We start from the raw sequence: 57,671 nt of genomic DNA on the forward strand, positions 1-57,671 counted from the left end.
AAGCATCCTATTATAGTATTTTTCAAAAGTTCTTCATAATTTATAGTACTAGGAACACTTACAATTTTATCTGTAGGTTTCCCATCTTCATCAACCATTTTATAAGAGGTAAAAGTAAATCCAACTTTATTTTCTATCATAAACTTTATTTGTAAGTCTAGCTTTTCGGGTTCCCAGGCATCATCACTGTCTAAAAAAGCTAAAAATCTTCCCGTAGCTGCTTTTATAGCTGTATTTCTTGCAACTGCGGCTCCTGAGTTTTGACTAAGTTTAATGTATTTGAACCTACTATCTTTCTCTACATATTCATTTATTATTTGTTTAGAATTATCTGTAGAGCAATCATCCACTAATACCATCTCCCAATTTGTATATGTTTGATTCAGAACTGATGATATCGTGTCTTTTATAAATTTTTCAGAGTTATATACAGGTGTTATTATAGATACTTTCATTTTTTTCTCCTATTAGATTCCAAGTATTTAAACATATTAATGTCCTAAAAATTTTATCTTCCTATAGAATAATATTCTATCCCCATTTTAATCATTTTTTTTATGTCATAACAATTTCTTCCATCAAAAATAATAGGTGTTTTCATCTTTAATTTATATTTATTTATATCAAAATCTTGAACTTCTTTCCATTCAGTCATTATAAAACAGATTTCCGCTTCATCTATTGCATCATCTATGGATGTTGTATATTCAATTGAATCTCCAAATATATTTTTTGCATTTTTAATTCCAACTGGATCATATGCAATTATATTAGCACCTCTTTCTTGAAGATACCTTATATTTGGGATTGACGGAGCCTCTCTTAAATCATCTGTTCCAGGTTTAAAAGTTAAACCAAGTACTGCAACTCTTTTATTTTCAAAATCAGCGACTATATCTCTCGCTTTTTTTATAAGCTTTATTTTTTGAGACTCATTGACTTCTATAGCTGCTTTAATAGTCTTTAACTCATAGTCATGGTAACTAGCCAACCAGTGTAAGGCTTTTGTATCCTTAGGGAAACAAGACCCTCCATATCCTATCCCAGCTTTTAAAAACTTATCTCCTATCCTAGGGTCATAACTCATTCCTTGTGCAACATCTTCTATATTTGCTCCTACAATTTCACATAAGTTTGCAATGTCATTCATAAAAGATATCTTCAACGCTAAAAAATCATTCGATGCATATTTTATCATTTCCGCACTTTTTCTATTTGTGAAAACTATAGGTTGATTAAACTTACTATAGATTTCATTCATTATAGATCTTGCCCATTCACTTTCAGCTCCTACAACTATTCTTGAGGCATTTAAAGTATCTTTTACCGCCGTTCCTTGGGCTAAAAATTCTGGATTTGAAACCACCTCAACTTTTACATCATTAACTAAGTTCTTTTTTATATAATTTTCAATCTCATCGTTTGTCCCAATAGGTACTGTAGATTTTATGACTACTACACAATCTTTTTCTAGGTTTTCAGATATTTGCTTCGCAACTTTTTTTACGTAATCTAAATTTGCTGATCCATCACTTCTCTCTGGAGTTCCAACCGCAATCATTACTACATCGCACTTCTTGTAAGCATTCTCATAGTCAGTAGTATAGTCAATTCTTCCTTGCTCATAGTTTTTTTCCATTAATTCTTCTAAGTCAGCTTCATATATCGGAGATTTACCTGATTTCATCTTTTTTACTTTTTCTTCATCTATATCTATGCAAGTAATGTTCCATCCTACTTCTGCTAGACATACACCCGTTACTAAGCCTACATACCCGGTTCCTGCAATCGCTATCTGCATACTTTTCCTCCTACTTAAAACAGTTAATTCTATTCTTCATGTTATATATACTATTATTTTAATAAAATACTACATTAAATAAATATTTTACCTATAATCTTTATATATGTCAATATTCCCTAGGTTTCATAGTTTTGTACTAGATTGTTATTTTATCATATACAACATATTTTTTAACATTTTATTTAATTATGCTTTTTCAAATAAAAAATAGTGATAATACTATATAGTATTATCACTATTTTTTATTTGAATCTTATAAATTCTTTTATAGCTTTTATATAAACACTCCAAAAGTTTTCTATTTTTACACTTTTCTTTATCCCAAAAGCCATAAAAATAGGAAATCCTAATAAGCATCCAAATAATCTTTTAAATAAAGGCCCTTTAGCTATAAATGATTTTCTATCTAAATAATTTCCTTCTTTATTAGGATGATATGCCACTACTACTGGAAAAAAGCACATTTTTTTATATCCTAAATTATATAAATCCATTAAATAAATGTTCTCTTCTCCTGAATTGTATTTTCCTCCAACTCCAAATCTTTCGTCAAATCCAATCTTATAGTCTCGAACTCTATCTATATTTACATATACATCTAATGATGATTGTCTTAAAACACTTTTTTTAGAGAAGTTTAATATTTCTTTTTCTGGATAAACTTTAGAAAACTCCTTTTTTATTGGATCATAATGTTCAAAACAAGCTATATCTGGATTATGTTTTTCAATATATGCTTTTACAGTCTCAAATGCATTATTTTTATACCAACCATCATCATCAGCTAAAGTCATTACATTACCTGATATATAAGGTATGCCTTTATTTCTAGCTTTAGAAATTCCCTTTTCATCCATAGTAATATGCTTATACTCAAAATCATATTGCTTAAGGGTTTCTTCTATAAATTTATGATTACCTTGAGATACTACTATTAATTCAAATTTTTTATATGTCTGATTTTCTAAACTTTCAAATAAATTTTTTATTTCTGATTCTCTAGTACCTAATGTTGGCAATAAAAGACTAAATTTCATGTTTTAAATTCCCTTCATATTATTTCATTATGTGCTTTTTAATATTTATAAATGTATATATATTAAAATAAAAAATAGATTTTAATAAAGGTGTCTTTTCTACATTTCTTATTATATTCCATGTCCACTTAGCCGCTTTAAGTTTATTGCCAGATAATGAATCATCTCTTTTTCTGTACAATGCTAAAGATTCCTCTATACCATATGCATTATATCCTTGTTTTAAAATTTTAAGCCAAGTTGCGTAATCTTCATGGTTTATATATTCCATCTGTAAATTTTTTATTACTGAAATATCTATCATTACGGTTAAACACCCAATCTTATTATACCTTAAAAGATCTTTATATGTTATAACATCTTTACATTTTATTATTTTATCTAACTTTTTTCCATCCTCATTTATCATTTCATAAGAAGAGTAAGAAAAGACTATTTTGTTTTTCTCCATAAAATTAACTTGTTTTTCTAATTTCTCACGTTTCCATAAATCATCACTATCTAAAAATGCTAAGTATTTTCCATTTGCAGCCTGTATACCTATATTTCTAGCTCTGGCTGCTCCTCCATTTTCTTTTAAATTTATTATTTTAATTCTTGTGTCTTTTTTTATAAATTTTTCTATTATATTAATCGAACTATCTTTTGAGCAGTCATTTACTAATATAAGTTCGAAATTTTCATAAGTTTGATTTAGCACACTTAAAATTGTTTCTTCTAAAAATCTTTCTGCGTTGTATACAGGGGTTACTATAGATACCATACTTCTCTTTTGGCTGTTCATATTCTCCTCCTAAATATCTATTATAAAAGACTAAAAGTGCAGTACAAAGCCTACACTTTTAGTCTTTTATAAATTATCTAACATATACTCTATTTTACTTATTATTTCATTTTTATCAAATTCACTTTTTTTACACTTAAGTGTTTCAGCATATTCATTTCTTAATTTTTCATCTAGTATCATTTTTTTTATTCCATTGTATAAATCTTCATCATCATTTTTAACAAGTAAACCATATTTCCCAAAATGTAACATTTCATTAGGTCCCGTAACACTTGTAGACACAATAGGTTTGTTGAGTGTCATAGCTTCTGCAATTACTAGAGGTAATCCTTCATATTCTGAACTCATAACATATATATCAGCCATATTTATCCATTTATACGGATTGTCTGTAAATCCAACAAGTTTAAAAGTATCTGATACGTTTAGTTCTCTTATTAAACTTTCTAATTGCTTCTTTTCCTGACCTTCTCCTAGTATTACAAATTCATTTTTTATACCATTATCTAGCAATAGCTTGTGTATTCTAACTAATCTATCTATTCTTTTTGATTTTATTAGTCTTCCTACAGCTATCAGTGTAATATCTTCTTTTTCATAATCCAAATGTTCTTTAGATTTTCGCTTTATTTCATCCTCATCAATCGGGTTATATATTACTTCTAATAATTCATCCCTGTTCTTAAATTTCTCGAAAGTTTTTAAAAATCCTTTTTTAGACTCTTCAGATACAAATATTATTTTATCCATTTTATCATATGATTTCTCTAACTCTGCTTTAGATATTATACTATCATATTTACTTAAATCAGTATGAATCCATCCAATTTTTTTATTGCAGTTTCCACCTGCTACAATTACAGCTCCTAAGCCTTCTAAAAAAGATACTTCTATGTCATATTCTTTGTCTTTAATAAATTTTCTAGCTATGCTAGGTTTTTTTTGAATTAGCTTCATATATATTCTTCTATATATTTTATATATATTCCTATGAATTCCATTTTTAATATTGTCAGTCCCCTTAAATATAGCAATTTTTTCTACATTAGGATTAATCTTGTTTTTGTATACCCCTTCATCACTAACAACCAATACATCAACTTTGTACTTATTGTAATTTATATTATCTAATAAATTTATTAAAACTTTTTCAGCTCCGCCTCCACCAAGAGTTTGGATAACAAATAAAATTTTTTTCATGAGACACCTCGATTAGCTTTTTAGAATATTAAAAATTGTTTTAAATTGCTTTATCATTCCAAACTTATAAAAAGTTATTTGCATTTTAGTAACAATTTTACCAGTTCTATTTTTATCTATCCATAAATAGTCTAAATATTTATTATTTGACCATTTTTTGAAATTTTCATTTAAATATTTTTTAACTATTCTGGAAACTTCATCATATTCTACATTATCAAGAGACTTAATTTGAATTAAATATGAACATATATGTTTTATAAAATAATATTCAATTACTTCTTGGTATAAAGTGTATAATTCCTTCTCTTTAAGATATAATATTATAGAGTCAAATATAGAGAAGATATCATATAATTTATCTTTTTTTATTATATTACTTGAAGATGTACTTCTTCTATATAAATAACAATATAGTTTCTCCTCAACAAAAGTTATACTATCACTCGATAAAATAACTTTTGTTATTGCTTCTAAATCCTCAAACCATAATTTAGTAAAATAAATATCATTTTTTGTAAATAAATCTTTTTTATAAATCTTATTCCATGGAGCTGGATTAATTTTGATTAACTGATTTAAATCTGTTTTAGTACTTATATTTGAATCCAAATGAATAGTTTCAGTTTCTAAAAAATTATAATCTTCATCTACATTTTTGAATTGACATATAGCTATATCAGAGTTATTCTCATTTGCTTTATTGTAAAGTTTTTCAAACATATTTAATTCTACATAATCGTCAGAATCAACAAACCCTAAATATTCACCTCTAGCAACTTTAATTCCACAATTTCTTGCTTCTCCAACACCTTCATTTTTTTTATCAATAACAATTATTTTATCTTGATATTTTTGTTCATATTTTTTTATTATATCTATAGAATTATCTGTGCTTCCATCATTTATAACTATAATCTCTATATTGCTTAATGTTTGATTTACTAAGCTATCTAGACATTTAACTATATACCTTTGTACGTTATACACCGGTACTATTATACTTACTTTAATTTCATTCATCTTTTACCCCTTAATCCCTCATATTTTATTTTTTATGTTTTCTATATAAATTGGCAAATATGATTTATACGGTAAATATTCAGAGTTTTTATCAAATAAACTTATACTAGTGATAAAAAATATTGAAACCATACTTGTAATAATTAAATATATTATAGATTTAACTAATTTATTTTTACCTAAATAAATAAAGTAACTTATTAGTATAACACCTGAAATGTTAAATATAATAACCATTCTTTGCTGTAAAACATATGACTCCATTAAAGAATAATAAGACATAAAGCTAATTACATATAAATTTAGAAATATATTAAAATATTCAAACTTCTCGCTAAGCTTTTTTCTAAAAACTAAAGCTACTGATATTACTAATATTTTCTCTATCATTGCCGGAGATACCCCTGCTGACATTCCAGTTGATAAATAACTACTTATAGATTTATCTATTCCTTCAGGAGTAATTAATGTTATAAAATTTATCCACCTTGTAAATCCTAATACTATAGATAGCACCATAAGAATAACTAATATATTAGTTTTATATTCTCTATTTACAATAAAATAAATAGGATATAATACTAATGTTGACTTATGGAAAAGAACACAAATAGTTATACAAATAAAATACTTTAAAAAGTTTTTTTCGTATATAAATTTTATAGAATATAAGAACACAGCTATGCTTAATCCTTGTCTCACAAACATGAAATTAGTTTGAGGATAAGCATATCTCAAATATATTAGAATTGCAATAAAACAATATGGAGTGTATTTCTTACAACTTTTAAATATAATAGATAAAGTTATAGCTGCCATAATAAGAAATACTTCATTTATTGAACCTCCTAAACTTTTAACTATAGAGTTAACTATTATATATCCGGATTCCATTCTTGAATCAGATAGTGAAATTTCTCCATTTAATAGTTGTTTCAAGGTTCCTACCTCATGATTAAACGTATGTGTATATCCTGACCAATCACTCCCTGTTTCAAATCGAGTTCCTGCAAATATAACTAATAAAAAACATAAAAATACGTATACTAAATTCCTTATCTTTTTATCTTCAATATATATGTCCATAAATCCACACACAGTTACGATAAAAAGTATCAGTAAATATTCCATAGAAATTTCCTTTCTAGTAACTTTTAAATTTATTCTTTAAATATTATCTAGCTCCTTCTCCAGTAAAAACTACTCCTACTGTTTTTAATATAATATTTATATCTAAGAATATACTTCTATTTTTTATATAGATTAAATCCCACTTCAACTTATCTTTTGGGCTTATATCGTATCCTCCATTGACTTGAGCTAATCCAGTTAATCCAGGTTTAATACATAATCTATCTATAAATCCAGGAATTTCTTTATTAAATTCATAAGTTAATTCTGGTCTTTCTGGCCTAGGTCCAATTAAACTCATATCTCCTTTTAATATATTAAAAAGTTGTGGTATTTCATCTATTCTAGTCTTCCTTATAAATTTTCCTATTTTAGTTATTCTAGGATCATCTTTTTGAGCCCATTGAGCTCCCCCATGCTTTTCTGCATCTATACGCATAGATCTCATTTTATATACTAAGAATTTTTTTTCATCTTTTCCTAATCGTTCTTGAGTATAAAATATAGGACCTCTGTCTTCTATCTTTATAAAAATAGCAACAATCATCATAATCGGTAATCCAATTATTAAACCTAATAAAGAAGATATTATATCTAATATTCTTTTATATATTTCATAAAGCCATTTTTCATTTCCAAATTTATCTTTATTAATTTTAAGTTCATTATTGCTTTTTATTTCCGTATCTAAAGATGTTTGCATACTTTTACCTCCTTTAATAAAATTCTATCTTTATTATTATAATTAAGATTGCTTATATTATCAAGAGTTTAGACAAATTTCAACAAGTGACAAAATTGTATAATATATATATTATAATATGCGATATAAGGTTAAATACTATATATAAATTTTAGCATTTAACCTTGTATATGAAAAAAGCTTTAGATTTAAACATCTAAAGCTTTTTTCATATATTAATTATTTATATTAAATTTTTTATTTTTTTGTTAAGAGTATCTTTTATAAGTCTACACTTACTTTCAACTAACTCTTTTGAATTTCCACATATTCCCATATAGAACTTTAATTTGGGTTCAGTTCCTGAAGGTCTAGCTGCAATCCAAGATCCATCTTCTAGTATAAATTTTAGGACATTTGATTTTAGCAGTCCATCTATCCCCTCATTATAATCCTTACTTTCTATTACTTTTACTTTCGCTAATTCATTTAGTCCATTTTCTCTAAAGTATTCCATAATTTCTTTTATTTTTTCAAGTCCAGATATTCCACTTAACGTAAGCGATATCATATCTTCTTTGAAGAACCCTACTTTATTGTAAAGTTCCATAAGTCCATCGTATAAACTCATTCCTTTATCATAATAATACGCCGCCATATCCGAAATTAACATAGATGCTACAACACCATCTTTGTCTCTTGCATGTGTTCCAACTAAATATCCATAACTTTCTTCATATCCCATAATAAATGTTTTTTCATTTGTCTGCTCAAATGTTTTTATTTTATCTCCAATAAATTTAAATCCAGTTAATACATTTAGACAATCTACTCCATAGCTTCCTGCCACTTTAGCTCCAAATTCAGAAGTAACTATAGTTTTTATTATAGTTGAGTTTTTTGGTAAACAATTCGTTTCTTTTAAATGTCCTAAAACATAATTAACAAGTAAAGCTCCTATTTGATTTCCTGTAAGTAATTCATATTCCCCATTGTTAGTTTTTACAGCTAATCCAACTCTATCGCAATCTGGATCTGTAGCTATAACTAAATCAGCACCTTCTTTTTTAGCTAATTCTATACCTCTTTCTAAAGCTTTTTTATCCTCTGGATTTGGATAGTTAATACCAGCAAAGTTAGGATCTGGTGACTCTTCTTCTTTTACAACAAATACTTTTTCAAACCCAACTTCATTTAATATTCTTTTTATCGGAACATTTCCAGTTCCACAAAGTGGTGTATACACTATTTTGAAGTTTTTGCCAACTCTTCCTACTGTGTTTTTGCCTATAAATTGTTTCTTAACAGCTTCTATAAATTCTGTATCTTGTTCCTCACCTAGCATAACTACTAAGTTTTTTTGATCTTTTTTTATAGTGGGTATTTTGCTGTAATCATTTATACTATTAACTTCTTTTGTAATTGCATCAGCTATATTAGGCATAACTTGAGCTCCATCTTCCCAATATACTTTATATCCATTGTATTCAGGTGGATTATGGCTAGCTGTTATAACAACGCCTGCTATACAATTTAAATTTCTTACTGCGAAAGAAAGTTCCGGAGTTGTTCTTAAATCATCAAATATATATGCTTTTATTCCACATGCAGCTAAAGTATTAGCTGTTTGTATGCAAAATTCTCTAGATTTAAATCTACTATCATGAGCTATAACTACTCCTCTATTTTTTCCTTCTTGCCCAACATTTTTTAATATATAATTAGCAAGTCCAAATGTAGCCCTAGCTACAGTGTAGTCATTCATTCTATTTGTTCCGGCCCCTATAATACCTCTTAATCCAGCTGTTCCAAACTCTAAATTTTTGTAAAACCTTTCTTTTATTTCATTTTCATCATTTTTTATAGCTTCTAATTCATTCCTAGTATCATTATCAAAGTATTCATCTGTTAACCATTGATTATATATTTCCTTGTAATTCATATCCTCTTCTCCTTTATAATAATTTATCCCATTATTTGTCTACATCTTTTTATTTTACTATATATTGTTAATTTTATCTATATATTCAAATCTACTTATTTCAACATTTAGGTACAAAAAAAACACTAGCGTTACTAGTGTTTTATACATGAATAAATAGAGCAAATCTATAAGCGGAGTTCTGTATTAGATAATCATCTTTCTAGACTTATTGTCACCAATAAGTTCAAGCGGCCTACCAACCGGAGAGTACGAGCAATACTCTTTTAATCCTAACTTGGCCTTGCTCCGAGTGGGGTTTACACAGCCGATTAGTCACCTAACCGCTGGTGAGCTCTTACCTCACCTTTTCATCCTTACCATTTCTGGCGGTTATTTTCTGTTGCACTTTCCTTAAGATCACTCTCACTAGGCGTTACCTAGCACCCTGCTCTATGGAGCTCCGACTTTCCTCGTGTAGCTAATGCTACCCGCGATTATCTGATCTACTCAATATTCATTTTAACAGTGTAAATATATTATCATAATATATTTTAAATGTCAATTAATTATTATATCCATTTGGATTTGAACTTTGCCATCTCCAAGAATCTTCACACATTTCATCTAACTTGTATTTAGCTTCCCATCCTAGTTCATTTTTAGCTTTAGTCGCATCTGCATAACAAGTCGCTATATCTCCTGGTCTTCTAGGAGCTATTCTATAAGGAATATCTCTTCCACTTGCTTTGCTAACAGCTTCTACCATTTCTAATACGCTGTATCCATTTCCAGTTCCTAAATTATATGTTACTAACCCTGGATTACTATCTAATTTTTCTAATGCTTTGACATGCCCTGATGCTAAATCTAGAACATGTATATAATCTCTCACACCTGTTCCATCAATAGTATCATAGTCATTACCAAATACACTTAGTTCTTTTAATTGACCGATTGCAACTTTAGTTATATATGGCATTAAATTATTAGGTATACCATTAGGTTCTTCTCCTATTCTACCACTCTTGTGCGCTCCAACAGGATTAAAGTATCTTAATATAGCTACATTTAAAGTTGCATCCGCCTTACATATATCTCTTAACATATTTTCTATCATAAGCTTAGTTTGTCCATATGGATTTGTAGCAGATAATGGGAAATCTTCTAGTATCGGACAAGTTTCAGGGTCTCCATATACAGTGGCTGAAGAACTAAACACAAAATTCTTTACATTATATTTTCTCATAGTTTCTAATAATACTAATGTATTAACTAAGTTATTTGAATAATACTCTAATGGCTTTTCAACTGATTCTCCAACTGCCTTTGATGCTGCAAAATGTATTACTGAGTCAATATTGTTTTCTTCAAAAACTTTCTCTAGTTTTTCTCTATCTTGAACATCTAACTCATAAAAAGTCGGTCTAACATCTGTTAGTTCTTCTATCCTATCTAATACAACTATATTACTATTAGATAAATTATCAACTATAACTACTTCTTTACCTTCTTGTATAAGCTCTATTGTAGTGTGGCTACCTATGTATCCAGCTCCACCAGTAACTAAAACTGACATAAAATTTCCTCTTTTCTTTTTTGTATTTTTACTATTTATTTTCTTTTACTATATTTTGCATATAATTCATTAACCCATCTTTTAGGTTATCTCTTTTTAATGCAAAATCTATTGTTGCTTCTAAAAATCCTAGCTTATCCCCTACATCATATCTTCTTCCCTCAAAATTATATGCATATATAGCTTCATGGCTAGCTAAAGTTTTTAACGCATCTGTAAGTTGTATTTCTCCACCTTTACCTGGAGCTTGATTCTCTAAAATTTCAAATATAGCAGGAGTTATTATATATCTTCCTAATATAGCTATATTTGAAGGTGCCTCTTCTACGTTTGGTTTTTCAATCATATCTTTTACTTTATATACTCTATCTTCTATATATTTGCAATCCAATATTCCATATTTATTCGTATCTTCTCTAGCAACTTCTTGAACCCCTAATATACTTGTCTTATATTCATCATAAGCATCTATTAATTGCTTAAGGCATGGAGTATCTGAGTCTACTATATCATCTCCTAAAAGTACCGCAAATGGTTCATCACCTATAAAGCTTTTAGCACAATGTATAGCATGTCCTAATCCTTTAGGCTCTTTTTGTCTTATATAGTGTATATTTACCATGTTAGATATCTCTTGAACCATTTCTAACATTTCAGTCTTTCCTTTTTGTTGAAGTTCTAATTCTAATTCTACAGACTTATCAAAATGGTCTTCTATTGATTTCTTATTTCTTCCTGTTATTATAAGTATTTCTTCTATACCTGAGTTTATAGCTTCTTCTATTATATATTGTAGTGTTGGCTTATCTACTATTGGAAGCATTTCCTTTGGCTGAGACTTTGTAGCTGGTAAAAATCTTGTTCCTAATCCAGCAGCTGGTATTATTGCTTTTTTTACAGTTTTTTTCATTTAGCTACCTCTTTCTGATTCATTTATATATAATAATTATTTTTATCCAAATATTTTACGTAACTATAATATTTTACACTATTTTCATTTTTTTGTCTGTCGTATTTTGTCGTATACGTTTATCTATAATTAATATAGAATTTCATATGTTTACTTAACTTTAATCTAAAATATATTGGAATTTACTTTTTTAAGTTGTATTTAAAACAAGATATCTTATCCATTATAAATTTTACGTAATTTGAAGTATAATCTACCTTTAATTTTATATAAAAAAGTTATTATTGTTAAGTTACAATATTGAAGCTAATTTTAAATATACCCTTAATTCTCATTATCCAACAAATTATTAATGTTTAAATTACATAACAATAATCATTTAAAGCATCTTTTCTCATCTCTTTATATCATACCGTATAAGCGTAATTCTTCTTTATTTTACACATCAAAAAAGTGGTTAGTATTAAGTTATAATGCAGATGTCATTCAAAGCATTTCCTCAGCTTTATGACTTCAAATGTAACTTAATACTAACCACCACTTAAATCCACGTAAAATAAAAAAGATTACGCGGCTACGTCCTACTCTCCCAGGCAGCTTCCCACCAAGTACCATCGGCGCTAAAGAGCTTAACTTCTGTGTTCGGAATGGGAACAGGTGTATCCTCTTTGCTGTAATAACCGCATAATCTTTATTTAGAGTTAGTACTCTAAAAACTGAATAACATTTGTAGATTAAAATTCACCGTGATCATTTCGCCAACGTCTAAATATTCATATACATTCATATTTATCCCGTTGCTCAAATAATCTTGGTCAAGTCCTCGATCTATTAGTATCGGTAAGCTACATACATTGCTGCACTTACACCTCCGACCTATCAACCAGGTAGTCTTCCTGGGATCTTACCCTTACGGTGGGAAATCTTATCTTGAAGTTGGCTTCGCGCTTAGATGCTTTCAGCGCTTATCCATTCCGTACATAGCTACCCAGCCATGCCCTTGGCAGAACAACTGGTACACCAGAGGTACGTCCATCCCGGTCCTCTCGTACTAAGGACAGGTCTCCTCAAATTTCCTACGCCTGCGACGGATAGGGACCGAACTGTCTCACGACGTTCTGAACCCAGCTCGCGTACCACTTTAATGGGCGAACAGCCCAACCCTTGGGACCTACTACAGCCCCAGGATGTGATGAGCCGACATCGAGGTGCCAAACCTCCCCGTCGATGTGGACTCTTGGGGGAGATAAGCCTGTTATCCCCAGGGTAGCTTTTATCCGTTGAGCGATGGCCCTTCCATGCGGAACCACCGGATCACTAAGTCCGACTTTCGTCCTTGCTCGACCTGTATGTCTTGCAATCAAGCTCTCTTCTGCCTTTACACTCTACGCACGATTTCCGACCGTGCTGAGAGAACCTTTGAGCGCCTCCGTTACTCTTTGGGAGGCGACCGCCCCAGTCAAACTGCCCACCTGACAGTGTCCCAATACCTGATTCAAGGTATCTGGTTAGAATCTCAGTACTACAAGGGTGGTATCCCAAGGATGGCTCCACCAAGACTGGCGTCCTGATTTCATAGCCTCCCACCTATCCTGTACATGTAGCACCAAAATTCAATGTCAAGCTACAGTAAAGCTCCATGGGGTCTTTCCGTCCTGTCGCAGGTACCCGGCATCTTCACCGGGATTACAATTTCACCGAGTCTGTTGTTGAGACAGTGCCCAAATCGTTACGCCTTTCGTGCGGGTCGGAACTTACCCGACAAGGAATTTCGCTACCTTAGGACCGTTATAGTTACGGCCGCCGTTTACTGGGGCTTAAGTTCACTGCTTCGGATAAATCCTAACAGATCCCCTTAACCTTCCAGCACCGGGCAGGCGTCAGCTCCTATACATCGTCTTGCGACTTAGCAGAAACCTGTGTTTTTGGTAAACAGTCGCTTGGGCCTATTCTCTGCGGCCACCTCGGGCGTTAACCCTAACGTGGCACCCCTTCTCCCTAAGTTACGGGGTCATTTTGCCGAGTTCCTTAACAACAGTTCTCTCGCTGGCCTTAGGATACTCTCCTCACCCACCTGTGTCGGTTTGCGGTACGGGCACCTTTAATCTCGATAGAAACTTTTCTCGACAGTGTGAAATCAGCTACTTCGCTACTTAATTTCGCTCCCCATCGTACCCCAGCATTATCATGGCGGATTTGCCTGCCTTGACTGCCTCAGTACTTAGCCACACATAACCAACAGTGTGGTTAGCTTATCCTACTGTGTCATTCCATCTCTCAAACGATTATCGGTGGTACAGGAATCTCAACCTGTTGTCCATCACCTACGCCTTTCGGCCTCGGCTTAGGTCCCGACTAACCCAGGGCGGACGAACCTTCCCCTGGAAACCTTGGGTTTACGGCCCGTGGGATTCTCACCCACGTCTCGCTACTCATGCCAACATTCTCACTCCTATACTGTCCACACGTCCTTACGGTCATGCTTCAGCCTGCATAGGAAGCTCCCCTACCTATCATAAATGATATCGTAGCTTCGGTAGTAAGTTTTAGCCCCGGTAATCTTCGGCGCAGGATCACTCGACCAGTGAGCTATTACGCACTCTTTAAATGAGTGGCTGCTTCTAAGCCAACATCCTGGTTGTCTATGCAATCCCACATCCTTTACCACTTAACTTACATTTAGGGACCTTAGCTGACGATCTGGGCTGTTGCCCTCTCGACTATGAATCTTATTACCCACAGTCTGACTCCCAAGTATAAAATAACGGCATTCGGAGTTTGATAATCTTCGGTAAGCGCAATGCCCCCTAGGATATTCAGTGCTCTACCTCCGTATTTCTCAACCTTGAGGCTAGCCCTAAAGCTATTTCGGGGAGAACCAGCTATCTCCGAGCTCGATTGGAATTTCACCGCTATCCACAAGTCATCCCCGAGCTTTTCAACGCTCGTGGGTTCGGACCTCCACGAAATTTTACTTTCGCTTCATCCTGCTCATGGATAGGTCGCTCGGTTTCGGGTCTACGACAGCAAACTTAACGCCCATTTAAGACTCGCTTTCACTACGGCTCCATACCTTAAGTACTTAACCTAGCTTACTATCGTAACTCGTTGGCCCGTTCTACAAAAAGTACGCGGTCACACATATAAAGTGCTTCCACAGCTTGTAAGCGCAGGGTTTCAGGTTCTATTTCACTCCCCTCCCGGGGTTCTTTTCACCTTTCCCTCACGGTACTATGCGCTATCGGTCACTAAGTAGTATTTAGCCTTGGAGGATGGTCCCTCCTGCTTCCCACAGGGTTTCACGTGTCCCGTGGTACTCTGGATCATATCTAAAGAATTATCGTTTCAACTACGTGGCTATTACACTTTATAGCGGAGCTTTCCAACTCTCTTCGTTTACGATGACCTCTTGTTTGTGATATGTCCGCAACCCCAGCGAAGAAAACTTCACTGGTTTGGGCTGTTCCGCGTTCGCTCGCCGCTACTTACGGAATCGAATTTCTTTCTTTTCCTCCGGGTACTTAGATGTTTCAGTTCCCCGGGTTCCCCTCACTAAGCTATGTATTCACTTAATGATACTTAGACATTACTCTAAGTGAGTTTCCTCATTCGGAAATCTTCGGATCAAAGTTTACGTGCAACTCCCCGAAGCTTATCGCAGCTTATCGCGTCCTTCATCGGCTCTTAGTGCCAAGGCATCCGCCCTGCGCCCTTAATAACTTGACCAGTTATTAAAAGTGTTATTTTTTAAAGAGTTTTCTTCTCTTATATTGGTTTATTTAATCATCACTAAATGTTATGCAGTTTTCAAAGTACTAATTTTGAGAACAATAAGCTCTCAAAATTAAACAGTAGGCAATTACTCCTTAGAAAGGAGGTGATCCAGCCGCACCTTCCGATACGGCTACCTTGTTACGACTTCACCCCAGTCATTGGTTTCACCTTCGACGGCCGCTTCCTAAAAGGTTAGCTAACCGGCTTCGGGCGCCCCCAACTTCCATGGTGTGACGGGCGGTGTGTACAAGACCCGGGAACGCATTCACCGCAGCATTCTGATCTGCGATTACTAGTAACTCCAGCTTCATGTAGGCGAGTTTCAGCCTACAATCCGAACTGAGAATGGCTTTAAGGGATTAGCTCCACCTCGCGGCTTAGCAACCCTCTGTACCACCCATTGTAGCACGTGTGTAGCCCTAAGCATAAGGGGCATGATGATTTGACGTCATCCCCACCTTCCTCCGAGTTATCCTCGGCAGTCCCTCTAGAGTGCCCAACTTAATGCTGGCAACTAAAGGCAAGGGTTGCGCTCGTTGCGGGACTTAACCCAACATCTCACGACACGAGCTGACGACAACCATGCACCACCTGTCACCACCGTCCCCGAAGGGAAATCTCCGATTAGGGAGAGGTCAGTGGGATGTCAAGCTTAGGTAAGGTTCTTCGCGTTGCTTCGAATTAAACCACATGCTCCGCTACTTGTGCGGGTCCCCGTCAATTCCTTTGAGTTTCACTCTTGCGAGCGTACTTCCCAGGCGGAGTACTTAATGCGTTAGCTGCGGCACCGAGGGGGGTAACCCCCGACACCTAGTACTCATCGTTTACGGCGTGGACTACCAGGGTATCTAATCCTGTTTGCTCCCCACGCTTTCGTGCCTCAGTGTCAGTTACAGTCCAGAGAGCCGCCTTCGCTACTGGTATTCCTCCTAATATCTACGCATTTCACCGCTACACTAGGAATTCTACTCTCCTCTCCTGCACTCAAGTTCTCTAGTTTCAAAAGCTTACTACGGTTGAGCCGTAGCCTTTCACTTCTGACTTAAAAAACCACCTACGCACCCTTTACGCCCAGTAATTCCGGATAACGCTAGCCCCCTACGTATTACCGCGGCTGCTGGCACGTAGTTAGCCGGGGCTTCCTCCTCAAGTACCGTCATTATCTTCCTTGAGGACAGAGCTTTACGACCCGAAGGCCTTCATCGCTCACGCGGCGTTGCTGCATCAGGCTTTCGCCCATTGTGCAATATTCCCCACTGCTGCCTCCCGTAGGAGTCTGGACCGTGTCTCAGTTCCAGTGTGGCCGATCACCCTCTCAGGTCGGCTACTGATCGTTGCCTTGGTAAGCCATTACCTTACCAACTAGCTAATCAGACGCGGGTCCATCCTGTACCGCCGGAGCTTTGATACAAAAGCCATGCGACTTTCGTATGTTATCCCGTATTAGTATACCTTTCGGTATGTTATCCGTGTGTACAGGGCAGGTTACCCACGCGTTACTCACCCGTCCGCCGCTCTCTCCGAAGAGATCGCTCGACTTGCATGTGTTAGGCACGCCGCCAGCGTTCATCCTGAGCCAGGATCAAACTCTCAAATATAATTTAAAAAGTTGTCCATCGCTCAGCTAATCATTATCTGAATATCTGGCTTGGTTGTTTGTGTTTAATTCTTTAAAAAAGAATTTTTATAATTAACCTACTGTTTAATTTTCAAAGTTCATTTTCGTTTTGCCCTTTTCTTAAGGACAAGTAATACTATACCACCTTAATTTAACATCGTCAACACTTTTTTTAAATTTAATTTTATTTTTCTAATTTTATATAAAAAAAGCTCGAATTTCAGTTCTTTACCTACTCCACTTAATATAAAAAATATAGTATGTAAAAGTTAACGAAGTGCAGATGTAAAATCTGTAGCGACATTTCAAAGCATCTTCTCAGCTTTGTGTCGCAAAGATTTTACATCTACACTTCGTGGTCTATTACTTTACATACTATGTTTTTTTCATCCTATTCTATTCAAATATTTTATATTCATTGTATAAAGGATATTTATTTGTTAAAGCTACCACCTTTTCTCTAGCTTCTTCTTCTTTATTATAAGTTAAACATAAATCTATAGCTTCTGCTATATCTTTCATATCTTCTTCTTTCATTCCTCTTGTTGTTACAGCTGGAGTTCCTAATCTTATTCCACTAGTAACGAAAGCTCCATTTGGATCAAACGGTATTGTATTTTTATTAGCTGTTATATACGCTTCATCTAATCTTTTTTCAGCTTCTTTTCCAGTTATATTTTTATTAGTTAAGTCTAATAAAATTAGATGATTATCAGTTCCACCTGTTACTAACTCAAATCCTCTATTCATTAATTCTTCGGCTAGTTTCTTAGCATTTTTTACAACTTGAGATTGATATTCTTTAAACTCTGGCTCTAAAGCTTCTTTAAACGCCACAGCTTTAGAAGCTATTATATGTTCTAATGGACCACCTTGAGTTCCTGGGAAAATAGCTTTATCTATAGCTTTTGCATATTTTTCTTTACAAAGAATAACTCCTCCTCTAGGTCCTCTTAAAGTTTTATGTGTAGTAGTAGTTACAAAATCTGCAACCTCACATGGATTTTGATGAAGTCCAGCTGCTACAAGCCCAGCTATATGAGCCATATCTACCATAAGCATAGCCCCTACTTCATCTGCTATTTCTTTAAACTTTTTAAAATCTATTTCTCTAGGATATGCACTAGCTCCTGCTACTATTAATGTAGGCTTTATTTCGTGTGCCTTTGTTCTTATATCATCATAATCTATTCTTCCATCTTTAAGGTTTACACCGTACTCTGTAAATTCAAAGTATTGTCCTGATATATTTGCAGGAGACCCATGAGTTAAATGACCACCTTGAGATAAATTCATTCCCATAACTTTATCTCCAGGTTTTAAAATTGAGAAATAAACACCCATATTTGCATTAGCCCCAGAATGAGGTTGAACATTAGCATGTTCTGCTCCAAATATTTTTTTCAATCTTTCAATAGCTAACTTTTCCACTTCATCTATATGCTCGCATCCTCCATAATATCTTTTTTCTGGATACCCTTCTGCATATTTATTAGTTAAATGACTTCCCATAGTTTCCATAACCGCCATAGATACTATATTTTCTGATGCTATCAATTCTATATTTCTTTGTTGTCTTTCTAATTCTCGTTGCATACTTTCATAAATTTCTTTATCAACCTTCTTTAAATTCTCAAACATTTAATCCACCCTTTCCTTATATATAAATATGTATTATTAAAAGCTACTTTAATTGTAAAAATCCTAATAATTATATATTCGCTTGTACACTTTTATATACCCAATTTTCATAACTTTTTAATTATTAATATTATTTAATTTTAATACAATTTTCAAATTAAATTAAATCTGCTTTTATAGTGAATAAATGTGTGTAATATAGTGCAATAATTTGATATAATCTTTATGTTATATTTATTTAGGAGGTGTAATTTTGGATATAGAGAATAACATTGACCAACATGGGAAAAAAAATATCTTCAGACTAGCACTTTTCACAGGAGAGCTTATGCTTAGAAATGGTGCTGAAACTTATCGAGTAGAGGACACCATACTTAGAATTTGCAACTCTAGAGGTTTTAAGCATGTAAACGTATTTACATCCCCTACTGTAATAATTATCTCCGATGAAAGATTCGATGGTATAACGTTTATGAAAACTATAAAAAATAGAGGTATAAACATAAACAAAATCGATCTTTTGAATGCATTTTCAAGGGAATTTGTCTCTAATAAAGATTTATCAATTGAAGATGCCCTACTACAGCTTAAAGGAATTGAAAAAGTTAAGTCTTATAACCAATGGGTTGTATATATAGGAACTGGGCTTGGATCTGCATGTTTCTCAGTTTTATTGGGTTGTACAGTAGTAGATTTTTTATTTACATACATAACATCAATTTTCGCTGTTATAATATTCGATAAAATATTTAGTATTAGTTCTATACCTTCTTTTTCTACACTAGCAGCTTCAATTTTTATAGCAGTTGTAGGTGTTAGTTTATCGAGTTTAGGACTTTTGAGTCAACCGAACACACTAATTGTAGGATCTATAATGCCACTTCTTCCTGGAGTTTCATTAATTAAAGGCTTAAGAGACCTTATTTCTGGCGATTTAATTTCAGGGGTAGCTAGAGCTTTTGATGCTGCTTTAACCGCAACTGCTATAGCTGTTGGAGTAGGATTCGTTCTTGAAGTATGGCTTAGATTAGGAGGTATATTATAATGAGTAGCATGCCTTTATATTTGCACTTTATATTTAGTTTTTTATCTACAATAGGATTTGCTATATTTTTAAGTGCTCCTAAAAGATCCCTTTATGTATCTGGATTAATAGGAGCTATAGGGTGGGTTTTATATGTATACCTATTTAAAGCTACAAACAACCCAATTTTATCAAACTTTGTTCCAGCAACTATAATAGGTATTGCTAGTGAAGTTTGTGCTAGAAAATTAAAACAACCAGCTATAGTCTTTGTAATACCTGGTATAATTCCTTTAGTCCCTGGACTTGGAATGTATAACACAATGCTTTATTTAGTTCAAGAAAACTATGAACTTGCTGCATCTACAGGTGCAACTGCACTTTTAGTTGGAGGTGCTATATCTCTTGGTGTATTACTGGTTACTTCATTTGTTAAAACTATAAATACAGTAAAATTAAATAAAGCTACATTTGGATTTAACCACGTTATAACGAAAAAAGATTCTAATTATGAAAATAATATAATGACAGAAGATAGTGATTTGGATATAGATTTAGCAATAGATAAAGATAAAAATGTACAAGAAGATGAGAAAAAAGATTTAGAATAGATAATAAAAGAGGAAGTTATGTAACTTCCTCTTTTTTATATATTTATTTTATCTATAACCTTAGTTATTACTGGTATATATTGTCTACTTTCTCTAAGCTTTGAATCTTTCTTTTTTATAAATAAATAAGCTAATCCAGTTAAAAGTAGGCCTATTACAGCACTTAATATTTCTTTATTAACAGAAGTATTAATAAGATTTAGTATACTATATGAAATTACAGTTCCCCCTAAAAGTGCTACCAAAGGAATTATATATACTATAGATGCAGCCTTTATTACATTTATAGAATCCATATTTAATTCTACATAGTCACCTACTTTAGCTCCTATAGTGTTGTCAACTTCAACAACTATATCTTTTTTATCAGTAGATGATGCACACTTCCCACAAGATGCACAAGCTGAATGCTGTTGCATTTTTATTTTAGCGGTTATACTATCTACTATTTCTACTACATACCCATGTTGATTCATAGCGCTCCCCCTATTTTGTAAATTTGTTTATAGTTTCCATCAGTTCAGAAATTAATTCCTCTGATTCTTGCGTTTCACCCTCTTTTATCGAATTTGATACACATCCTTTTATATGATTTTCAAGTATTATATTCCCAACTCTATTTATAGCTGATCTTATTGCTGATATTTGAACTAAAATATCAACGCAATATCTTTCATCCTCTACCATTTTTTGAATACCCTTTACTTGACCTTCAATTCTATTTAATCTCTTTATAATGGCTTCCTTATCATTATTTTTAGCTAATTTTTTCTCCATATTATTACCTCTTTTTCATTCATATAATATATTATATATTATTTTCTTCAAAAAAAAATAAATACTGCTGAATTTTCTTCAACAGTATTTATTTTAAACGTGCTATTCTTTATCTTTTATATCAACTTTTATATTTAATTCATCTAATTGAGCTTCTTCTGCAATTGCAGGAGCATTAGTCATAGGACAAACAGCACTTTGATTTTTAGGGAATGCTATTACATCTTTTATATTAGTAGTTCCAGCTAATATCATTATAAGTCTATCAAGACCAAATGCCATACCAGCATGAGGTGGAGTACCATATTTAAATGCATCTAATAGGAATCCGAATTTTTCTTGAGCTTCTTCTTCAGTGAAACCTAATGCTTTGAACATTTTTTGTTGAACATCAGCATTAAATATTCTAACACTTCCTCCTCCTACTTCATAACCATTTATAACCATATCATAAGCTTTAGCTCTTAAAGAAGCTTTATCATCACTCTCTAATCTTTCTAAATCTTCATCTAATGGAGAAGTGAACGGGTGATGTTTAGCTACCATTCTTCCAGTTTCTTCATCTTCTTCAAATACTGGGAATTCAGTAACCCATAACATTTCATAAGTATTACTGTCTAATAATTCTAATCTTCTAGCTACTTCTAATCTTACTTGACCTAAAGCATCAAATACTACACTGTCCTTATCTGCAACAAATAATAATAAGTCTCCAGCTTGAGCATCCATTTTATTTAATATAGCATTTATTTCTTCTTCTGTGAAGAACTTAGCTATAGGAGATGTTACTTCATTATTTTCTCCAACTTTCATCCAAGCAAGTCCTTTTGCTTTATAAGTTTTAGCATGATCTTCTAATTTTCCAATTTGTTTCTTAGAAAAATCTTCTGCTTTACCTTTTACATTTATACCTCTAACACTCATACCATCTTTAGTAGCATTAGCAAAAACACCAAATCCGCAATTTGCAACTACATCAGATATATTAGTTAATTCATATCCAAATCTAGTATCAGGCTTATCTGATCCATATCTTTCCATAGCTTCAGCATAAGTCATCGCCTTAAGAGGTAAGTTAACCTCTACATTCAATACTTCTTTGAATATTCTTTGTACCATTTTTTCCATTATAGCCATAACATCTTCTTGTTCAACAAAAGACATTTCGCAGTCTATTTGAGTAAACTCTGGTTGTCTATCAGCTCTTAAGTCCTCATCTCTGAAACACTTAACTATTTGGAAGTATCTATCCATTCCACTTACCATTAGTAATTGTTTAAATAATTGAGGTGATTGTGGTAGTGCATAGAATTTACCTTCATTTACTCTACTTGGTACTAAATAGTCTCTAGCTCCTTCTGGAGTTGGTTTTATTAAAAATGGTGTTTCTATTTCAAAGAAATTATTTTCTGTTAAGTAATTTCTAACTATACTAGCAACTCTACTTCTTAATATTAAGTTCTTTTGCATAGATGGTTTTCTTAAATCTAAATATCTATATTTAAGTCTTAATTCTTCAGATACATTATCGTCATCTTTTATATATATAGGTGGTGTCTCTGATTTATTTAGTAATTTTAATTCTGTAGCAAATACTTCTATATCACCTGTTGGTAAATTAGGATTTTTAGAAGATCTTTCTGCAACCTTACCCTTTATTGCTATTACATACTCAGATCCTAACTTTTCAGCTTTTGCAAAAGCTTCTGCATTTACATCTGTGTCAAATATTATTTGGCAAATTCCACTTCTATCTCTTAAGTCTACAAATACTAATCCACCTAAGTTTCTTTTCTTTTGTACCCATCCCATAAGTACAACTTCTTCATCTATATTAGATTCTCTTAAGTCTCCACAATAGTGAGTTCTCTTTAATCCGTTTAGAGTCTCCATGTCTTTCCTCCAATATGTTATTAATTATTAAGAATTATCTATAATCTATTTTTTAATTCTTTAACTATTTCACTTAATTTTATAGTAGTTTGTTCTGATGTTGACATATCTTTTAATTTAACTTCATCATTTGATAATTCATCATCACCTATTACTATAGTATATTTTGCATTTAATTTATCTGAATATTTAAATTGAGCTTTTAAACTTCTATCTAAATGATCTTTATCTGCACTTATATGATTTTCTCTTAAATCTTTTAATATTTTAAAACTCTTAGTTTGAGCATTTTCACCTATTGTAGCTATGAATATATCTGTAGCTTTAGGGTTAGGTATTTCTATATTATTATTTTCAAGAGTTAATAATAATCTTTCAACACCAAGAGCAAATCCAATTCCGCTAACGCCTTTAGGACCTCCTAGTTGTTCTACTAGTCCATCATATCTACCACCACCACAAACTGTACTTTGTGCTCCTATATCATTTGATATTATTTCAAAAGCAGTCTTTTTGTAGTAGTCAAGTCCTCTAACTATAGTTTTATCAACCTTGAAATTTATACCCATTTCAGTTAAATACTCTTGAACCTTCGCAAAATGATCTTTGCAGTCATCACATAAGTGATCTATCATATATGGAATATCTGCTAAATTTTCTTTACAAACTGGATTTTTGCAGTCTATAACTCTCATTGGATTTTTTTCTTTTCTCTCGTTACAAGTCTCACATAAAACATCACTTTTGGCATCCAGATACTCTTTTAAAATATTATTATATTTTTCTCTACAAGTAGGACACCCTACTGAGTTTATACAAGTTTCTAAATTATTTAATCCCACTTCATTGAAAAATTGAACAGCTAAAGCTATAACTTCAGCATCTATAGATGGTTTATCACTACCTAATGTTTCTATTCCAAATTGATGGAATTGTCTTTGTCTTCCAGCTTGAGGTCTTTCGTATCTAAAGCATGGAGTTTGGTAGAATAATTTAGTTGGTTGAGTGTCTGCATACATTTTATTTTCAATGAATGCTCTAACTGCACCAGCTGTACCTTCTGGTTTTAGTGTTATACTTCTTTTTCCTTTATCTTCAAAAGTATACATTTCCTTTTGAACTACATCTGTTGTTTCTCCGACACCTCTTTGGAATAACTCTGTATGTTCAAATATAGGAGTTCTTATTTCCTCATATCCAAATAATGCGCATACTTCTCTAAATTTATTTTCAACATAATTCCATTTATATGCATCTTTTGGAGTTATATCTTTAGTTCCTCTTGGAGCTTTAGTTAACATTTTTATATACCTCCTTTTCCTTTCTTTCTATCATTTCATCAACTCTATCTATGTAAATTTCTACATTTTTAACATTGTCAGTTCTTTCAATTCTATCTTCATCTACATATACATATTTGCTGATAGCACCTGCCCCTACAGCAAGATTACTTTGCTTTTCTTCCATAATTTGAATATTATATATACATTCAAATCCTTCTTTAGCATATCCTATGTTTTCAAGGTTTCCAAGCATATGTTTTTGTCTGTACATATAGTAAGGATTAAGCCCCATAGATTTTGCATACTCCATAGATAAATTTATCATACTTACCATTTCTTCATATCTTGTAAGTTCATACTTATCTAGATTTTCTTTTAGTGTAGATGCTCTTTTTATTGCTAATGTATGTACAGTTAAACTCTCTGGAGAAAGTTCTTTTATTCTCTCTAAAGTATTTCTAACCATTTCCACATTTTCATCTACTAAACCTAGTATAATATCCATGTTTATATTATTAAATCCAAGATCTCTAGCCATATTAAAACATCTTACTATATCATCTACGTTATGATCTCTACCTATTTTGACTAAAGTTTCATTATTCATAGTTTGAGGATTTATACTTATTCTAGTAACATTATGCTTTTTCATAACTTCTAACTTTTCTCTATTTATAGTGTCTGGTCTTCCAGCTTCAACTGTAAACTCTTTTATTTTTGTTAAGTCAAGTTCCATAAATAGAGCTTTAATTAAATTATCTAGTTGTTCAGCCTCTAATGTTGTTGGTGTACCTCCACCTATATATAAAGTTTCGATTTCTTTATTAGTCTCTTTTAATAGTTTCGCTAATCCTTTTATTTCCTTTATAATAGCTTTTACGTAATTCTCTCTTAAATGTCCAAATTGTTTCATAGGATTAGAAGGGAATGAGCAATACACACATCTTGTAGGGCAAAAAGGAATACTTACATATAAAGATATTTTGTTTTTATCAATAGGATATATAAATACACGCTCTCTTTTTGCTATATCTAAAGCTAAATCTATTTTTTCATCTTTTATTAAATAATTATCTTTAAGATTTTGTCTTATTTCAACTTCACTCAGTCCTTCATCTAACAAACTATGGACTATTTTAACAGGTCTTATCCCTGTCAAAATCCCCCATGGAACGTAAGTATCGTACAATTCACTTAAAACCTTAAATATACTTCTCTTTATAATAGTTTTAGATTTCTTTTTTATCTCTTCTTCATTTAAAGAATTTATATTAAAAACTTCTTCTTTGCAAAGCTTTAAATCATTATTTTCATAGTATTTAGTTGTACTCTTTATATAATCTTCATCTTTAATAAACTCATTTATCAAAACTTTTTCAAATTTTTCATCTTCTTTTATAAATTTAAATTGAGTAGTAAATAACTTGAATAATTCTGCAATTTCATATTTGTAGTCATGTCCTTTTAACTCAATACCTAACATTTAAACTACTCCTTTATTGTTATTCTAAGCAAATACCTTATACTAAATATGGATTAGTTGCTTTTTCTATTCCCATTGTAGTATTTGGACCATGCCCTGGATATACTATTATATCGTCTTCATATTTTTTTAATCTATTTAATGATTTTTTCATTTGGTTGTCATCTCCACTGTATAAATCAGTTCTTCCCATACTTCCAGCAAACAATGTATCTCCTGTAAACATGTGATTTCCAACTTTTATACACATACAACCTTTTGTATGTCCTGGAGTATGTATAAATTTAAGTTTTAATTCTCCTAATTTTATACTATCTCCCTCATTTACATATTTATCTGCATCAAACTCTATTGCTCCACAATGCATTCTATAACTTAAGTTTTTCTTTTTATCTAAAAGCAGCTCTTTTTCTTCACTATCAGCTATTATACATGCATTAGTAGCTTCTTTTAACTTAGGTACACAACCAATATGGTCTCCATGCCCATGAGTAAGTATTATATATTTAACATCTATAAAATTATCTTTTATAAATCTCATTAAGTCATCTACTTCTCCACCTGGATCTATAACTGCACCCTCTCTAGTGTTTTTATCTGCTATTAAGTATGTGTTTTCTCCAAATAAATGATCTGTAAATTTCTCTATTATCATAACTAAATCCCCCTTAAAAATTTTTTTCAGAATCTATAAGTATTGTAACTGGTCCATCATTTATCAGCTCAACCATCATATGTGCTCCAAATTTTCCAGTACCAACATTTATATTTTGTTTTTTAGCTTTTTCTATGAATTCTTCATATAAATTATTAGCTAAATCTGGCTTAGCCGCTCCTGTAAAGTTAGGCCTTCTACCTTTTTTGCAGTCTCCGTATAATGTAAATTGTGAGACAACAATCAATTCTCCATTTATATCTTTAAGAGATAAATTCATTTTTTCATCTTCATCTTCAAATATCCTTAAGTTAACTATTTTTTCTATTAAATAATCAACATCCTTACTAGTGTCTTCATGTGTCACTCCTAAAAGTACTAATAATCCTTTTTCAATATTTGAAATTTTTTGTTCATCCACAGTGACACTAGATGATGCTACCCTCTGAACTACAGCTCTCATAATGCCTCCTTAATTTATAACTCTATAAATATCTTCTACTCCCGGTATTGCTCTTACTTTTTTCATCAAAAGAGTTAATGTTTCTATACTATCAACTTCTACAAGTAAGTTTACACTTACAATATTTAACTTTCCTTTTCTTGCATTAATTCCATTTAATGATACTTTTTCTATAGCCACAATATGTGTTATGTCATTTATAATTCCACGTCTGTCTTCTGCTTGTATTTGAATTTCAGCTTCAAATTTGGCGTTATTCGAGTTTTCCCAAGAAACTTCTACTAATCTGTTTTTAAAGTAGTCATTGTCTAAGTTAGAGTTAGGACAATCTTTTCTATGTACAGCAACTCCTCTTCCCTTTGTTATATATCCTATAATTTCATCTCCAGGTATTGGATTGCAGCACTTAGCAAATCTAACAAGTATATTGTCTACTCCCTTTACTATAATGCCTTGAGGTGATGATTTTTTTCTTTTCTTAGTATACTCTTGTTCACCTATACTATGTTTATTTATATCATCTACGACCTTTATCTCAGAAGATTTCTTTACGTAATCTTTTTCATAAAGTTCTTTTACTTTAGGCACTATCTGCGATGGCATTATACCTCCATATCCTATAGTTGCTACTAAATCACCTACAGTCGGTTGGTTAAACTTTCTTGCCATTTGAAGCATATACTTTTCAATTATTGGATCTTTTGTTGGTATGCTATATTTTTTGAATTCTTTCTCCAAAATCAAGCTACCTCTTTCTATATTTTCTTCTCGTCTTTCTTTTTTAAACCATTGTCTTATTTTAGACTTAGCATTAGGAGTTTGTACTATATTTATCCAATCTCTACTTGGGCCACTTGAATTTGCTGAAGTTAAAATTTCAACAATATTACCATTTTGTAGTTTATAGTCCAATGTAACTATTCTTCCATTTATCTTAGCTCCTACGCATTTGTTTCCTACATTGGTATGAACCCTGTATGCAAAATCAATCGGTGTTGATCCAGCCGGCAACTCTATTACATCACCTTTTGGAGTAAATACATACACCTGACTATTAAATACATCATCTTTTAATGCATCCATAAATTCTTGTGGGTCTTTTAAATCTTTTTCCCACTCCATCATCTGTCTTAACCATTGTAGTTTTTCTTCTAATTTACTTTCTTTAACAGTGGTTTTTCCTTCTTTATACTTCCAATGTGCAGCAATTCCGTACTCTGCTATGTTATGCATTTCATTAGTTCTTATTTGAATTTCTAACGGCTCTCCATCTGGTCCTACAACTATAGTGTGTAAAGATTGGTACATATTAGGCTTTGGCATAGCTATATAGTCTTTAAATCTTCCTGGTATTGGCTTCCATAGGGTATGTACCATACCTAAAACTGCATAACAATCTTTTACTGAATTTACGATTATTCTAACTGCCATTAAATCATATATCTCTTCAAAATCTTTATGCTTGTTTTTCATTTTTCTATATATACTGTAGAAATGCTTAGGTCTTCCATATATATCACAATTTATATTAACTTCATCAAATTTTTCTTTAAGAATATGTACTATTCTTTCTATATAAGCTTCTCTTTGGCTTCTTTTCTTAGCTACTTTTTCCACCAAATCATAATATCCATCACTGTCTATATATCTAAGTGCGATATCTTCTAGTTCCCATTTTACTTTGTATATTCCTAATCTACTTGCAATTCCACCGTATATTTCTAGCGTTTCTGTCGCTTTAGCTTTAGCTTTTTCAGGCGGCATGAACTTTAGAGTCCTCATATTATGTAACCTATCGGCTAATTTTATAAGTATTACTCTTATATCTTTTGACATAGCTAAAAACATTTTTCTTAAATTTTCAGCTTGCGTCTCTTCCTTAGACTTATACTTTATCTGTCCAAGTTTAGTTACTCCATCAACAAGGTCTGCGATTTCTTCCCCAAAATCATTTTTAATATCTTCATATGTAAATTCGGTATCTTCAACTACATCATGTAATAATCCCGCTGCTATAGTTTGCATATCTAATTCCATATCACAAAGTATATTAGCAACAGCTATTGGATGTATAAAATATGGTTCCCCAGATTTTCTTAATTGTCCTTCATGAGCTTTTTTACCATAGTAATAGGCTTTCTCAATTAAGTCTAAATCGCCATTAGGGGCATATCTTTTTATTTTTTCTATTAGTTCTTGTAATTGCTTATCTTGCATAGTACCACCTATTTTATAGTATAAATTTTGATATATATGAAAATAGTTGGCTTTTTACCAACTATTGAACACTATTAATATTTTACAAGTGAGTTTACATGATATTGAGATACTTTATCTCTACCATTTAACTCTTCTAATTCTATTAAAAATTGCATAGAAACAACTTCTCCACCTAATTTTTCTATAAGTTTAGCTGCAGCTTCCATAGTTCCACCTGTAGCTAATAAGTCATCTACTATTGCAACTCTTTGCCCTGGTTTTATTGAATCTTTATGGATTTCTAAAGTGTCTGTTCCGTATTCTAATCCATATTCAAACTTTTCAGTTTCTCCTGGTAACTTACCTGGCTTTCTTACTGGTACAAATCCTATACCCATTCCATAAGCAACTGGTGTTCCCATTAAGAAACCTCTAGCTTCTGGTCCAACTATTATATCAACACTCTTATCTTTTAGATCTGCTATTATTTCATCTACCGCAAACTTAAATGCTTCTCCGTTGCTTAATAAAGTTGTTATGTCTTTGAATCCTATACCTGGTTTTGGGAAATCTTTAATCTCTCTTATTGAATCTTTTAAGTTCATTTAAATCCTCCTAATAGCTTTGCTTGTATTTATCCTTAAGTTGATTAAGTCCTTGTAGTACTTTACTTGAAGCTAAATCAATCTTAGTACTTGGTTTTGGCATAATTTCCATTGTTAAAGTACTATTTTCATCTTCCACATGAAAATTAATTAAATCTAATTCTTTAAACACATTTAACATAGCAAATAATTTTATTGGTGCTATGTTTAACTTAGATTTAATGTCTAGTATATTAATTTTTATTTCTTTATATTTAGACATTATTTTATATAAAGTTATAAATTCTTCTCTCTCTGGAATTATACTTCTAATAATATTATTTATATATATTAAATCATTCTTATCATAATATTTTATAATTTCACATTCATTGTCACTTTCTTCAAATAGACATGAATATTCCTCAATATCATATAAATAATCATAAAGAATAATATTATTATATCTTTTTAAATCTATTTTATCAATATAGGGAAAGAATATAAGTTGAACTTTGTTGTTTATATTCTCTATAATATTGTAATTTATGTCAAATTCATATTCAGTAAGTGATATATCTGATAATGCTTTGAAAAATCCATTTACTGAATTTGCAATTACTAAACTTTTTTCATTTATATAGTCAAATACATTTATATCTTTGCATCCATCCATATTAACTTTTCCATAATTTGAAATTTTATTATTTGAATCTAAACAAGGTTTAATATTTCTAAATAAATTTATACTATCTAAATTTTTACCAATATCCTTTGGATATGCCATTCTTATATCTTTTAGTAAAAATTGTATTTTTCTATTTCCCATGTAGTTATTTTCATCTAATTGGAATAGTACATCAACTTTATCCCCTACCTCAAATTGCTCAGACATATATGCCATGTTAAATCCTATACATTCATATACGTTATTTTTTTCTAAGTTTAATTTTAAGTGATTTTTATCTTTTCCTAGTCTAAAAATACCTCTTATTTCTAATTCCCTCATTATAAATCTAGGACTTGGATTACTCATTCCAAAAGGCTCTAAACTATGAAGTTCTTCTATTAAATTAAAATCTATAGAACCTTCATTTAATTCAAACTCTACAGATATATTTTCTACCATATCATCTTCTGTAAGTTGATAGTTTGCGATTTCATTAACTTTTCTTCTTAAAGTTTCTATGTTTTTAGAATCCATTGATAGTCCTGCTGCTTGTTCATGTCCACCAAATTTATTTAGTAACTCTGAACAATTAACTAAAGTATCAAATATACTGAACCCTTTTATAGATCTAGCAGACCCAGTAGCTTCTCCATCTTCAATAGTTAAAAGTATTGTTGGCTTATAATACTTTTCTGTTAATTTAGATGCAACTATACCTATAACTCCATGTTGCCATCCTTCTTTTGCTATTACTAGTACTTTATCTGAATTATAGTTTTTGTCATTTAAAATTATATCTTCTGCTTCTTGATACATTTTAGCTTCTATCATTTGTCTTTCATTATTCTTTTCTTCTAATAAACTAGCTATTTCCATAGCTTCTTCTTTTGATTTAGTTGTAAATAATTCAACACCTAAATATGAATATCCTAATCTACCAGAAGCGTTAATTCTAGGTCCTATAGAAAATCCTATATGTGATGAACCTATTTTATCTGTTTCAATTCCACAAACATTTATAAGTTCTCTTAGACCTATATTTTCTCCATCTTTCATAAGCTTTAAGCCATTTTTTACAATTATTCTGTTCTCATCCACCAAAGGTACTATATCACATATAGTTGCTAAAGTTACTATCTCTAGGTACTTGTACATAGAGGTTTTAAACTCGTCTTCAGGAGTTAATGCTTGTATAATTTTGAATGCTACTCCACAACCACATAACATATCAAATGGATAGTTACAATCTTTTTGTTTAGGATTTATGACTGCATACGCATCTGGTATTTTATCTTGTACCTCATGGTGATCTGTTATTATAATATCTATACCCAATTCATTAGCTAATTCAACTTCTTTTACAGACGTTATTCCACAATCTACACTTATTATTAAATCACACTCTTGTTCCTTCAGTATCCTTATTGCATCTTCATTTATACCGTATCCTTCTTCTAATCTATTTGGTATATAGTATTTAACTGGGTATCCTATAGAGTCGAAATATATACATAATATAGATGTAGATGATACTCCATCAACGTCGTAATCTCCATATACCCATATATTTTGATTATTTTCCATAGCATATTTTATTCTATCTACAGCTTTTTTCATATCTTTCATTAAAAATGGGTCTCTTAAGTAATCTAATGACGGGTTTATAAAAATTTCAGCATCTTCTTTATCTTTAATACCTCTATTTTTTAAAATTTGCCCTATTTCCGGGGAAATCTTCATTTTTTTACCTAAATCATATTCTTTTATGCTACCTTTGTACTTAAGTGTCCATTTTTTGTTAAACATGTATATCTCCCCCTATTTTTTTATATATTGTGATCTTATTATCTTCACAACTAAAAGTATTCCTACTAAAAAAGAAACTACAAATCCTGAAAATGCAAGTACTTTAACCCACCAATTGCTATTTACATTTGGCGAAGCTATTATTAAAGAGGATCCAACTAATAATGCAGCTAGCACTAAACTTAAGGATAGTTGAGTTGCTAAATCTGTTATTATTTTTTCTAATTTAGAGAATTTAACATCTTCAATGTGAATTTTAATATTGTTTTTTTCTATATTTCTTAAAATAGATTTTACTTGTCTAGGAATTATCCTTATATCTGCAATAGCTTCTTGAGCGCTTTGTTTTGATTCTTTTATTAGATTTTCAGGATTTAACCTGTTTAGGTAGTAATACTTCATAAATGATTTTCCTGCAACAGTTATTGAAAAATTAGGATTTAATTCTCTAGCCGTACCCTCTAAGGTAATAAGAGCTTTTCCTAATAATACTAATTGTGGCGGAAGCGCGGCCTTATATGTTCTACAAAATCTAAATACTTCATTTAATATATCTCCCAAGCTTAATTTATCTATTGGTACATCATAATAATAATGCATTAAATAAAGTAAATCTTGTCTTAGGCCAGTTAAGTTAGTATCATAAGATATTACATCTAACTCCATCAGTAAGTATATTATTCTATCTATATTTCTATCCACAGCTGCAAGTGTTATTGAATTTAATGTATTTAACATTTTCTTATCAATAATTCCAATCATTCCAAAATCTATATACGCTATACAATTTTCATTTATAACAAATATATTTCCTGGATGCGGATCTGCGTGGAAAAATCCATATTCAAAAATTTGTTTAAATAAAGATCTAATTCCTATTTCACTTATTTTCTCCGTATCCCATCCTAGCTTTTTCATTTTATTTACGTCACTAAGCTTAACTCCAACTATTTTTTCTAATACTACAACTTTTTGAGTTGTATAATTCATAAATACTTTAGGTATATAAACTTCATTTGTATTAGAAAACATATTTTGAAATTTAACAGCATTTATAGCTTCGAAGTTATAGTCTAGCTCTCTTAAAATCTGAGTTTCAAAATCTTCAACTATACCTTGTACATCTATATTTAAATCTTTTTTTATATCCGTTAGAGCAGATGCAATAGACTTTAAAATTTCTATATCCGATTTTATCAACTGCTCAACATTAGGTCTTTGAATTTTTACTATTACATTTTCTCCACTAATTAATTTTGCTTCATAAACTTGCCCTAGAGATGCGGCTGCTATAGGTGTCTCATTAAACTCTTCGAAAATTTTATCTATAGGCATACTAAGCTCTTCTTTTAATATGCTCATAGCAATTTCAGTATCAAACACTTCAACATTATCTCTTAGCTTTACCAATTCGTTTATAATGCTTTGATCTAGTAAATCTTTTCTCGTGCTTAATATCTGTCCTAATTTTACATATGTAGGCCCTAATTCTTCAAATGCTTTTCTAAGCCTTTCACCTGTAGTCATATTCTTTATCTCTGCCGGTGGATTTGTTATAGGAATTTTATAAGCTACTCCTTCTATATTAAGTTTTTCAACAATAATACTGAATCCATATTTTAAAAGTATATGGACTATTTCTTTATATCTTTTTAAATGTCTATAACTTACCTTCATTTTTCACACCCTAGTCTCAGTTTAAGTAGTTTTATTTTATAAGAGAAGAAAGGACAATATTATTATATTGCCCCTTTTTTCATCTCTACTTATAATTATTTGCAGTTTCTACATATTTTAATGCAGAATTAACAAGATTTTGTTTTTCTTCTTCTGTAAGTTCTCTTACAACTTGTGCTGGAGCTCCTTTTACAAGCACTCCAGATGGTATTTTCTTATTAGGTGGAATCAGACTTCCAGCAGCTACTAAAGTGTATTCTCCGATTTCAACACCGCCTAGTATTATAGATCCCATTCCTATTAAAGTATTATCTCCTATTGTACATCCGTGTATAAGAGCTTTATGACCAACAGTTACATTATTTCCTATTACAGTCTCTTTATTATACTCTATATGTATAACAGTTCCATCCTGTATATTAGTATTTTCACCTATAACTATATTATTCTCGTCACCTCTTATAACCACGTTATACCATACATTAGAATTTTTTCCTATAGTAACATTTCCTATTATATCTGCAGATTCAGCTATAAAAACACTACTATCGATTACAGGATTATTTCCTTTATACCCCTTAATCATTTAAACTATTTCCCTTCTATCATTAATCTTGCTTGTATCATTATTGAACATTCTGTACGTTTCTTTTGCATTTCACAACCTAATTCATAAGGTTTCATTACATCGCCATTAAAGTTCATAGCATTTGCATGACATCCTCCTGAACAGTAGAATTTATTCCAACACTTCTTACAATCTTCCTTACTATACACATGAGCATTTTTGAATTTATCTGTTAATTCTCTAGGTATTACTATTTCTTCATCATTTATATTAGCTAATTTAAACTCTTCTTTTCCAACAAACTGATGACATGGATACATATCTCCCTCAGGAGTTACAGCTAAATATTCATTACCTGCTCCACATCCAGTTATTCTCTTTATTACACAAGGTCCTTGATTTAAATCTATCATAAAGTGGAAGAACTTGAACTTGTCTCCATTTAATAATCTATCAGAGTATTTAACTGCTAATTTTTCATATTCATTAAATACTGTCTCTAAATCTTCTTCTCTAAGTGCAAATGGGTTGCTTTCATCATCTACAACAGGCTCTACAGATGTTAATTCAAATCCCTCATCAGCAAAATGAAGCACATCTTCCGAGAAATCTAAATTGTCTCTAGTGAAAGTTCCTCTTATGTAGTAATATTTGTCTTTAGGTCTACTTTCAACTAATTTTTTAAACTTAGGCATTATTATATCATAACTACCTTTGTCATTTAATGTAGGTCTCATTCTATCATTAACATCTTTTCTTCCATCTAAACTTAAAACTACATTATGCATATGTTTATTTATGTACTCTATTTTTTCATCATCTAACAATATTCCATTTGTAGTTATTGTAAATCTTATATTTTTATTATTTTCTTTTTCTATACTTCTTCCGTATTCAACAAGTTGTTTTACAACTTCAAAATTCATTAGAGGCTCTCCACCAAAGAAGTCTATCTCTAAGTTTCTTCTATTTCCAGAATTAGCTATTAAGTAATCTATTGCTTTTTTACCTACTTCATAACTCATTAATTCTTTAGCTCCACCAAAATCTCCTTGCGCAGCAAAACAGTACTTACATTTTAAGTTACAATCATGAGCCACATGTAAGCATAAGGCTTTGACTACTTTTTTTCTATCTATAAAATTAGGGTGATGATTGTATGTGTCTTCTGTATACAACAAACCTTCTTCTTCTAATGTTTTTACTTCGTTATAAGCTTCTTTTATTTGATCTTCTGTATAAGTTTCACTTAATAAACTTATTATCTCATCTAGAGATTTCTCTTTATAGTGGTCTAATAGGTTATATGCAACTTCATCAACAACATGAACAGCTCCACCGTTTACATCTAAAACTATATTATACCCGTGCATCGAAAATTTATGTATCATATCCATTGTGGTCCCTCCTAGTTTGTTTATATCTATATATTATCATATAAATGTAATTATGTACTATTTATCTTTTCTATAAAATCGATTCAATTTCACTCAAAAAAAGCAGCTAAATTAGCTGCTTTTTCTTTTTTAAAATATATTTACTATCTTTCGCACTCTTGATTTGCAACTGTACAAGAAGTTTTACAAGCAGATTGACAAGATGTTTGACATTCTCCACATCCACCTTTTGCCGCACTTTCTTTTAAAGTAGCTTTAGATAAAGTTTTTATATGCTTCTTTTCCATTGAAACTACCTCCTATCCTTATATAAACCTTTATTGATTATATCATAAATTTTACATAAGTGGAAATTTATTTAAAGTTTACCCCTAAAACTCCACCTATTCCACCTGCAAGCGATGTCAATAATACTTTATATATAGATGTAATCTCAAACACAAAAGAATCTTTAGCTAAAAATACAACTACCATTAAACACACTATGTAAAGTAGTCCAACTAATATACCATATAAAAGACCTTTTTCTTTTATTTTTTTAGATGCATAAAATCCTCCAAATGCAGCAGAAGCTGTAGTTATAACAGAAGCAGCCATAGCTATACTGTCTCCCGACATATTAGTAAAAGTAAGTAGTCCATTGTAAGTTAGTAAACAAATTAATGTTATTATGTACGCATATCCTAGTCCTTTAAATATGCTATTTGATTTTTCCATAAAAAAACCTCCCCTCTAATATAAAATATATTCAAGGAAAGGCTTTGTAATTACTAATATCGTTTTATTTTTCTTTTGATTCTGTAGAAGCTATAGCCCATTTTTCAAATGGTACTTTTGTTCTACTAGGCCCTATTTCTAATATAACAACATCTTCTTCAACCTTCGCTACATTAGCTACTATACCACCTATTGTAACAACTTTAGCGCCTACATCTAAGCTTTCTCTCATTTCTTTAAGTTGCTTGTCTTTTTTCTTTTGTGGTCTTATTAAGAAGAAATAAAAAATTGCAAAAAATACAACCCACATAAGTATTCCTACTACTGCTTGAGGCATTTATCCCACTCCTTTTATAATGTATTCTTAAAACTCTTCAATTTAGTTTTATATAATAATTATTATAACTTAAAATAATTATAATTCATAGCCATATTTTTGGAAAAATTCTTTTCTAAAATCTAATAATCTATCTTCCATTATCGCTTGTCTTACTTGCTTCATTAAATCTAGTAAGAAATGTAAGTTATGAGTAGTTATAAGTCTAGCAGCTAAAATTTCATTAGCTTTAACTAAATGTCTTATATATGCTCTTGTATAGTTTCTACAACAATAACAATCACAATTTGGATCTAATGGTCCAAAATCTCTTGCATATTTTGCATTTCTAACAACTACTTTACCTTCACTTGTCATAGCTGTACCATTTCTAGCTATACGAGTAGGTAATACACAGTCAAACATATCTATTCCTCTTATAACACCTTCTATTAAGTCATCAGGACTTCCTACTCCCATTAAATATCTAGGTTTATCTTCAGGCATTAAAGGTACTGTGTAATCTAGCACTTCATACATAAGGTCTTTTGGCTCTCCAACACTTAATCCTCCAACAGCATATCCTGGTAAGTCTAAAGCTAGAACTTCTCTTGCTGATTGTTCTCTTAAATCTTTGTACATTCCTCCTTGGATTATTCCAAATAGAGCTTGATTTTCTGTATTTTTATGAGCTTCTTTACATCTTTCTAACCATCTAGTAGTTCTTTCTAAAGAATTTTTTACATACTCTCTATCAGCTGGATATGGAGCACACTCATCAAATGCCATCATTATATCTGACCCTAATGCATTTTGTATTTCCATAGCTTTTTCTGGACTTATAAAGTGCTTTGATCCATCTATATGAGATCTAAAGTTAACACCTTCTTCAGTTATTTTTCTAAGTGGCCCTAAGCTAAATACTTGGAATCCACCACTATCTGTAAGTATAGGCTTATCCCAGTTCATAAATTTATGAAGCCCTCCAGCTTCTTTAACTAAATCATGACCTGGTCTCATATATAAATGATATGTATTACTTAAAATAATTTGAGACCCTATTTCTTTTAATTCTTCTGGTGTCATCGATTTTACAGTTGCTTGAGTACCAACTGGCATAAATATTGGTGTTTCTATTACTCCGTGAGGAGTGTGTAATCTTCCTAATCTTGCTCCACTTTGCTTACAAGTTTTTATAAGTTCATATCTTACTGCACTCATTATAACTCTCCTTATTTATCTATTGTTTATTTTCATTTTTTAAAGCTTTTTCTAAATTTCGCTTATGGCAATCACAATCTTCATCTTCACATTCTTCATAGTGAATACTGGTTACATTCATTGTGCTATTGTCATCAGTTAACAAATACTTTCTTATTGCAAATAGACCAGCTATAGCCATAATTCCAAGTAATAACTCTAACATACCCTCACTCTTAGGCAATAATAGTAACTTTCTAGCTATTGCATACAATAGTACTTCAATTAGCGCCCCTGGGATATGTAATGAAAGCATTACTACTAACTCTACACCTATGACTAACAGTAATATTTGTCCTAACAAATCATTAAACTGAGCATATTGTACTGGAGTTCTGTATTCAACAATATACGAATGCCATATCATTCTTAATACATCTATTGTTCCTAAAAATACTGCAAGCAGCACAACCATAGCTAACAGTGATTCAAATATATATGCAATTTTAAGTGCTAAACTTTTTTCAGCTAGTTTTTTCATATTATTCCCCCTTGATAATTTATTTAATTATCATTGCATCTCCAAAACTAAAGAATCTATATTTTTCTTTAACTGCTGTATTATATGCATTTAAAACAGCATCTTTTGAAACTAATGCACTTACTAACATTATTAGAGTAGATTCTGGTAAGTGAAAATTCGTTATTAATCTATCTACTACCTTAAACGTATACCCTGGATATATAAATATATTCGTCCATCCACTAGACTCTACAATTTCTCCATTTTCATTACTTGCTGATTCTACAGTTCTACAACTAGTAGTACCAACACATATAACTTTATTTCCATTCTTTTTCGCTTTATTTATTTTCTCTGCAGCTTCTTTATCAACCATATAGTACTCAGAGTGCATTTCATGTGCTAATACATCATCAACTTTTACAGGTCTAAAAGTTCCAAGCCCTACATGTAATGTTACAAAAGCTATATCGATTCCTTTTGCTTTTATACTTTCTAGTAATTCATTGGTGAAATGAAGTCCTGCTGTAGGGGCTGCTGCAGATCCATTATGCTTTGAATATACAGTTTGGTATCTTTCTCTTTCTTCTAATCTCTCTGTTATATATGGAGGTAGTGGCATATTTCCTAATTCATCTAGTACTTCTTCAAATATTCCTTCATAGTAAAATTCAACTAATCTAGAACCTTCTTCTGCAAGCCCTACAACCTCGCCTATAAGTTTTCCATTTCCGAAAGAAAATTTTGTTCCTATTTTAGCTCTTTTTCCCGGTTTTACTAAAGCTTGCCATACATCTTTTTCTGTTCTTTTTAATAAAAGAAATTCTATTTTCCCTCCAGTGTCAACTTTTTCTCCTATAAGTCTAGCTGGTATAACTCTAGTATTATTAAGAACTAAACAGTCTCCTGGATTCAGATAATCTATAACATCTTTAAATATTTTGTGCTCCACATCTCCCGTTTTTCTATCTAAAACCATAAGTCTAGAGTTAGATCTATCCTCTAACGGTGTTTGAGCTATTAATTCTTCTGGTAGGTCAAAGTAAAAATCACTAGTTTTCAATTTAAACGTCCTTTCTATTTTTTAGTACAAATTACATCATAACAAAAAAAATAATTTTTTTCTATCATTAATCCTATTATTAAATGCTATATAAATTAATTTTTCCTATTTTTCTTTTGGATAAGGAATATTTAAATGTTCATATGCAAGAGGCATGGCAATCCTTCCTCTAGGCCCTCTATTTATAAATCCTAATTGAAGTAAATATGGTTCATACACATCCTCAATAGTATTTCTATCTTCTCCAATAGATGCTGCCAATGTATCTAATCCTACTGGACCGCCCTTAAACTTTTCAATTATTGTAACTAGTAACTTTTCATCAACATAGTCAAGTCCTAAGCTATCTACTCCTAACAATTCTAAAGCATCATTTGCAACTTCATCAGTTATATTTCCATCTGCTCTAACTTGTGCATAGTCTCTAACTCTTTTTAGTAATCTATTTGCAATTCTTGGAGTTCCTCTAGACCTTCTTGCAATCTCGGTTGCTCCTCCTATTTGAATTTCAGCTCCTAAAATAGCAGAGGATCTTATTACGATTTGAGCAAGTTCTTCAACTGTATAGTAATCTAGTTTACATATAACTCCAAATCTATCTCTTAACGGGTTTGTTAGCATACCTGCTTTTGTAGTTGCTCCAATTAATGTAAATTTAGGTAAATCAAGTCGTATACTTCTCGCAGATGGCCCTTTACCTATAATTATATCTAAACAGTAATCTTCCATTGCAGAGTATAAAACTTCTTCAACTGTTCTACTTATTCTATGAACCTCATCTATAAATAAAACATCATTTTCATTTAAGTTTGTAAGTATCGCTGCTAAGTCTCCAGCTCTTTCTATAGCAGGCCCTGATGTTATTCTAAGATTAACTCCCATCTCGCTAGCTATTATAGATGCAAGTGTTGTTTTTCCAAGACCTGGTGGTCCATATAGTAAAACATGGTCTAACTGTTCATTTCTAGCTTTTGCTGCCTCTATAAATATTTTCAATAATTCTTTTGCCTTATTTTGCCCTAAATAATCATCTAGACTCTTTGGCCTTAAATTATTTTCTATGTCTACATCTTCATTTTGCATAGATGATGTTATAATTCTATTTTCATCTTCAAACATATTTCAATTTCCCCCTCTATCTAAGAGATTTGCTCATTATATAACTTAATGATTTTTTAATTATATCCTCTGTGTTCATTCCATCTTTTTTACACTTATCAACTGCTTCTTTAGATTCTTGAGATGAATATCCTAATGCAATAAGTGCATCAACTGCTTCATCTTGTGATATAGCTATTGGCATTTGGCTAAGAAGTGTAGGTTCAAACTCTATGTTATTTTTATCAATTTTATCTTTTAATTCTAATATCATTCTTTCAGCAGTTTTTTTCCCAACCCCTGGTGCTTTTGACATTTTTGCTACATCTTCACTGACTATATATGCACCTATTTGCTTAGGTGTAGCAAAAGATAAAATTCCTAAAGCTACCTTAGGTCCTATTTTAGAAACTGAATTTAATAATTCAAACATTTTTAACTCTTCTTTTGTGGAAAATCCACATAGACTCATGTCATCTTCTCTCACTATTAGCTTAGTATGAATTTTACATTCTTTCCCTAATTTTACGTCTGCTAAAGTATTTGCTGATACATTTACTTTATATCCAATATTATTTGCCTCTATTACTAAACTATCTAAGTTTATTTCTTCAATTTTACCTTTTATATAACTATACATATTGCCCCCCTATGTTCTTTAGTGTTTTTTCTAATTTATTTGAATGACAATGGCATATTGCAACTGCTAATGCATCTGCTACATCATCTGGTTTTGGTATCGCCTTTAAATTTAAAAATGACTTAACCATTTGTTGAACTTGAGATTTCTGAGCTCTACCATATCCAACTACTCCTTGTTTAACTTGAAGAGGTGTATATTCATATACAGGTATGTTATTATGTGCACATGCAAGCATTGTAACTCCTCTCGCTTGTGCTACAGTTATAGCTGTTTTTACATTTTTATTAAAGAACAACTCTTCAATTCCAACTTCGTCAATATTATAATTTTTTATAAGCATGTCTATTCCTTTATATACAAGCTCTAATCTTCTTAATATATCCATGTGTGCTGGAGTAGTAACCGCTCCATAATCAATAACTCTGAACTTATTATTTTTATATTCTATAATTCCATAACCAACAATAGCAATTCCTGGATCTATACCTAAAATAATCATATTTTGAAATAACTCCTTTTTACGAAACTTACGTTCTATATTAATATATAATAACATATTTAGCTATAAACTATAAAGAGATGAAAAGTTTCCCTTTCATCTCTTTCAATAGTATTGGTTATGAGTTTATATTTTTCAACTTCCAAAGTCTTCTAATTTTGAATAAATTTCATCTTGTGATTTTGCAAATATTCCAGATTTAACTTCTTCTTGAACTTTTTTAGGTAAAGACTCCGTTTCAATTTCTGTATTTTCTATAAATTCTCTATCGCCTTTTTCATTGTACTTGTAAACATTTAATAAACCTTTGTTATCAACTATAGCAAATTGATTAGCCTTACTAGTATCATTAAATGTTTCTCTTTCTTGTAAAGTAATTTCATATGTATCTAGTTTTTTTATGCTTCTATTAGGATATTTAGTCGATAAGTACTTAGTTATGTCTTCTTTTGATTTTCCAACCAGATCTTTCGGTATCGTACCGATCATTGTTGGAGCTTCTTTGCTAGGTGTGCCATCTTCAAGTGTCTTTTCTACCCAAATTTCACAGTCTTCACTCAAATTAAAAATTTCTTTTGCTGTTGTTTCTTCTTTCTTTTGCTCTGAATTGGTCTTTTTAGAAATATTTTCATTTGTTGATTTAAATCCTACATAAATCCCTCCAGCGAGAACTACTATGCCTAAAATTATAACAATTGGTATTCGCCAAGGAAATTCTTTTTTCTTTTCGAACATAAAAACAACCTCCTTATATCGGATATTTTTTCCAATTGTTTATTTTTTATACAGTTTTTACATTTATTATAATATTTTATTTTAAATATTTTTCTATCCTTAGTCCCATTTATTGATAAATTTTCATATTATACTTTATAAATATTATTTTTTGATGGAGGTGAAAATATTGAGTATCGATAATGAATTACTATCAAGAGTTGAATTTATTGAGTTTAAACAACAAGTTTTACTCTTAAAACACCCTTCTCATAAAGTTACTATATTTGCAGAGCTAACTTTATACGAATTTTTATCTATTAGAGATTATGTGAAAAATTTTGAATATTATTTAGAAAATGGATACAATTTTGATTTCAAGAGTTTTGAATCAGGCTTATACGATTTAATCCCTAAACTAAAAACTTATCCAGAAAGTTCAATTTTAATTGCAAAAATACTAATGAATATATCAAACTTCAATAAATTATTTAATTCAAATAATTAGTGATATGACTTTGAAAGTTCATATTGCCTTTTTTTATAAAGTATATCTATAAATCCTTTTGGAAATAATTTTAATAAATACTATTTTAGGAGGATTTATTATGGATAAAATTAAATGTAGCGTTAACAACTGTTCTCATAATAGTAAAGGTTTATGTTATGCGGATAGAGTTAATATTCAAGGAAGTTCAGCTCAAACAAAAGAACATACAGCATGCGCATCATTTTTAGAAAATGCAGTTTACAGTGAGCTTACTAACAATACTAACGATAAAGGAGCTTGCTCTTGCCTTTTCTGTAAAGTAAATACTTGTTCACATAATTCTAACAACCTGTGTACTTTAGAATCTATCAATGTCTGTCCTGACACTGGTAGACCTAACCTTTACTCTGAAACAAGTTGTTCAAGTTTTAAATGTAAATAATAAAAAAGGAGATATAAATATCTCCTTTTTTTATTCTTCTATTTCCCAGTTATGAGCTATAGATTGAACATCATCATCATCTTCTAGCATGTCTACTAATCTATTCATGAACTTTAATTGTTCTTCTTCTGTTAATTTAGTAGTTGTTTGTGGTAATAATTTAACTTCTGCAGATATAAAGTTATATCCTTTACCTTCTAATTCGTCTCTAACAGCTTGGAAATCTTCTGGAGAAGTTACTACTTCAAATCCATCTTCTTCAACTATTAAATCTTCAGCTCCAGCTTCTAATGCTATATCCATTAACTCTTCTTCAGATACATCATCAGTTGCTTCTATTAATATTTGACCTTTTTTATCAAACATAAATGAAACGCATCCACTAGTTCCTAAGTTTCCACCATTTTTATCGAAATAGTATCTAACATTTCCTGCTGTTCTGTTTTTATTGTCAGTTAAAGTTTCTACTATTACTGCAACTCCTCCTGGTCCGTACCCTTCATAAACTATAGTTTCAAAGTTTTCGTTGGCTCCACCACCAGCACCTTTAGCTATAGCTCTATCTATATTATCATTAGGCATATTGTCTGCTTTAGCTTTATCTATTGCTGCTTTTAGTGTTGCATTGTATTCTGGATTTCCTCCACCTTCTTTAGCTGCAACTGCTATAGCTCTTGCATGTTTTGTAAATATTTTTGCTCTCTTAGCGTCTTGTTTACCTTTTTTGTTGATTATGTTTCCTATACGTCCCATAATTCCACTCCTTGCTATGTAAATTAAAATAAAGTTGCGTTATGCTTATATTTTATATAAGGATATTTAATACGTAATATAACTTTACTATATAAATATTTTGTAAGTTATACTATATATACACCGTAATTTTAGCATAAAACATTAATTTAGTAAATTAGAACTTAGGCGGTGCTGCTGCCGTATGTCTTTTATGTTCACTAATTCTATGAAGTCTTGATATTATATCTTGGTCTTTTTGAGGAACTTTTTCTATTTCACCTTTTACGACAGCATCTATCATATCATAGCTTGTACCCATTTCATTTTCATCAGTTTGACCTTCCCAAAGCCCAGCTGATGGAGCTTTATTTATAACATCATCATGAACACCTAAAGCTTTAGCCCATTCATATACTTCTCTTTTTGTTAAGTTTGCTAGAGGAACTAAATCAACTCCTCCATCTCCATACTTAGTAAAATACCCTGTATGAATTTCTGCTGCGTTATCAGTTCCTACAACTAAATATCCTAAATTATTTGCAACTGTATATACTGTACTCATTCTTATTCTAGCTCTTAAGTTAGCATCACTCATTCTATCATTATTTTCTTTATAAAGTCCCTTATTTTTTAAACCATCAGTAACTTTATTATATATTCCAACTTGTTCATCCGTTAAATCTAAGTCTAAATACTCTATTTCACAACCATCTATTACTTTAAGTGCATCTAATCTATCTTGTGGATTACTTTTTATACTCATAATTACACCCATTGAATCTTTTGGAAAAGCTTTTTTTATAAGGTAAGCAACTACTGCCGAGTCTATACCCCCAGACACACCTACTATTAAACCATTAGTATTTGATTCTTTTACTTTTTCTCTTAACCAATCTATTGTTTTATCTATTTTTAAATTCATATCTGTCATTATACTTCCTCCTTACATTTTATGGATAACCCAATTATATCAGATATTTTTATTTTAATTAAATATAATTTATGCTTTATGTTAAAAATAATTCAAGAAGGTGATATTATGAAAAAAAATTTTTTAAATTTCAATATTAAAAATTCATTTATAGGTTTAATAACAGGCTTTATAAACGGTGTTTTTGGGTCTGGTGGTGGAACACTTTTAGTCCCTATTTTAAATAATATTTTAAAAGTAGAAGAACATAAGTCTCACGCTACCGCACTTGCAATAATATTATTTTTAACAACTACAAGTTCCTTTATATATGTTTCTCAAGGTACCTATGATTTAAATACAACTCTTAAAGTTGCTGTAGGAAGTATAGTTGGAGGCATTGTTGGCGCTAAAATACTTTGTAAATTGACTGGAAGATTTTTAAGAATATCTTTTGGATCTATAATGATTATAGCTGCATTAAGGATGGTGTTTTAATGTTTCTTGTTTTACTTGGATTTTTTTCTGGAATAATAGGTGGTATGGGGATGGGTGGAGGTACAATATTGATTCCTGCATTAATATTATTTGCAAATATTGACCCTAAAATAGCTCAAAGTATAAATTTACTTTCATCCATACCTATGACTATATTCGCTTTATTTATACATATAAAAAATAAAAAGGTTATTTTAAAATTAGTAATACCAATAGCCTCATTTGGTATTTTAGGAGCTATATTTGGATCTTTTTTAGCAACATACCTATCATCAGAAGTTTTAAAAAAAGTTTTTGGAGTTTTTTTACTTGTAATAGGAGTTTTAGAAGTTAAAAAAGGCATTTTTAATCCAAATAAAAATAAATGCGAAAAGTAACAAAACAGCCCAAAGTTTAATTTTTATAAAATTAACTTTGGGCATTTTTTTATAGTATCACTTGTCCATCTTTTTCTGATAAATAGAATTCTTCTCCTATCGTTATCTGCGCTGTAGCACTTGTTATATCATTAATTCTTTCTATAATAGCTTCTTTTTCATTTGCTCTTGAATATACTATTATCTCTACATTATCTTCGTAAATAGTATCTTTTATAAAGTAACCCATATTCATTATTTCATTTTGAACTTTTCCAAGTTGATTGTAATCTATTTTTATTTTAACTTCTTGATACATTATTTTTTCTATTATTTTTCCTGCTTCAAGACCTATTTTAGCTCCTTTTGTATATGCCCTAACAAGTCCTCCTGCACCTAACTTTATTCCTCCAAAATATCTAGTAACAACAACTACAACATCCCTTAAATCTTCTTTTTTTATAACTTCTAATGTAGGTATACCTGCTGTTCCCTGTGGCTCACCATCATCGCTATATCTTTGTATATTCATACTTTTCCCTACAGTATATGCCCAAACATTGTGTCTTGCATCTTTATGCTTTTTCTTTATTTCATTTATAAATTCAACAGCTTCTTCTTCTGTTTTTATAGGCTTAGCGTATCCAATAAATGTAGACTTTTCTATTGTAATTTCATCTGTCCCAAATTCATGCAGTGTTTTATACATCTAGTTCCTCCTTAGCTTATTTATATACTAATTATAGTATAAATAAATAGAACAAGGCAAATGCCTTGTTCTATAATTTAAGTACGAATAATTAAACCTTAATTATTCGTACTATTCTTTTTTAAATCTTTAAATTTTCTGTAAGAAATTTCTACAAGAGATTTTTCTTTATTATGAGCTAACATATCTAAAGCATCCTTAACCTTAAAAAAACCAGCTTCTGTAATATCTTCATCATTAATGTTATACTCAGTGTTGTCGCTCTCCATTATGTACCACATTATAGCGTTACATACTTTTTGATGTCTAGTTTTTGAGTAAAATTCATACATAGTATCTCCTGCCATATCTAGAACTTTAGCCTCAACCTCAACTTCGTCTTTAACCTTTTGTGGAGCTACTTTACTAGCGATATCATTCTCGCTTATTTTTCCTTTAGGAATAGTCCATTCACCTTTGTCGTTTTTTACTATTAATACTTTGTTTGCATAAAATACTATACCACCTGCACAACGTCTTAGTATCATAATTAGACTCCCCCTACTAAACCATATTTTCACACCAAGATGTGGAGTTACACTACTTTAGTAATTTCTTTTGTTACTCCATTATATGTTAAATTTATATTGTTTATGTTATCTATTGAGGAGTTTTTTCTAATTGATTTATAGTCTCTTCATACGCCCTAATAACATAATTTTTTTCAAAATTATTTTTATTTTTAAGCTTTTGTAATATAACTAAACTATCTTTATTCCCTATATTTGCAAGTGCCTTAGCGCAGTATTGTCTAGTTTGAGCATTTGAATCGTAAAGCCCTTTATGAAAAATTTCCCTACTTTCTACAGATGATATTTTTCTAAGAGCTGAGTATGTTATTCTTCTTACATCTGAGTGTCTATGATTTGTAAGCTGGTGTAGAATTTTTAAAAATCTATCATCCTTTAATTCCCCAGTTGCCCATATTAAAATCATAAGATCTTCTGCATTTTTCTCTATCATAATTCTTTTGTATATTTTTCTTTTAAAATCCAATAATTTTTCGTCATTTAAAGAATTCATCAAACCTATTCTTTCATCCTTACCTAACTCTAAAAACTTATCTAGAATATCTTTAGATGATTCTATTTTACTTTTCATTAAAGATTTTATTTCTATTTTGGCTTTTATTAATTGTTCATTTATTTCTTGAACTTCAATATTTCTTATCTTACTTATTTGAGATACTGTCTTAGACTCTTTGTACAGAAGATATGTTATAAAATGATCTTCTAGATTTTCTATATTATCCCAAGATATATTCATTTAACTACCTACTCATTTATTATATAGCTTTTATAAATATTGTAATCTTCTTCATCTAGGTCGACAGTTAACTCTATTCCATTTTCTACATACTCAAATTTTTCAATATTGTATTTGTTTTTCAATTTATTAAATACATCACCTTTATCATATGGAAGTAGTAAATTTACTTTATACGTATTTTCCATTAGCGCATTTTGTATCATATCTATTAATTTATCCATATTAATACCTTGTTTAGCAGATATATATACTGTATTTTCTTGGTTTTTAGGATAAATATCAAGGTCTAGTCTATCAATTTTGTTGTAAGCCATTATTGTTGGCTTATCATTTGCATCTAGTTCTTTTAAAACATTTTTAGTCGTATTTTCCTGAATTTCAAAACTATCATTAGTCGCATCTACTACATGAACTATTAAGTCTGCATAATGTACTTCTTCTAATGTAGCTTTAAATGCCTCAACTAAATCATGTGGCAATTTACTTACAAATCCTACTGTATCTACAACTAAAAACTCTCTTTTATTAGGAAGTAATGCTTTTCTTAGAGTTACATCTAAAGTTGCAAATAGCATATCTTTTGATAAAACTTCTTTTTCAACACTATAATCTTTATGTGTTTTGATAAGCTCATTCAACAGTGTAGATTTCCCTGCATTTGTATATCCTACTAATGCAACAATAGGTATATTAGACTTTAATCTTTGTGCCCTTTGAGTATCTCTGTTTTTCTTAACATCTCTAAGTTCTTGTCTTATATCTGCCATTTTATTTAAGATATGTCTTTTATCAACTTCTAACTTTTGTTCTCCTGGCCCTCTTGTTCCAATACCTGCACCAGTTCTACTCATTTCTCCACCCATACCATACAGTCTAGGCATTCTGTATTTTAACTGAGCTAACTCAACTTGTAATTTACCTTCTTTGCTTAAAGCTCTTTGTGCAAATATATCCAATATTAAGGTTGTTCTGTCTATTACTTTTCTCTGAACTAATTCTTCTATATTTCTTATTTGAGCTCCAGATAATTCATCATTAAATATAACAACTGTAGCATCTAGAGATTCACAGTAAGCTCTTATCTCTTCTACTTTTCCTTTTCCTATATAAAAAGCAGCCTCTCTAGCTGGTCTATTTTGAATTATACTCCCTACAACTTCTGCTCCAGCAGCTTTTGCCAGTTCTTTTAATTCTTCCATAGATTCATTAATATCTATATCATCAACTTTCTTTACATTAGTAGTTATATTTAATCCTACTAACAATGCTTTTTCTACTATTTTATCCATTGAAACACCTCATTTAATGTACTTTTTTTTATTATACCACTATTGTAATTTTTTAGTATAATTATATTAAAACTCTAAATAATTAGGAGGTACAAGTATGTCTGAGAATTATAAATTTTTTAGAAATGATAAATGTGAATACTTTCCTTGTCATAAAGTAAGCAATCCCGATAATTTCAATTGTCTATTTTGCTATTGTCCTTTATACGCTTTAAAAGATGAATGTGGTGGTAACTTTAAATACACAGATGATGGAATAAAGGATTGTTCTTCTTGTCTAGTTCCTCACAACAAGAAAAGTCATGATTACATAATGAGCAAAATAGGAGATATACTAAACTTAGGTAAAAAACAACCTAAGTAAATATATTTTTAAAGGAGTGGTAACTACCACTCCTTTTTACACTTAAGAAGTACTTTTTTAATATACTTTCTATAAGATTTTCAGCGACATGAGCGACGCAAATTTTTTATTGTTTTTTTATAAATAAATAACATTAATATACTTATAGAAAATATAATCCCTAATATCAAAATTCCTTCATGAAGGAAAAATTCTGCAGGCAACATATTTATTACTGGATCTATTGTCGGGTCAAATATCCAGTAATCATTATTGAAAAATAATTTATGAAATATCTCAAAACTTTTTTCAAAATTTATAATAATTGGGATAGCTATTAAAATAGGCAGTGTTATCAATGTCCATGCACTATATTTTAATACATCTAAGTTTTTGCATTTAAAACATATATATGCGCCTATCACAACTAATATTAAAGTTATTTTATTTATTATAGCTAAGTTTTTAAATATATTTCGAACTTCTTCAAAGTGAATTATACCTTGTGTCGATGACTCTAATGTCGGCAATTTAAAATTCATTTTTTCATTACTAGTATTATAATCTATTAAATAATCATAATTTAGCTTTATTTCTTCTTCATTCATATCACTTAATATAGGAATATTCAAATAGCTTATATCAAAATAATATATTTGTTTAAATTTAACAGTAAAGCTAACAACCGAAGTTATTATAAATAAACTTAATGCTAATGACATTAAAAAACTTAAAATTCTATTCATATTATTATCCTATATTATACTATTTTAGTTGTGAAATCCTCTATATTCCATACATCATCTACTATATCTTCATAGAATTCAGGCTCATGTGATACTAAAAGTACAGTTCCTTTAAATTCTCTTATAGCTTTTTTTAGTTCATCTTTAGCTTCTACATCTAAATGGTTTGTAGGCTCATCTAAAACTAAAAAGTTTATTTGTTTTAACATTAATTTACATAATCTTACTTTAGCAGCTTCTCCTCCACTTAAAACTCTCATTTGGCTTGTTATATGATCGTTTGTAAGTCCACACTTAGATAATGATTGTCTTACTTCAAAATTAGTAAGACCTGGATATTCTGCCCATATTTCATCCATTGGAGTATTACTATTTTCTCTTGAACTTTCTTGTTCAAAATATCCTACTTCTAGATAATCACCTAACTCAACTTTTCCATCAAAAGGCTTTATTATTCCTAAAAGAGTTTTTAAAAGAGTAGACTTTCCTATCCCATTCATACCTCTTAAAGCAATCTTTTGATTTCTCTCTAATGTAAAGTTAAGAGGTTTTGTTAGTGCTTCATCATATCCTAATACTAAATCTTCAGTTGTGAATACAAATCTACTAGAAGCTCTTGACTCCGTAAACTTGAATGTAGGCTTTATCTTCTCCTTTGGTCTTTCTAAAATTTCCATTTTATCAAGTTGTTTTTGTCTACTGTTTGCCATACCACGAGTTGCAACTCTAGCCTTATTTCTAGCAACAAAATCTTCTAATCTCTTTCTTTCTTCTATTTGCTTGTCATAAGCTTGTTCTTCTTGTCTTTTCTTTATATCTCTAAGTCTTTCAAACTCATCATAATTCCCTTTATATCTATTAAGTTCTCCGTTTTCCATATGGTAAATTACATTACATGTATCATTTATGAATGGTACATCATGTGATACTAATATAAAACTATTTTCATATTCTTGTAGATATCTTGTTAACCAAGCTATATGTTCTACATCTAAATAGTTAGTAGGCTCGTCTAATATAAGTATTACAGGGTTTTCTAAAAGTAGCTTTGTCAGTAAAACCTTAGTTCTTTGACCTCCACTTAAATCCGTTACATCTTTATCCAGACCTATTTCTCCAAGACCTAATCCATTAGCAATTTCTTGTATTTTTGCATCAATCATATAAAAACCACTATTTTCTAAAATAGTTTGAATTTCTGCAGTACCTTCCATTAACTTTGTCATTTCATCTTCGTCAGCTTCACCCATTTTATCATACATAGATATCATTTCTTGTTCTAAGTCAAACATAGGTTTAAAAGCATCTCTTAAAACTTCTCTTATTGATTTTCCTTTTGTTAATACTGTATGTTGGTCTAAGTATCCTACCGTTACCCTCGACGACCACTTTATATTTCCAGCATCTGGCATAAGTTTTTTTGTTATTATATTTAAAAATGTAGATTTTCCTTCTCCATTTGCTCCGATAAGAGCAATATGTTCGCCCTTTCTAAGTCTAAACGACACATTTTCAAGTATAGTTCTTCCACCAAATCCATGGCTAACATTTTCAACAACTAGCATCTAAACACCTCTTCTAATTTTATTATCTATAACATAATATCTTCTTTTTTTAATCTAATCAAGTAATACAAATATTTTCATGTATTTTACCATATATTTAGCAATGAATAAAGCCCTCTTGTTAGAGAGGGCTTTATTCATTGCTAAATATATCATCAAAAAACATCGTCAAAAATCCAGCTGTTGTTTTTTGTGCTAATGGTAAGCATTTAGTTGATAACATATAAAACTTATTTTTTAAATCATTTACATTTTCATACATTTTATCATAATTCATAGCTTGAGTTGCATTATAATTAATATATTCTTCTACACTATTTTTTTGAATCATTCCATCTTTTGCTCTTAATCTTGGTATAGACATGTAATTATTTTTTATATACACTTCAAATTGTCTATGATTGTCTAAAAGCTTTCCTTTAGCGTGTTGAGGTATAGTTAAATCTTGAAGTACATGGCATGCCGCTCCAAAGTAAAATAAACTGAGTTCAAACTTGTCTAATGCAAAAAACTTTAAAGCTTTATTATAATACTTATTTATTAAAGTAAATGCATTCTCTTCGTATCCAAACTTTCCTCTTTTTACATATGGATTATAAAAGTGATGATAACTTTTAAAATCCTGATCTGCCCATATTAACCCTTTGTTTATTTGAGGCAAATATGCTTTAAAAAACTTATATTGTGTCATGTATCCTTCATTTTTCAATATTTCCAATGCATTTGCTTGTATAAAAATATGAACTTCACAATCTGTAGTTATTATACTTTTTTTTACTGGATTTACTACTTTAAAAGTTCCTGTTAGAGCTTTTCCATAAACATTTTCTATTCTTTTTCTCATCATAATCACCTGATAGTTGAATTTACAACCTAAATTTTATTTCGATATTAACAATATATTACTTTTTTTAATATTTGTTAACCTTTATATTTATTTTTAATTCCTACTTTCTATATCTTTTAAGTATGTTTCTAATCCATCTGCTACACTTTGCATCATTTTTCTTTGATATTCAGGGTTAGACATCATTAGGTCTTCATTATAATTACTCATAAACCCCATTTCTATTAGCACTACAGGAACTTTAGACCAATTAAATCCAGTTAAATCATTTCTTTCAAATATTCCATTTACCTGTATGTTTTCTTTTACTAATGCATCTTTTATATTTAATGCACACTTATTACTATCTTCAAAAATTTTAGATGTATATTGTCCATCTTTTTGAGGAATCAAAATAGATGCACCAGTTTTTCCGGAATTATCTAAACTATCCGCGTGAACTCGTATAACCATATCTGCATTTTTGTCGTTAGCTAATATAGCTCTTTCTGCATTACTTATATTTATATCATGGCGCTCTCTTGTCATTACAACATTATAACCTTTATTTTCTAAAATATGCTTCAAAACGATTGATGCCTCCAGGTTTAGCTTGTATTCAGGTTTTTTAGTTGCTATTCCAGTTGCTCCAGATGAAACTCTAGCTTTTTTAGAATTTGATCCAGGTGCTACTGGCTCTAAATTAGGATCTCCTTTTTCTTGATGTCCTGGGTCTATACATATTGTGTATTCACTATTATTTTTAACTCTTTTATTGTCATCGTCTTTTTTATTTTCTTTTTCAGTTATATTGTTTTTACTTATAAAATTAGTAGATTTATATAAATTTTTTGCTGGGTTTGATGTTCCTATAAATATAACACCTATAGCTATTATAGCAACTATAAAAAGTCTATAATTTTTCATGTCTATCTCCTCTCTCTAGTAAAGTATATATATAATTTAAACAATAGGCTTTGTTTTTATGTAAGTTAATGATAATTACAATTAATTTATTTTATAGTTGTTTGTATTTAAATAGTCTCATATATATTTTATATACACGATTTTGGAGGTTAATATGTCTAAAGTAAATAGAGGCAACAATGATAAGTCTAGACTTTGCCGCTTTGGGTATGTAGATTATATAGTTTTAGCATCTAGTTTAGCTATAGCTGTTGCTGAAGAAGTAAATGCAACTGATTTAAATATACTCGCCAGTTTTTTTGCTACTTTCTCAGATGAGCTTGCTTTAATAGCTTCAGTTAAACAAGGTTGTTCTCCAGATTCAGACTCTGATTCCTCTCCTGATAATGATGAAACTACCTTTGTCCCTCCAATACCTGCTACAAGTGGTTCCAGATCTAAACCTAAGATAAAAAAAAGAAAAAAAATAAAAAAATATAAAAAAGTTTAAATCACCTAAAATACTTAATTTTAGGTGATTATTTTTATATTTTGAAAACAATGGTTTTATTGTGTCTGTTTTCTACGGATTAAAATTTTTATCCTGCACAATCTAATATTAAAGAAGCACCATTAATCATCACAGACTCTATCAGAAAGAAGGTGTTTTAATGAATCTGAAAAAGTGTTTTTTAACAACATTTTTAATATATTTTCTGTCAATAGGATTTATTTATTCAGAACCTACAACAAAAAATGATTCTACTTACTTAATACCTATTGGTAACATAACGCAAATAGATGCTGAATTACAATATCTTATGGTTAGAAATAATTTTACTGATTCTTCATTTAAAATAGGAGATTCATTAATATCAATAAATAATAATGAGATAAATAATTATTCAGATTTTTCTAGTTTGCTAAACGCATTATCAGAAAATGAAAATGTTAAGGTCAAAGTATTAAGAAATAACGAAAAGTTAGATATCGATACTAGTAAAGAAATTTTAGAAAAAATAAATTTCAATAATATAGTATCTGGATTTGCTACTTTGACATATGTAAATCCACAGAACAATAATTTTGGAGCAGTTGCTCATCCTATAAGTGTGGGATTTAATAAAAATTTACCTATTAAAAATGGTTATATATCTTCAACATCTAATTTAACAATAGATAAATCATACAAAGGAACTGTAGGATGTATAAATGGCGAAAAAAATGAATTTATAGGAGATTTTAAAGATAACTCTAATTTTGGAATAAAAGGAACTGTTCATAAACTAGATTTATCAAAATTTAAACAATATAAAGTTGCTCAATTAGGAGAAGTTAAAACTGGAAAAGCTTCAATTCTTTTACAAACTTCGAATGGCGAGCCTACAGAATATGAAATTAATATATTAAATATAAAGAAACAAAGAAGTCCTGAATCAAAAACTTTTAAAATAGAAATTGTAGATAAAGAACTATTACAATTAACTGGAGGTATAGTTCAAGGTATGAGTGGTACTCCAATAATACAAGATGATAAAATTATAGGTGCAGTATCACATGCAATTGAAAATAATCCCTCTACTGGATATGGAGTATATATAGGTTGGATGTTAGAGGGAGAATAATCTCCCTCTTTTAATTTATTTAATTTGATTTATTTATGTTTTTATTAGGCATTACATTAACTATATCTTTCTCTGGAACATTTACATAGCTTTGTGGAACATCTCCTACAATTACAGTTTCACATATAGGGATTTGAGTTTTAACTTCTTTAGTAGATGTTGTAAGCGGTACTACTACTTTTACTTGTGTTTTTGCTTTTAAGTATATTCTATGCCTTGTTTGATTTATTCCTGAAGACTCAAAATCAGTTCCAAAGTCTACATATACATTTCCTATAGGTTCTATAGATACTTTTATTTTAGGACCATACTTTGCTAAAAGCGGACTTCCAAGAGCAGTTCCTATAGGTATATATGTGGACGTTGTTTTAATTTTTTTCATTTCTGATTGTATTTCTAGTGCGACTTGTGAAGCTATTTCATTCATAGCTATAGAATTAGCTTGCATCATTGTTATTTTACCATTTTCTCCAGTCTTTACATTTATTAAATTTTCATACTTAACGCTATTGTCTATAACACTTGCAACAGCTTTATTTATAGATTTATTAGCAAGTTCTTCTGCTTTTGTTTCTGCTATAACCGTAATAGTTGGTCTCAATTTATTATCTATGTATATAAATGTTCCTATTAATGTAGATATTAAAAATATTATTATAAACATTATTATATTCTTTTTAATTTTTTGTTTTCTTCTTTGAACTAATATTTTTTTCATAAAAAGCCCCCCTTACTATATTATGTAAGGAGGGCTTATAATTACTTGTTAATTATTATTTTTGCAAATTTTCTTTTTCCTACTTGTATTATATCTCCAGTTTGTAAAGCTATTTTGTCATTTTCAACTTTTTCACCATTAAGCTTTATTCCACCTTGCTTTAATAATCTTCTAGCTTCACTTGTAGATGGAGAAAGCTTTAACCCTGTAACTATCTTTGGTATAAAGAATAAACCTTCTTCACACTCTTCTATAGAAACTTCCATTTCAGCTATATCATCTGGAATATTCTTTTTTTGGAATACAGATTTAAAATATTGCTCTGCTTCTAATGCTTTTTCTTCTCCATGGTATAGTTTTACAACTTCTTTAGCTAATTTCATTTTTAAGTCTCTTGGATTTACTTTATCTTGTTCTATATCAGACTTCATAGCTTCTATTGAGTCAGGATGTTCATCTGTAACTAACTCAAAATATCTTATTATTAATTCATCTGGAATAGACATTGTTTTTCCATACATATCATTAGGAGCTTCGCTTATACCAATATAATTACCTAATGACTTACTCATCTTCTTAACTCCATCAGTACCTTCTATTATAGGCATTAATAAAGCAATTTGAGGCTCTTGATCATACTCTTTTTGAAGAGTTCGTCCCATTAATATATTAAACTTTTGGTCCGTTCCTCCCATTTCTATATCAGCTTTTATTGCTACTGAATCATATCCTTGCATTAATGGGTAGAAAAATTCATGTATTGATATAGATTGATTAGAAGCAAATCTTTTCTTGAAATCATCTCTTTCTAACATTCTCGCAACAGTATACTTAGATGCTAAGTTAGCAACATCCATGAAATTCATAGTTTGTAACCACTCGCTATTGAATTTTACTATTGTTTTTTCTCTATCTAATATTTTAAATATTTGTTCTTGATATGTTCTTGCATTTTCTAAAACTTGTTCATGAGATAGTTGCTTTCTAACCGCTGACTTTCCAGTTGGATCTCCTATCATACCTGTTGCATCACCTATTATTATAACTACTTGATGCCCTAAATCTTGGAATGCTTTCATTTTTCTTAAAACAACAGTATGTCCTAAGTGAATATCTGGGGCAGAAGGATCTAATCCTAATTTTATTGTTAATGGCTTATTTTCTTTTGCAGATTTCTCTAGCTTTTTAACAACATCTTCTTCAGAGATTATTTCAGCTGCACCTTTTTTAATTAT

Annotated in this window: 56 protein-coding genes, 3 rRNA genes and 1 other RNA gene (2 of these 60 only partly in view); 9 read left to right on the forward strand and 51 right to left on the reverse strand. The window is 30.5% G+C overall.

Going from position 1 to position 57,671, the window contains the following annotated elements; translation table 11 throughout:
• The 16 genes from ACN6I1_RS12065 to glyA form a co-directional block, all read right to left on the reverse strand.
• Positions 1 to 455, reverse strand: the 5' portion of a protein-coding gene (locus tag ACN6I1_RS12065) for a glycosyltransferase family 2 protein (RefSeq protein WP_419742070.1). 289 nt of this gene lie to the left of the window's left edge; only the first 455 of its 744 coding nucleotides appear in the window; it begins with the start codon at positions 453 to 455; its stop codon lies beyond the left edge, outside the window.
• A gap of 53 nt (positions 456 to 508) precedes the next feature.
• Positions 509 to 1,801, reverse strand: coding sequence for a UDP-glucose dehydrogenase family protein (locus ACN6I1_RS12070; RefSeq protein ID WP_394867468.1), 1,293 nt, complete (start codon positions 1,799 to 1,801; stop codon positions 509 to 511).
• A 245-nt stretch (positions 1,802 to 2,046) separates the two neighbouring features.
• The gene (locus ACN6I1_RS12075; RefSeq protein ID WP_419742071.1) at positions 2,047 to 2,841 is read right to left on the reverse strand and encodes a glycosyltransferase family A protein; all 795 of its coding nucleotides are present in this window, start codon (positions 2,839 to 2,841) and stop codon (positions 2,047 to 2,049) included.
• Positions 2,842 to 2,860: 19 nt separating this feature from the next.
• Positions 2,861 to 3,625 carry a glycosyltransferase family 2 protein gene (locus ACN6I1_RS12080; RefSeq protein ID WP_419742072.1) on the reverse strand — a complete coding sequence of 255 codons (765 nt, stop codon included), beginning with the start codon at positions 3,623 to 3,625 and terminating at the stop codon, positions 2,861 to 2,863.
• Positions 3,626 to 3,691: 66 nt separating this feature from the next.
• Positions 3,692 to 4,828, reverse strand: a complete 1,137-nt coding sequence (locus ACN6I1_RS12085; protein WP_419742073.1) for a glycosyltransferase — start codon at positions 4,826 to 4,828, stop codon at positions 3,692 to 3,694.
• A gap of 12 nt (positions 4,829 to 4,840) precedes the next feature.
• Positions 4,841 to 5,851, reverse strand: a complete 1,011-nt coding sequence (locus tag ACN6I1_RS12090; RefSeq protein WP_419742074.1) for a glycosyltransferase — start codon at positions 5,849 to 5,851, stop codon at positions 4,841 to 4,843.
• 18 nt (positions 5,852 to 5,869) lie between these two features.
• Positions 5,870 to 6,982, reverse strand: a complete 1,113-nt coding sequence (locus tag ACN6I1_RS12095) for an EpsG family protein (protein WP_419742075.1) — start codon at positions 6,980 to 6,982, stop codon at positions 5,870 to 5,872.
• A gap of 43 nt (positions 6,983 to 7,025) precedes the next feature.
• Entirely contained in the window at positions 7,026 to 7,685 is a 660-nt protein-coding gene (locus ACN6I1_RS12100) for a sugar transferase (protein ID WP_419742076.1), read from the reverse strand.
• A 223-nt stretch (positions 7,686 to 7,908) separates the two neighbouring features.
• The gene (locus tag ACN6I1_RS12105) at positions 7,909 to 9,606 is read right to left on the reverse strand and encodes a phospho-sugar mutase (protein ID WP_419742077.1); all 1,698 of its coding nucleotides are present in this window, start codon (positions 9,604 to 9,606) and stop codon (positions 7,909 to 7,911) included.
• Between the two features lie 154 nt (positions 9,607 to 9,760).
• Positions 9,761 to 10,098: RNase P RNA component class A (gene rnpB / locus ACN6I1_RS12110), an RNA gene on the reverse strand.
• 52 nt (positions 10,099 to 10,150) lie between these two features.
• The gene (gene galE, locus ACN6I1_RS12115) at positions 10,151 to 11,164 is read right to left on the reverse strand and encodes a UDP-glucose 4-epimerase GalE (protein WP_419742078.1); all 1,014 of its coding nucleotides are present in this window, start codon (positions 11,162 to 11,164) and stop codon (positions 10,151 to 10,153) included.
• A 31-nt stretch (positions 11,165 to 11,195) separates the two neighbouring features.
• The gene (gene galU / locus ACN6I1_RS12120) at positions 11,196 to 12,074 is read right to left on the reverse strand and encodes a UTP--glucose-1-phosphate uridylyltransferase GalU (RefSeq protein ID WP_150886935.1); all 879 of its coding nucleotides are present in this window, start codon (positions 12,072 to 12,074) and stop codon (positions 11,196 to 11,198) included.
• Between the two features lie 568 nt (positions 12,075 to 12,642).
• Positions 12,643 to 12,759: ribosomal RNA gene (gene rrf / locus ACN6I1_RS12125) — 5S ribosomal RNA — on the reverse strand.
• Positions 12,760 to 12,885: 126 nt separating this feature from the next.
• Positions 12,886 to 15,800 (reverse strand): 23S ribosomal RNA (locus tag ACN6I1_RS12130).
• A 144-nt stretch (positions 15,801 to 15,944) separates the two neighbouring features.
• Positions 15,945 to 17,446, reverse strand: a 16S ribosomal RNA gene (locus ACN6I1_RS12135).
• The 16S, 23S and 5S rRNA genes sit together here, the layout of an rRNA operon.
• 416 nt (positions 17,447 to 17,862) lie before the next feature.
• Positions 17,863 to 19,107, reverse strand: coding sequence for a serine hydroxymethyltransferase (gene glyA / locus ACN6I1_RS12140; RefSeq protein ID WP_419742079.1), 1,245 nt, complete (start codon positions 19,105 to 19,107; stop codon positions 17,863 to 17,865).
• Positions 19,108 to 19,366: 259 nt separating this feature from the next.
• On the opposite strand from glyA, the gene ACN6I1_RS12145 reads away from it, so the two are divergent.
• The gene (locus ACN6I1_RS12145) at positions 19,367 to 20,152 is read left to right on the forward strand and encodes a threonine/serine exporter family protein (RefSeq protein WP_150841963.1); all 786 of its coding nucleotides are present in this window, start codon (positions 19,367 to 19,369) and stop codon (positions 20,150 to 20,152) included.
• Positions 20,152 to 20,742: a threonine/serine exporter family protein gene (locus tag ACN6I1_RS12150; protein WP_021428440.1), complete on the forward strand. Its 591-nt coding sequence runs from the start codon at positions 20,152 to 20,154 to the stop codon at positions 20,740 to 20,742. The genes ACN6I1_RS12145 and ACN6I1_RS12150 overlap by 1 nt, the downstream gene beginning before the upstream one ends.
• Positions 20,743 to 20,777: 35 nt before the next feature.
• Here the strand turns inward: ACN6I1_RS12150 and ACN6I1_RS12155 are convergent, their stop codons facing one another.
• The 23 genes from ACN6I1_RS12155 to ACN6I1_RS12265 all read right to left on the reverse strand — a co-directional run bounded on the left by ACN6I1_RS12155 (position 20,778) and on the right by ACN6I1_RS12265 (position 42,991).
• Positions 20,778 to 21,218 carry a SoxR reducing system RseC family protein gene (locus ACN6I1_RS12155; protein WP_419742080.1) on the reverse strand — a complete coding sequence of 147 codons (441 nt, stop codon included), beginning with the start codon at positions 21,216 to 21,218 and terminating at the stop codon, positions 20,778 to 20,780.
• A 10-nt stretch (positions 21,219 to 21,228) separates the two neighbouring features.
• On the reverse strand, positions 21,229 to 21,519 hold the full coding sequence (locus tag ACN6I1_RS12160; RefSeq protein ID WP_021428502.1) for a metal-sensitive transcriptional regulator: 291 nt from the start codon (positions 21,517 to 21,519) through the stop codon (positions 21,229 to 21,231).
• 102 nt (positions 21,520 to 21,621) lie between these two features.
• Positions 21,622 to 23,412 (reverse strand): aspartate--tRNA ligase, encoded by a 1,791-nt coding sequence (aspS, locus tag ACN6I1_RS12165; protein ID WP_419742081.1) that lies wholly within the window; start codon positions 23,410 to 23,412, stop codon positions 21,622 to 21,624.
• Between the two features lie 38 nt (positions 23,413 to 23,450).
• On the reverse strand, positions 23,451 to 24,713 hold the full coding sequence (hisS, locus tag ACN6I1_RS12170) for a histidine--tRNA ligase (RefSeq protein WP_053832141.1): 1,263 nt from the start codon (positions 24,711 to 24,713) through the stop codon (positions 23,451 to 23,453).
• Positions 24,703 to 26,178 (reverse strand): coproporphyrinogen dehydrogenase HemZ, encoded by a 1,476-nt coding sequence (hemZ, locus tag ACN6I1_RS12175; RefSeq protein WP_419742082.1) that lies wholly within the window; start codon positions 26,176 to 26,178, stop codon positions 24,703 to 24,705. Before hemZ ends, hisS begins: the two co-directional genes overlap by 11 nt.
• A 37-nt stretch (positions 26,179 to 26,215) precedes the next feature.
• Positions 26,216 to 26,833, reverse strand: a complete 618-nt coding sequence (locus tag ACN6I1_RS12180; protein ID WP_257440154.1) for an MBL fold metallo-hydrolase — start codon at positions 26,831 to 26,833, stop codon at positions 26,216 to 26,218.
• 13 nt (positions 26,834 to 26,846) lie between these two features.
• Positions 26,847 to 27,296, reverse strand: a complete 450-nt coding sequence (gene dtd / locus ACN6I1_RS12185) for a D-aminoacyl-tRNA deacylase (protein ID WP_035116838.1) — start codon at positions 27,294 to 27,296, stop codon at positions 26,847 to 26,849.
• A gap of 9 nt (positions 27,297 to 27,305) precedes the next feature.
• On the reverse strand, positions 27,306 to 29,513 hold the full coding sequence (locus tag ACN6I1_RS12190) for a RelA/SpoT family protein (RefSeq protein WP_021431781.1): 2,208 nt from the start codon (positions 29,511 to 29,513) through the stop codon (positions 27,306 to 27,308).
• A 74-nt stretch (positions 29,514 to 29,587) separates the two neighbouring features.
• Entirely contained in the window at positions 29,588 to 30,100 is a 513-nt protein-coding gene (locus ACN6I1_RS12195; protein WP_419742083.1) for an adenine phosphoribosyltransferase, read from the reverse strand.
• 10 nt (positions 30,101 to 30,110) lie between these two features.
• Positions 30,111 to 32,555 (reverse strand): single-stranded-DNA-specific exonuclease RecJ, encoded by a 2,445-nt coding sequence (recJ, locus tag ACN6I1_RS12200; RefSeq protein ID WP_419742084.1) that lies wholly within the window; start codon positions 32,553 to 32,555, stop codon positions 30,111 to 30,113.
• A gap of 12 nt (positions 32,556 to 32,567) precedes the next feature.
• Entirely contained in the window at positions 32,568 to 34,232 is a 1,665-nt protein-coding gene (locus ACN6I1_RS12205) for an ABC1 kinase family protein (RefSeq protein ID WP_419742085.1), read from the reverse strand.
• An 85-nt stretch (positions 34,233 to 34,317) separates the two neighbouring features.
• A complete protein-coding gene (locus ACN6I1_RS12210; protein WP_419742086.1) occupies positions 34,318 to 34,818 on the reverse strand; it encodes a gamma carbonic anhydrase family protein in 501 nt (166 codons plus the stop codon).
• A gap of 5 nt (positions 34,819 to 34,823) precedes the next feature.
• Positions 34,824 to 36,197, reverse strand: a complete 1,374-nt coding sequence (gene scfB / locus ACN6I1_RS12215) for a thioether cross-link-forming SCIFF peptide maturase (protein ID WP_025161691.1) — start codon at positions 36,195 to 36,197, stop codon at positions 34,824 to 34,826.
• A gap of 143 nt (positions 36,198 to 36,340) precedes the next feature.
• A complete protein-coding gene (gene scfA / locus ACN6I1_RS12220) occupies positions 36,341 to 36,484 on the reverse strand; it encodes a six-cysteine ranthipeptide SCIFF (RefSeq protein WP_021122491.1) in 144 nt (47 codons plus the stop codon).
• Positions 36,485 to 36,551: 67 nt separating this feature from the next.
• Complete coding sequence (locus ACN6I1_RS12225; RefSeq protein ID WP_021428396.1) at positions 36,552 to 36,914, reverse strand: TIGR04086 family membrane protein; 363 nt, start codon at positions 36,912 to 36,914, stop codon at positions 36,552 to 36,554.
• A gap of 64 nt (positions 36,915 to 36,978) precedes the next feature.
• Positions 36,979 to 37,251, reverse strand: a complete 273-nt coding sequence (gene yajC / locus ACN6I1_RS12230; protein ID WP_021428480.1) for a preprotein translocase subunit YajC — start codon at positions 37,249 to 37,251, stop codon at positions 36,979 to 36,981.
• A 78-nt stretch (positions 37,252 to 37,329) separates the two neighbouring features.
• Positions 37,330 to 38,451 carry a tRNA guanosine(34) transglycosylase Tgt gene (gene tgt, locus ACN6I1_RS12235; RefSeq protein ID WP_021428401.1) on the reverse strand — a complete coding sequence of 374 codons (1,122 nt, stop codon included), beginning with the start codon at positions 38,449 to 38,451 and terminating at the stop codon, positions 37,330 to 37,332.
• 19 nt (positions 38,452 to 38,470) lie between these two features.
• Entirely contained in the window at positions 38,471 to 38,971 is a 501-nt protein-coding gene (locus ACN6I1_RS12240; RefSeq protein WP_021428403.1) for a phosphate-starvation-inducible PsiE family protein, read from the reverse strand.
• 19 nt (positions 38,972 to 38,990) lie between these two features.
• A complete protein-coding gene (gene queA / locus ACN6I1_RS12245; RefSeq protein WP_419742087.1) occupies positions 38,991 to 40,016 on the reverse strand; it encodes a tRNA preQ1(34) S-adenosylmethionine ribosyltransferase-isomerase QueA in 1,026 nt (341 codons plus the stop codon).
• 105 nt (positions 40,017 to 40,121) lie between these two features.
• A complete protein-coding gene (ruvB, locus tag ACN6I1_RS12250) occupies positions 40,122 to 41,135 on the reverse strand; it encodes a Holliday junction branch migration DNA helicase RuvB (protein WP_021428482.1) in 1,014 nt (337 codons plus the stop codon).
• Between the two features lie 16 nt (positions 41,136 to 41,151).
• Positions 41,152 to 41,754: a Holliday junction branch migration protein RuvA gene (ruvA, locus tag ACN6I1_RS12255; RefSeq protein WP_419742088.1), complete on the reverse strand. Its 603-nt coding sequence runs from the start codon at positions 41,752 to 41,754 to the stop codon at positions 41,152 to 41,154.
• On the reverse strand, positions 41,747 to 42,256 hold the full coding sequence (gene ruvC / locus ACN6I1_RS12260; protein WP_419742089.1) for a crossover junction endodeoxyribonuclease RuvC: 510 nt from the start codon (positions 42,254 to 42,256) through the stop codon (positions 41,747 to 41,749). The genes ruvA and ruvC overlap by 8 nt, the downstream gene beginning before the upstream one ends.
• 135 nt (positions 42,257 to 42,391) lie before the next feature.
• Entirely contained in the window at positions 42,392 to 42,991 is a 600-nt protein-coding gene (locus tag ACN6I1_RS12265; protein WP_021431775.1) for a hypothetical protein, read from the reverse strand.
• 169 nt (positions 42,992 to 43,160) lie between these two features.
• Between ACN6I1_RS12265 and ACN6I1_RS12270 the strand changes: the two genes are divergently transcribed.
• Positions 43,161 to 43,478 (forward strand): hypothetical protein, encoded by a 318-nt coding sequence (locus ACN6I1_RS12270; RefSeq protein ID WP_021428491.1) that lies wholly within the window; start codon positions 43,161 to 43,163, stop codon positions 43,476 to 43,478.
• A 100-nt stretch (positions 43,479 to 43,578) separates the two neighbouring features.
• On the forward strand, positions 43,579 to 43,902 hold the full coding sequence (locus ACN6I1_RS12275; RefSeq protein ID WP_419742090.1) for a DUF1540 domain-containing protein: 324 nt from the start codon (positions 43,579 to 43,581) through the stop codon (positions 43,900 to 43,902).
• 30 nt (positions 43,903 to 43,932) lie between these two features.
• Here the strand turns inward: ACN6I1_RS12275 and ACN6I1_RS12280 are convergent, their stop codons facing one another.
• Both ACN6I1_RS12280 and nadE read right to left on the reverse strand, forming a co-directional pair.
• Positions 43,933 to 44,655, reverse strand: coding sequence for a YebC/PmpR family DNA-binding transcriptional regulator (locus ACN6I1_RS12280; protein ID WP_021428503.1), 723 nt, complete (start codon positions 44,653 to 44,655; stop codon positions 43,933 to 43,935).
• Positions 44,656 to 44,812: 157 nt separating this feature from the next.
• Positions 44,813 to 45,568: an NAD(+) synthase gene (nadE, locus tag ACN6I1_RS12285; protein WP_419742091.1), complete on the reverse strand. Its 756-nt coding sequence runs from the start codon at positions 45,566 to 45,568 to the stop codon at positions 44,813 to 44,815.
• Positions 45,569 to 45,676: 108 nt separating this feature from the next.
• Here nadE and ACN6I1_RS12290 point away from each other — a divergent pair, with 108 nt between their 5' ends.
• Complete coding sequence (locus ACN6I1_RS12290) at positions 45,677 to 46,045, forward strand: sulfite exporter TauE/SafE family protein (protein WP_035116859.1); 369 nt, start codon at positions 45,677 to 45,679, stop codon at positions 46,043 to 46,045.
• Positions 46,045 to 46,422, forward strand: a complete 378-nt coding sequence (locus ACN6I1_RS12295; protein ID WP_419742092.1) for a sulfite exporter TauE/SafE family protein — start codon at positions 46,045 to 46,047, stop codon at positions 46,420 to 46,422. The genes ACN6I1_RS12290 and ACN6I1_RS12295 overlap by 1 nt, the downstream gene beginning before the upstream one ends.
• 49 nt (positions 46,423 to 46,471) lie before the next feature.
• Here ACN6I1_RS12295 and ACN6I1_RS12300 read toward each other — a convergent pair whose 3' ends face one another.
• The 4 genes from ACN6I1_RS12300 to hflX form a co-directional block, all read right to left on the reverse strand.
• The gene (locus ACN6I1_RS12300) at positions 46,472 to 47,110 is read right to left on the reverse strand and encodes a YigZ family protein (RefSeq protein WP_021428435.1); all 639 of its coding nucleotides are present in this window, start codon (positions 47,108 to 47,110) and stop codon (positions 46,472 to 46,474) included.
• A 98-nt stretch (positions 47,111 to 47,208) separates the two neighbouring features.
• On the reverse strand, positions 47,209 to 47,637 hold the full coding sequence (locus tag ACN6I1_RS12305; RefSeq protein ID WP_419742093.1) for an NUDIX domain-containing protein: 429 nt from the start codon (positions 47,635 to 47,637) through the stop codon (positions 47,209 to 47,211).
• Between the two features lie 112 nt (positions 47,638 to 47,749).
• Entirely contained in the window at positions 47,750 to 48,415 is a 666-nt protein-coding gene (locus ACN6I1_RS12310; protein ID WP_419742094.1) for a HEAT repeat domain-containing protein, read from the reverse strand.
• An 8-nt stretch (positions 48,416 to 48,423) separates the two neighbouring features.
• Positions 48,424 to 49,707 carry a GTPase HflX gene (gene hflX, locus ACN6I1_RS12315; protein WP_419742095.1) on the reverse strand — a complete coding sequence of 428 codons (1,284 nt, stop codon included), beginning with the start codon at positions 49,705 to 49,707 and terminating at the stop codon, positions 48,424 to 48,426.
• Positions 49,708 to 49,804: 97 nt separating this feature from the next.
• On the opposite strand from hflX, the gene ACN6I1_RS12320 reads away from it, so the two are divergent.
• Complete coding sequence (locus ACN6I1_RS12320; protein ID WP_021428445.1) at positions 49,805 to 50,071, forward strand: cysteine-rich small domain-containing protein; 267 nt, start codon at positions 49,805 to 49,807, stop codon at positions 50,069 to 50,071.
• An 80-nt stretch (positions 50,072 to 50,151) separates the two neighbouring features.
• On the opposite strand, the gene ACN6I1_RS12325 is transcribed toward ACN6I1_RS12320, so the two are convergent.
• From ACN6I1_RS12325 to ACN6I1_RS12340, 4 genes are all read right to left on the reverse strand, one after another.
• A complete protein-coding gene (locus ACN6I1_RS12325; RefSeq protein ID WP_419742096.1) occupies positions 50,152 to 50,796 on the reverse strand; it encodes a TIGR01906 family membrane protein in 645 nt (214 codons plus the stop codon).
• Positions 50,797 to 50,810: 14 nt separating this feature from the next.
• On the reverse strand, positions 50,811 to 52,361 hold the full coding sequence (abc-f, locus tag ACN6I1_RS12330) for a ribosomal protection-like ABC-F family protein (protein ID WP_021428418.1): 1,551 nt from the start codon (positions 52,359 to 52,361) through the stop codon (positions 50,811 to 50,813).
• 133 nt (positions 52,362 to 52,494) lie between these two features.
• Positions 52,495 to 53,205: a zinc dependent phospholipase C family protein gene (locus ACN6I1_RS12335; RefSeq protein ID WP_021428398.1), complete on the reverse strand. Its 711-nt coding sequence runs from the start codon at positions 53,203 to 53,205 to the stop codon at positions 52,495 to 52,497.
• 96 nt (positions 53,206 to 53,301) lie between these two features.
• Positions 53,302 to 54,114 carry an N-acetylmuramoyl-L-alanine amidase gene (locus ACN6I1_RS12340; protein ID WP_419742097.1) on the reverse strand — a complete coding sequence of 271 codons (813 nt, stop codon included), beginning with the start codon at positions 54,112 to 54,114 and terminating at the stop codon, positions 53,302 to 53,304.
• Positions 54,115 to 54,268: 154 nt separating this feature from the next.
• Here ACN6I1_RS12340 and ACN6I1_RS12345 point away from each other — a divergent pair, with 154 nt between their 5' ends.
• Positions 54,269 to 54,604, forward strand: coding sequence for a hypothetical protein (locus ACN6I1_RS12345; protein WP_419742098.1), 336 nt, complete (start codon positions 54,269 to 54,271; stop codon positions 54,602 to 54,604).
• Positions 54,605 to 54,764: 160 nt separating this feature from the next.
• Positions 54,765 to 55,718 (forward strand): SpoIVB peptidase S55 domain-containing protein, encoded by a 954-nt coding sequence (locus tag ACN6I1_RS12350; protein ID WP_419742099.1) that lies wholly within the window; start codon positions 54,765 to 54,767, stop codon positions 55,716 to 55,718.
• A 19-nt stretch (positions 55,719 to 55,737) separates the two neighbouring features.
• On the opposite strand, the gene yunB is transcribed toward ACN6I1_RS12350, so the two are convergent.
• Both yunB and tyrS read right to left on the reverse strand, forming a co-directional pair.
• The gene (gene yunB / locus ACN6I1_RS12355) at positions 55,738 to 56,436 is read right to left on the reverse strand and encodes a sporulation protein YunB (protein ID WP_419742100.1); all 699 of its coding nucleotides are present in this window, start codon (positions 56,434 to 56,436) and stop codon (positions 55,738 to 55,740) included.
• Between the two features lie 41 nt (positions 56,437 to 56,477).
• Positions 56,478 to 57,671, reverse strand: partial view of a tyrosine--tRNA ligase gene (tyrS, locus tag ACN6I1_RS12360; protein ID WP_419742101.1) — the 3' portion only. The gene runs 27 nt beyond the window's last position; only the last 1,194 of its 1,221 coding nucleotides appear in the window; the start codon falls outside the window, past its right edge; the stop codon is at positions 56,478 to 56,480.

Origin of the sequence: Paraclostridium dentum (genome assembly GCF_048568265.1) — a bacterium.
GTDB lineage: Bacteria > Bacillota > Clostridia > Peptostreptococcales > Peptostreptococcaceae > Paraclostridium > Paraclostridium dentum.

Coding starts and splice junctions, on each gene's coding strand:
- ACN6I1_RS12070 (WP_394867468.1), bottom strand. CDS start 1,801: ATGCAGATAGCGATTGCAGGAACCGGGTATGTAGGCTTAGTAACGGGT.
- ACN6I1_RS12075 (WP_419742071.1), bottom strand. CDS start 2,841: ATGAAATTTAGTCTTTTATTGCCAACATTAGGTACTAGAGAATCAGAA.
- ACN6I1_RS12080 (WP_419742072.1), bottom strand. CDS start 3,625: ATGAACAGCCAAAAGAGAAGTATGGTATCTATAGTAACCCCTGTATAC.
- ACN6I1_RS12085 (WP_419742073.1), bottom strand. CDS start 4,828: ATGAAAAAAATTTTATTTGTTATCCAAACTCTTGGTGGAGGCGGAGCT.
- ACN6I1_RS12090 (WP_419742074.1), bottom strand. CDS start 5,851: ATGAATGAAATTAAAGTAAGTATAATAGTACCGGTGTATAACGTACAA.
- ACN6I1_RS12095 (WP_419742075.1), bottom strand. CDS start 6,982: ATGGAATATTTACTGATACTTTTTATCGTAACTGTGTGTGGATTTATG.
- ACN6I1_RS12100 (WP_419742076.1), bottom strand. CDS start 7,685: ATGCAAACATCTTTAGATACGGAAATAAAAAGCAATAATGAACTTAAA.
- ACN6I1_RS12105 (WP_419742077.1), bottom strand. CDS start 9,606: ATGAATTACAAGGAAATATATAATCAATGGTTAACAGATGAATACTTT.
- galE (WP_419742078.1), bottom strand. CDS start 11,164: ATGTCAGTTTTAGTTACTGGTGGAGCTGGATACATAGGTAGCCACACT.
- galU (WP_150886935.1), bottom strand. CDS start 12,074: ATGAAAAAAACTGTAAAAAAAGCAATAATACCAGCTGCTGGATTAGGA.
- glyA (WP_419742079.1), bottom strand. CDS start 19,107: ATGTTTGAGAATTTAAAGAAGGTTGATAAAGAAATTTATGAAAGTATG.
- ACN6I1_RS12150 (WP_021428440.1), top strand. CDS start 20,152: ATGAGTAGCATGCCTTTATATTTGCACTTTATATTTAGTTTTTTATCT.
- ACN6I1_RS12155 (WP_419742080.1), bottom strand. CDS start 21,218: ATGAATCAACATGGGTATGTAGTAGAAATAGTAGATAGTATAACCGCT.
- ACN6I1_RS12160 (WP_021428502.1), bottom strand. CDS start 21,519: ATGGAGAAAAAATTAGCTAAAAATAATGATAAGGAAGCCATTATAAAG.
- aspS (WP_419742081.1), bottom strand. CDS start 23,412: ATGGAGACTCTAAACGGATTAAAGAGAACTCACTATTGTGGAGACTTA.
- hisS (WP_053832141.1), bottom strand. CDS start 24,713: ATGTTAACTAAAGCTCCAAGAGGAACTAAAGATATAACTCCAAAAGAT.
- hemZ (WP_419742082.1), bottom strand. CDS start 26,178: ATGTTAGGTATTGAGTTAAAAGGACATGACTACAAATATGAAATTGCA.
- ACN6I1_RS12180 (WP_257440154.1), bottom strand. CDS start 26,833: ATGATAATAGAGAAATTTACAGATCATTTATTTGGAGAAAACACATAC.
- dtd (WP_035116838.1), bottom strand. CDS start 27,296: ATGAGAGCTGTAGTTCAGAGGGTAGCATCATCTAGTGTCACTGTGGAT.
- ACN6I1_RS12190 (WP_021431781.1), bottom strand. CDS start 29,513: ATGCAAGATAAGCAATTACAAGAACTAATAGAAAAAATAAAAAGATAT.
- ACN6I1_RS12195 (WP_419742083.1), bottom strand. CDS start 30,100: ATGAACTTAAAAGATTCAATAAGAGAGATTAAAGATTTCCCAAAACCA.
- recJ (WP_419742084.1), bottom strand. CDS start 32,555: ATGTTTAACAAAAAATGGACACTTAAGTACAAAGGTAGCATAAAAGAA.
- ACN6I1_RS12205 (WP_419742085.1), bottom strand. CDS start 34,232: ATGAAGGTAAGTTATAGACATTTAAAAAGATATAAAGAAATAGTCCAT.
- ACN6I1_RS12210 (WP_419742086.1), bottom strand. CDS start 34,818: ATGATTAAGGGGTATAAAGGAAATAATCCTGTAATCGATAGTAGTGTT.
- scfB (WP_025161691.1), bottom strand. CDS start 36,197: ATGGATATGATACATAAATTTTCGATGCACGGGTATAATATAGTTTTA.
- scfA (WP_021122491.1), bottom strand. CDS start 36,484: ATGGAAAAGAAGCATATAAAAACTTTATCTAAAGCTACTTTAAAAGAA.
- ACN6I1_RS12225 (WP_021428396.1), bottom strand. CDS start 36,914: ATGGAAAAATCAAATAGCATATTTAAAGGACTAGGATATGCGTACATA.
- yajC (WP_021428480.1), bottom strand. CDS start 37,251: ATGCCTCAAGCAGTAGTAGGAATACTTATGTGGGTTGTATTTTTTGCA.
- tgt (WP_021428401.1), bottom strand. CDS start 38,451: ATGAGTGCAGTAAGATATGAACTTATAAAAACTTGTAAGCAAAGTGGA.
- ACN6I1_RS12240 (WP_021428403.1), bottom strand. CDS start 38,971: ATGAAAAAACTAGCTGAAAAAAGTTTAGCACTTAAAATTGCATATATA.
- ruvB (WP_021428482.1), bottom strand. CDS start 41,135: ATGTTTGAAGATGAAAATAGAATTATAACATCATCTATGCAAAATGAA.
- ruvA (WP_419742088.1), bottom strand. CDS start 41,754: ATGTATAGTTATATAAAAGGTAAAATTGAAGAAATAAACTTAGATAGT.
- ruvC (WP_419742089.1), bottom strand. CDS start 42,256: ATGATTATTTTAGGTATAGATCCAGGAATTGCTATTGTTGGTTATGGA.
- ACN6I1_RS12265 (WP_021431775.1), bottom strand. CDS start 42,991: ATGTTCGAAAAGAAAAAAGAATTTCCTTGGCGAATACCAATTGTTATA.
- ACN6I1_RS12275 (WP_419742090.1), top strand. CDS start 43,579: ATGGATAAAATTAAATGTAGCGTTAACAACTGTTCTCATAATAGTAAA.
- ACN6I1_RS12280 (WP_021428503.1), bottom strand. CDS start 44,655: ATGGGACGTATAGGAAACATAATCAACAAAAAAGGTAAACAAGACGCT.
- nadE (WP_419742091.1), bottom strand. CDS start 45,568: ATGACAGATATGAATTTAAAAATAGATAAAACAATAGATTGGTTAAGA.
- ACN6I1_RS12290 (WP_035116859.1), top strand. CDS start 45,677: ATGAAAAAAAATTTTTTAAATTTCAATATTAAAAATTCATTTATAGGT.
- ACN6I1_RS12295 (WP_419742092.1), top strand. CDS start 46,045: ATGTTTCTTGTTTTACTTGGATTTTTTTCTGGAATAATAGGTGGTATG.
- ACN6I1_RS12300 (WP_021428435.1), bottom strand. CDS start 47,110: ATGTATAAAACACTGCATGAATTTGGGACAGATGAAATTACAATAGAA.
- ACN6I1_RS12305 (WP_419742093.1), bottom strand. CDS start 47,637: ATGATACTAAGACGTTGTGCAGGTGGTATAGTATTTTATGCAAACAAA.
- ACN6I1_RS12310 (WP_419742094.1), bottom strand. CDS start 48,415: ATGAATATATCTTGGGATAATATAGAAAATCTAGAAGATCATTTTATA.
- hflX (WP_419742095.1), bottom strand. CDS start 49,707: ATGGATAAAATAGTAGAAAAAGCATTGTTAGTAGGATTAAATATAACT.
- ACN6I1_RS12320 (WP_021428445.1), top strand. CDS start 49,805: ATGTCTGAGAATTATAAATTTTTTAGAAATGATAAATGTGAATACTTT.
- ACN6I1_RS12325 (WP_419742096.1), bottom strand. CDS start 50,796: ATGAATAGAATTTTAAGTTTTTTAATGTCATTAGCATTAAGTTTATTT.
- abc-f (WP_021428418.1), bottom strand. CDS start 52,361: ATGCTAGTTGTTGAAAATGTTAGCCATGGATTTGGTGGAAGAACTATA.
- ACN6I1_RS12335 (WP_021428398.1), bottom strand. CDS start 53,205: ATGAGAAAAAGAATAGAAAATGTTTATGGAAAAGCTCTAACAGGAACT.
- ACN6I1_RS12340 (WP_419742097.1), bottom strand. CDS start 54,114: ATGAAAAATTATAGACTTTTTATAGTTGCTATAATAGCTATAGGTGTT.
- ACN6I1_RS12345 (WP_419742098.1), top strand. CDS start 54,269: ATGTCTAAAGTAAATAGAGGCAACAATGATAAGTCTAGACTTTGCCGC.
- ACN6I1_RS12350 (WP_419742099.1), top strand. CDS start 54,765: ATGAATCTGAAAAAGTGTTTTTTAACAACATTTTTAATATATTTTCTG.
- yunB (WP_419742100.1), bottom strand. CDS start 56,436: ATGAAAAAAATATTAGTTCAAAGAAGAAAACAAAAAATTAAAAAGAAT.